The organism is Paraburkholderia aspalathi (assembly GCF_900116445.1).
Lineage (GTDB): Bacteria > Pseudomonadota > Gammaproteobacteria > Burkholderiales > Burkholderiaceae > Paraburkholderia > Paraburkholderia aspalathi.
On sequence record NZ_FPBH01000019.1, the window covers coordinates 57,672 to 115,342 of the forward strand.

Annotated in this window: 50 protein-coding genes (2 of these 50 cut by a window edge); 19 read left to right on the top strand and 31 right to left on the bottom strand. The window is 61.8% G+C overall.

The window, feature by feature from the left end:
* The 3 genes from BM438_RS25945 to BM438_RS25955 all read left to right on the top strand — a co-directional run.
* Positions 1-1,267 carry the end of a winged helix-turn-helix domain-containing protein gene (locus BM438_RS25945; RefSeq protein WP_093639879.1) on the top strand. Its footprint begins 1,472 nt before the window's first position, so 1,267 of the gene's 2,739 nt are visible here — the last part of the coding sequence; the start codon falls outside the window, past its left edge; it ends in the stop codon at positions 1,265-1,267.
* Positions 1,268-1,618: 351 nt separating this feature from the next.
* Positions 1,619-3,925 (top strand): PAS domain-containing sensor histidine kinase, encoded by a 2,307-nt coding sequence (locus BM438_RS25950; protein ID WP_093639882.1) that lies wholly within the window; start codon positions 1,619-1,621, stop codon positions 3,923-3,925.
* A 129-nt stretch (positions 3,926-4,054) separates the two neighbouring features.
* Complete coding sequence (locus tag BM438_RS25955; RefSeq protein WP_093639885.1) at positions 4,055-4,447, top strand: DUF3331 domain-containing protein; 393 nt, start codon at positions 4,055-4,057, stop codon at positions 4,445-4,447.
* Between the two features lie 48 nt (positions 4,448-4,495).
* On the opposite strand, the gene BM438_RS25960 is transcribed toward BM438_RS25955, so the two are convergent.
* The 7 genes from BM438_RS25960 to BM438_RS25990 form a co-directional block, all read right to left on the bottom strand.
* A complete protein-coding gene (locus BM438_RS25960) occupies positions 4,496-5,962 on the bottom strand; it encodes an alginate export family protein (protein WP_425270747.1) in 1,467 nt (488 codons plus the stop codon).
* The gene (locus BM438_RS25965) at positions 5,962-6,906 is read right to left on the bottom strand and encodes a glyoxalase (RefSeq protein WP_093639890.1); all 945 of its coding nucleotides are present in this window, start codon (positions 6,904-6,906) and stop codon (positions 5,962-5,964) included. The genes BM438_RS25960 and BM438_RS25965 overlap by 1 nt, the downstream gene beginning before the upstream one ends.
* A 49-nt stretch (positions 6,907-6,955) precedes the next feature.
* Positions 6,956-7,699 (bottom strand): YoaK family protein, encoded by a 744-nt coding sequence (locus BM438_RS25970; protein WP_093639893.1) that lies wholly within the window; start codon positions 7,697-7,699, stop codon positions 6,956-6,958.
* The gene (locus tag BM438_RS25975) at positions 7,681-7,917 is read right to left on the bottom strand and encodes a DUF1427 family protein (protein WP_093639896.1); all 237 of its coding nucleotides are present in this window, start codon (positions 7,915-7,917) and stop codon (positions 7,681-7,683) included. Before BM438_RS25975 ends, BM438_RS25970 begins: the two co-directional genes overlap by 19 nt.
* A 25-nt stretch (positions 7,918-7,942) precedes the next feature.
* A complete protein-coding gene (locus tag BM438_RS25980; RefSeq protein WP_093639899.1) occupies positions 7,943-8,344 on the bottom strand; it encodes a DoxX family protein in 402 nt (133 codons plus the stop codon).
* 13 nt (positions 8,345-8,357) lie between these two features.
* Complete coding sequence (locus tag BM438_RS25985; protein ID WP_093639902.1) at positions 8,358-10,235, bottom strand: amidohydrolase; 1,878 nt, start codon at positions 10,233-10,235, stop codon at positions 8,358-8,360.
* A 90-nt stretch (positions 10,236-10,325) separates the two neighbouring features.
* Positions 10,326-10,952, bottom strand: coding sequence for a hydrolase (locus tag BM438_RS25990; protein ID WP_093639905.1), 627 nt, complete (start codon positions 10,950-10,952; stop codon positions 10,326-10,328).
* A 474-nt stretch (positions 10,953-11,426) separates the two neighbouring features.
* Here BM438_RS25990 and poxB (BM438_RS25995) point away from each other — a divergent pair, with 474 nt between their 5' ends.
* Positions 11,427-13,148, top strand: coding sequence for a ubiquinone-dependent pyruvate dehydrogenase (gene poxB / locus BM438_RS25995; protein ID WP_093639908.1), 1,722 nt, complete (start codon positions 11,427-11,429; stop codon positions 13,146-13,148).
* Positions 13,149-13,199: 51 nt separating this feature from the next.
* Entirely contained in the window at positions 13,200-14,474 is a 1,275-nt protein-coding gene (locus BM438_RS26000) for an MFS transporter (protein WP_093639911.1), read from the top strand.
* Between the two features lie 54 nt (positions 14,475-14,528).
* Here BM438_RS26000 and BM438_RS26005 read toward each other — a convergent pair whose 3' ends face one another.
* From BM438_RS26005 to BM438_RS26030, 6 genes are all read right to left on the bottom strand, one after another.
* Positions 14,529-15,773: an acyl-CoA dehydrogenase family protein gene (locus tag BM438_RS26005; protein ID WP_093639914.1), complete on the bottom strand. Its 1,245-nt coding sequence runs from the start codon at positions 15,771-15,773 to the stop codon at positions 14,529-14,531.
* 78 nt (positions 15,774-15,851) lie between these two features.
* Positions 15,852-16,616 (bottom strand): SDR family oxidoreductase, encoded by a 765-nt coding sequence (locus BM438_RS26010; protein ID WP_093639918.1) that lies wholly within the window; start codon positions 16,614-16,616, stop codon positions 15,852-15,854.
* 42 nt (positions 16,617-16,658) lie between these two features.
* A complete protein-coding gene (locus tag BM438_RS26015) occupies positions 16,659-17,678 on the bottom strand; it encodes a phosphotransferase (protein WP_093639921.1) in 1,020 nt (339 codons plus the stop codon).
* A 22-nt stretch (positions 17,679-17,700) separates the two neighbouring features.
* Positions 17,701-18,375 carry a histidine phosphatase family protein gene (locus BM438_RS26020; RefSeq protein ID WP_093639924.1) on the bottom strand — a complete coding sequence of 225 codons (675 nt, stop codon included), beginning with the start codon at positions 18,373-18,375 and terminating at the stop codon, positions 17,701-17,703.
* A 138-nt stretch (positions 18,376-18,513) separates the two neighbouring features.
* Positions 18,514-19,413 carry a LysR family transcriptional regulator gene (locus BM438_RS26025; RefSeq protein WP_093639927.1) on the bottom strand — a complete coding sequence of 300 codons (900 nt, stop codon included), beginning with the start codon at positions 19,411-19,413 and terminating at the stop codon, positions 18,514-18,516.
* 272 nt (positions 19,414-19,685) lie between these two features.
* Positions 19,686-22,805 carry an AAA family ATPase gene (locus BM438_RS26030; RefSeq protein WP_093639930.1) on the bottom strand — a complete coding sequence of 1,040 codons (3,120 nt, stop codon included), beginning with the start codon at positions 22,803-22,805 and terminating at the stop codon, positions 19,686-19,688.
* A 206-nt stretch (positions 22,806-23,011) separates the two neighbouring features.
* Here BM438_RS26030 and BM438_RS26035 point away from each other — a divergent pair, with 206 nt between their 5' ends.
* Positions 23,012-26,065 (top strand): ATP-binding protein, encoded by a 3,054-nt coding sequence (locus BM438_RS26035; protein WP_143131752.1) that lies wholly within the window; start codon positions 23,012-23,014, stop codon positions 26,063-26,065.
* On the opposite strand, the gene BM438_RS26040 is transcribed toward BM438_RS26035, so the two are convergent.
* The 10 genes from BM438_RS26040 to BM438_RS26085 all read right to left on the bottom strand — a co-directional run bounded on the left by BM438_RS26040 (position 26,062) and on the right by BM438_RS26085 (position 37,921).
* A complete protein-coding gene (locus tag BM438_RS26040; RefSeq protein ID WP_093639937.1) occupies positions 26,062-27,828 on the bottom strand; it encodes a response regulator transcription factor in 1,767 nt (588 codons plus the stop codon). The two genes, BM438_RS26035 and BM438_RS26040, sit on opposite strands and share 4 nt — an antisense overlap.
* 192 nt (positions 27,829-28,020) lie before the next feature.
* Entirely contained in the window at positions 28,021-28,419 is a 399-nt protein-coding gene (locus tag BM438_RS26045) for a DUF3331 domain-containing protein (RefSeq protein ID WP_093639940.1), read from the bottom strand.
* Positions 28,420-28,421: 2 nt separating this feature from the next.
* Entirely contained in the window at positions 28,422-29,012 is a 591-nt protein-coding gene (locus BM438_RS26050; protein WP_244179449.1) for a helix-turn-helix domain-containing protein, read from the bottom strand.
* 114 nt (positions 29,013-29,126) lie between these two features.
* The gene (locus BM438_RS26055; RefSeq protein ID WP_054035276.1) at positions 29,127-29,531 is read right to left on the bottom strand and encodes a Ros/MucR family transcriptional regulator; all 405 of its coding nucleotides are present in this window, start codon (positions 29,529-29,531) and stop codon (positions 29,127-29,129) included.
* A 244-nt stretch (positions 29,532-29,775) separates the two neighbouring features.
* Positions 29,776-31,293 (bottom strand): MdtP family multidrug efflux transporter outer membrane subunit, encoded by a 1,518-nt coding sequence (locus BM438_RS26060; protein WP_093639946.1) that lies wholly within the window; start codon positions 31,291-31,293, stop codon positions 29,776-29,778.
* Between the two features lie 6 nt (positions 31,294-31,299).
* Complete coding sequence (locus BM438_RS26065; protein WP_093639949.1) at positions 31,300-33,498, bottom strand: FUSC family protein; 2,199 nt, start codon at positions 33,496-33,498, stop codon at positions 31,300-31,302.
* The gene (gene mdtN / locus BM438_RS26070; RefSeq protein WP_093639952.1) at positions 33,495-34,586 is read right to left on the bottom strand and encodes a multidrug transporter subunit MdtN; all 1,092 of its coding nucleotides are present in this window, start codon (positions 34,584-34,586) and stop codon (positions 33,495-33,497) included. Before mdtN ends, BM438_RS26065 begins: the two co-directional genes overlap by 4 nt.
* Positions 34,587-34,628: 42 nt before the next feature.
* On the bottom strand, positions 34,629-34,868 hold the full coding sequence (locus BM438_RS26075; RefSeq protein WP_200619118.1) for a YtcA family lipoprotein: 240 nt from the start codon (positions 34,866-34,868) through the stop codon (positions 34,629-34,631).
* Positions 34,869-35,002: 134 nt separating this feature from the next.
* The gene (poxB, locus tag BM438_RS26080; RefSeq protein WP_093639958.1) at positions 35,003-36,724 is read right to left on the bottom strand and encodes a ubiquinone-dependent pyruvate dehydrogenase; all 1,722 of its coding nucleotides are present in this window, start codon (positions 36,722-36,724) and stop codon (positions 35,003-35,005) included.
* Positions 36,725-37,054: 330 nt separating this feature from the next.
* Positions 37,055-37,921, bottom strand: coding sequence for a pirin family protein (locus BM438_RS26085; protein WP_093639961.1), 867 nt, complete (start codon positions 37,919-37,921; stop codon positions 37,055-37,057).
* 102 nt (positions 37,922-38,023) lie between these two features.
* Between BM438_RS26085 and BM438_RS26090 the strand changes: the two genes are divergently transcribed.
* Positions 38,024-38,908: a LysR family transcriptional regulator gene (locus tag BM438_RS26090; RefSeq protein ID WP_093639964.1), complete on the top strand. Its 885-nt coding sequence runs from the start codon at positions 38,024-38,026 to the stop codon at positions 38,906-38,908.
* Between the two features lie 101 nt (positions 38,909-39,009).
* On the opposite strand, the gene BM438_RS26095 is transcribed toward BM438_RS26090, so the two are convergent.
* Complete coding sequence (locus BM438_RS26095) at positions 39,010-39,432, bottom strand: DoxX family protein (RefSeq protein WP_093639967.1); 423 nt, start codon at positions 39,430-39,432, stop codon at positions 39,010-39,012.
* 48 nt (positions 39,433-39,480) lie between these two features.
* Positions 39,481-40,179, bottom strand: coding sequence for a pirin family protein (locus BM438_RS26100; RefSeq protein WP_093639970.1), 699 nt, complete (start codon positions 40,177-40,179; stop codon positions 39,481-39,483).
* Between the two features lie 199 nt (positions 40,180-40,378).
* On the opposite strand from BM438_RS26100, the gene BM438_RS26105 reads away from it, so the two are divergent.
* Positions 40,379-41,296, top strand: a complete 918-nt coding sequence (locus BM438_RS26105; protein ID WP_093639973.1) for a LysR substrate-binding domain-containing protein — start codon at positions 40,379-40,381, stop codon at positions 41,294-41,296.
* A 53-nt stretch (positions 41,297-41,349) separates the two neighbouring features.
* Here the strand turns inward: BM438_RS26105 and BM438_RS26110 are convergent, their stop codons facing one another.
* The 5 genes from BM438_RS26110 to BM438_RS26130 form a co-directional block, all read right to left on the bottom strand.
* Positions 41,350-42,327 (bottom strand): alpha/beta hydrolase, encoded by a 978-nt coding sequence (locus BM438_RS26110; protein ID WP_093639976.1) that lies wholly within the window; start codon positions 42,325-42,327, stop codon positions 41,350-41,352.
* 145 nt (positions 42,328-42,472) lie between these two features.
* Entirely contained in the window at positions 42,473-43,072 is a 600-nt protein-coding gene (gene wrbA, locus BM438_RS26115) for an NAD(P)H:quinone oxidoreductase (protein ID WP_093639979.1), read from the bottom strand.
* A gap of 264 nt (positions 43,073-43,336) precedes the next feature.
* Positions 43,337-43,621 carry a DUF4148 domain-containing protein gene (locus BM438_RS26120; protein ID WP_093639982.1) on the bottom strand — a complete coding sequence of 95 codons (285 nt, stop codon included), beginning with the start codon at positions 43,619-43,621 and terminating at the stop codon, positions 43,337-43,339.
* Positions 43,622-43,814: 193 nt separating this feature from the next.
* Complete coding sequence (locus BM438_RS26125) at positions 43,815-44,495, bottom strand: TetR/AcrR family transcriptional regulator (protein ID WP_093639985.1); 681 nt, start codon at positions 44,493-44,495, stop codon at positions 43,815-43,817.
* Positions 44,496-44,742: 247 nt separating this feature from the next.
* Positions 44,743-45,750: a zinc-binding alcohol dehydrogenase family protein gene (locus tag BM438_RS26130; protein WP_093639988.1), complete on the bottom strand. Its 1,008-nt coding sequence runs from the start codon at positions 45,748-45,750 to the stop codon at positions 44,743-44,745.
* A 329-nt stretch (positions 45,751-46,079) separates the two neighbouring features.
* Between BM438_RS26130 and BM438_RS26135 the strand changes: the two genes are divergently transcribed.
* From BM438_RS26135 to BM438_RS26160, 6 genes are read left to right on the top strand one after another with little or no spacing between them, the layout of a single operon-like run.
* Positions 46,080-46,868, top strand: a complete 789-nt coding sequence (locus BM438_RS26135; protein WP_093639991.1) for an enoyl-CoA hydratase/isomerase family protein — start codon at positions 46,080-46,082, stop codon at positions 46,866-46,868.
* A gap of 34 nt (positions 46,869-46,902) precedes the next feature.
* Positions 46,903-48,564, top strand: coding sequence for an AMP-binding protein (locus BM438_RS26140; protein ID WP_093639994.1), 1,662 nt, complete (start codon positions 46,903-46,905; stop codon positions 48,562-48,564).
* 58 nt (positions 48,565-48,622) lie between these two features.
* Entirely contained in the window at positions 48,623-48,988 is a 366-nt protein-coding gene (locus BM438_RS26145; protein WP_093639997.1) for a VOC family protein, read from the top strand.
* Between the two features lie 38 nt (positions 48,989-49,026).
* Entirely contained in the window at positions 49,027-50,049 is a 1,023-nt protein-coding gene (locus BM438_RS26150; RefSeq protein ID WP_093640000.1) for an LLM class flavin-dependent oxidoreductase, read from the top strand.
* Positions 50,046-51,155, top strand: coding sequence for a flavin reductase (locus tag BM438_RS26155; RefSeq protein ID WP_093640004.1), 1,110 nt, complete (start codon positions 50,046-50,048; stop codon positions 51,153-51,155). Before BM438_RS26150 ends, BM438_RS26155 begins: the two co-directional genes overlap by 4 nt.
* Before the next feature lie 51 nt (positions 51,156-51,206).
* Entirely contained in the window at positions 51,207-52,073 is an 867-nt protein-coding gene (locus BM438_RS26160) for an alpha/beta fold hydrolase (RefSeq protein ID WP_093640008.1), read from the top strand.
* A 7-nt stretch (positions 52,074-52,080) separates the two neighbouring features.
* Here BM438_RS26160 and BM438_RS26165 read toward each other — a convergent pair whose 3' ends face one another.
* Entirely contained in the window at positions 52,081-52,857 is a 777-nt protein-coding gene (locus BM438_RS26165; protein ID WP_093640011.1) for an IclR family transcriptional regulator, read from the bottom strand.
* A 307-nt stretch (positions 52,858-53,164) separates the two neighbouring features.
* On the opposite strand from BM438_RS26165, the gene BM438_RS26170 reads away from it, so the two are divergent.
* The 5 genes from BM438_RS26170 to BM438_RS26190 all read left to right on the top strand — a co-directional run.
* Entirely contained in the window at positions 53,165-54,235 is a 1,071-nt protein-coding gene (locus BM438_RS26170; protein ID WP_167378458.1) for a porin, read from the top strand.
* A gap of 165 nt (positions 54,236-54,400) precedes the next feature.
* The gene (locus tag BM438_RS26175; RefSeq protein ID WP_093640017.1) at positions 54,401-55,240 is read left to right on the top strand and encodes an aldo/keto reductase; all 840 of its coding nucleotides are present in this window, start codon (positions 54,401-54,403) and stop codon (positions 55,238-55,240) included.
* Between the two features lie 440 nt (positions 55,241-55,680).
* On the top strand, positions 55,681-56,604 hold the full coding sequence (locus tag BM438_RS26180; RefSeq protein ID WP_093640020.1) for an amidohydrolase family protein: 924 nt from the start codon (positions 55,681-55,683) through the stop codon (positions 56,602-56,604).
* A 33-nt stretch (positions 56,605-56,637) separates the two neighbouring features.
* On the top strand, positions 56,638-57,522 hold the full coding sequence (locus tag BM438_RS26185; RefSeq protein WP_093640023.1) for an intradiol ring-cleavage dioxygenase: 885 nt from the start codon (positions 56,638-56,640) through the stop codon (positions 57,520-57,522).
* 27 nt (positions 57,523-57,549) lie between these two features.
* Positions 57,550-57,671: the 5' end (the start) of a maleylacetate reductase gene (locus BM438_RS26190; RefSeq protein ID WP_093640025.1), read on the top strand. 952 nt of this gene lie beyond the right edge of the window; the window shows 122 of its 1,074 coding nt (coding positions 1-122); its start codon is at positions 57,550-57,552; its stop codon lies beyond the right edge, outside the window.

Sequence of the window (57,671 nt, forward strand, 5' to 3'; positions counted from 1 at the left end):
ACCATGCATCGAGCGGCCGACCGCCGATATCTGGACCACTAATGTGGCGTCCAACGTCGTGCGCTTCGCCCATTGGAAAGCCGGCAATCTCGAAGCGCTTTACGCAACGCCGTGGATGTCCTATTCAGCCGAAGAAAATCAGCGCAATCTGTACTCTTCGGTCTACCGGCAGTGCCTGCTGGGACATGCGGAAATGCAACAGTTGCACTTCGGGCTTGCCGAACGGTATTTCACGGAATCGATGCAACTGGCCGAAAGGCATGCCGGTCCCGATTCGATCTCGGTGGCGCTATGCGCACCGATGATCGGCCAGATCTGGTACGAACAGGGCCGCCTGGATAAAGCTGAAACGTTGGTTGCCGGGTTGATGCCGGTCATTGACGTTGCGGTCCTGCTCGATAGCGTGTTGATTGCCTACCGCCTCCTCATCCGGATCGCCGTCGCGCGTTCGGACGTGACGCAGGCGTACGCATTGCTCGACCGGGGCCAGGCGTTGAGTTGCGAACGGCAATGGGACCGCATGACCGCCTCCGCCCTGGTTGAACGCACACGGCTTTATCTTGCGGAAGGCAGGATGGTCGAAGCGGCTGCGTGCGTCGCGCAACTCGATCAGATGGCGGCCCCCAACGCCCACCCTTCGCGTTCCATCTCGCTCGAGATCGAGAACTATCGCGCATTCGCAGCGGCCGCTGTTGCTACAGCCCAACAGCGGACCGAAGAAGCCACCACGGTGCTGGGTGCCGCGCTGCGGAGCGCCGACGGACGCCATGCGGATTTCGAGGCGCTACGCCTGCGAACCATGCTTGCACTGGTCTGGCTGGCCGCGAACGAACATGCCCGTGCGATCGCGATCTTTCGCGAAGTCCTGAAAGTCGCCACGCCCGCAGGCGTGTACCAGTCCATTCTCGACGTAGGGCCGAACATCGGATTGCTGCTGGACGCCGTTCGTGAAGACGCGGAGCAGAAGGAGCACTCGAACGAGCTGATTGCCTACGTCGATCATCTGCTCGACGGCGCGCGGATTCTCTATCAGCCAGGCGGCCACCGTCGACGCGATACCGAGCGCGGGTCGCTGAGTTCAAGGGAACGTGAAATCGTCGACCTGATTGCGCGCGGACAGTCGAACAAGGAAATCGCGAATGTGCTCGGAATTGGCGCCGAAACCGTCAAATCTCATCTGAAAAGCGTCTTCGTGAAGCTCGGCGTCGACAAGCGCGCTCAAGCCGTTGCGCGTGCACGGGACCTCGGCCTTGTGGGTTCAGACTAGCTGCATGCTGAAGTTGGCAACATGAGTTAGCGACATGAATATGTAATGGTGCAATCCGACGCAAAGTTCTAAATTGATCTTTTTTCCCCTGATCTTTTTCCTGAGCTTGCCTGACCGGCAGTTCCCGAAAAGACACCCATCTGCAATGGTATGACCTATCTCCACCATTGCCTCGTAATCGATTCGCGCCACAACAGCACGCACGATCAGACCTCGCGGTACGAGATGAAGTAACCGTCAACCCTCTCCGCTCGCCTGGCGAGCTAATGAGCTTTTCGCTGGAAAATCCCGCCATTGATGTGAAAATGTGGAGTAGCACTATTCAATACGTCGACGAACTCCGAGGTTGACATGCTTACCGTGTTGATACCACGCTCGTCCCGGCTTGCCGCCCTCAGCGTCGCCATCGCGGGCACGTCAGCAATGGCAGGCTTACTCGAACCGGTCACCGGCTGCTTCGGCCTCGTCATGGTTGTTCTGGTCGCGCACTTTTTCGACCGCAGCTTTGGGCGTCTCGCCGCGGGTTTCGTCTCGCTCGGGATCGCCGGCACGATGTTGACCGCCGGTCACCCTCCTCTGTCCTCCGGCTCGATCGGCCGTTGCGCCCTCGCGATCGGCGCGGCATGGCTTTGTGCCGAGCTGGTCTCCCGACGCCCGCGGCACATCCGCTACACCCAACCGCCAGACTCGACGGCCCACTCGAAGGATGACGATGTCGATCTTGAGGTTCGACAGGCGCTAACGGCAAGCGAGTCGAGAGAATTGATCCGCAAGCGGGAAGCGCAACTGAACTGGCTGATCGAGAATGTTCCCAGCCTGCTCTGGCGGACGGACGCTCATGGCCGCCTGGAATATGTGAACAAACGCGCTGAGGACTACACCGGCCTACGGTTTGAGGATCTGAAAACGCGCGGCTGGCTTCACCTGGTGCACCCGGATGACGCAGCCTCGACCCTTGAGGCCTGGCAAGATTCCCGCGCTAGCGGGAGACCTTACGACTCGGTCCATCGGTTCCGCGCGGCTGACAACACGTATCGCTGGTTTCAATGCAAAGGCACGCCCATGCGGAATGCCAACGGCGATATCGTGAACTGGTATGGACTTTCGACGGATATCCACGAGCGGCAGCTAGCTCAGGAGGTTCTTCGCACGGAAGAGCTTAATTTGCGAAGACTCGTCGACGTATTGCCCGCGATGATCTGGCGAGCCACACCGGAAGGCAAAGTCGACAGATGGAGCCGCCAAATGCTCGCCTTCATGGGCGCGAGCGAGGAAGAATTCGACGGCGAAATGTTACTTCGCCGCATCCCGGAAGCGGACCGTCTTCGTGTCCGCTCGCGCTGGCGGCAAGCTGTCCACGAAGGTGTGTCGTATCAGGACACGTACCAGATTGCAGGCGCCGATGGCGCACTGCGCTGGTATCTCGCTCGCGGCGAACCGTTTCGCGACAAAAGCGGACAGATCCTGCACTGGTTCGGCGTATGTACAGACATCGACGATCTCAAGCAAACGGAAGCTGTGCTCGAACAGCGGGAGCACCAGCTACACGAACTGATCGAGACTATCCCCGCCATGCTCTGGAGCAACGACCCACAAGGGGGGCTCACCTACATCAATCGAAAAATCGTCGAATTCGTTGGCATGGATCTTTCGCAGCTCGCGGGCGGCGGCTATCAGAAGACCTGCCATCCTGACGACCTGGACACCATGGTTCAAGCGTGGACACACTCGGTCGAGACTGGCGAGGCGTACTGCCACGCTGCGCGGCTTCGCCGAAACGACGGGATTTACCGGTGGTACCAGCACATTGGCGAAGCCATGAGGGACGTCGACGGCAACATTGTTCAATGGTATGGCCTCAGTCTTGACATTGACGAACGCAAGCGTGCAGAGGACCGGCTCAGGCACACTCAGGCTGAACTTGCACGGGCAACCCAGATTGCCACCGTCGCAGAACTCTCCGCCTCTATTGCGCATGAGCTTAATCAGCCTCTCACGTCCGTTATCGCCAATGCGCAGGCTTGCAATCGGTGGCTCGCAGCATCCCCGCCCAATTTAAGTGAGGCCAGGACGTCCGCGGAAAGCGTCGTTCGAGATGCCCATTCCGCCGATGAGACGATGAAAAGCATCCGCGCACTGTTCAAGAGCCAATCATTCCAGAAGTGCAAGCGTAACGTGAAAGACATGGTCCTCGAATCCGTGCGGCTGCTACGGCAAGACGAAACCAGACATACCGCCGACATCGACCTCGATTTGCCCGATGGCCTGCCGCCGGTGTTCGTCGACCAGATACAGATTCAGCAGGTCCTGCTAAATCTGATCACGAACGGCATAGAGGCCACGGAAAACTCCGGGCGCACGCCCAGGATTCTCATTACCGCAAGGGCGCTTCACGACGGATCCGTGCTTCTCAAGGTGATCGATAACGGTTCGGGCATCGTGGGCGACGACAGCATATTCGACGCATTCGTCACGACCAAGAGCAAGGGCATGGGCATCGGGCTTGCGGTGTCGCGTTCCATTATCGAAGCGCATGAGGGTTCTCTTACTGCCGCCAATAATCAGGGCTACGGATCGACCTTTAGCGTCGTCCTGCCAGTCTCGAGCGATGACGCCGCGTGTCCGGACGTCGAGATCAGTGGAGCGACCAGTCGCTGAGCGGAGCACGGTGCTGGAGGGCGAACGAGGGACGCCCTCCACAATCATGTAATAGCGGCCCGCCAGTCTGCTACCTATCATCCAGTCAAGGTCGAGGGTTAGCTCTAACGTGAATCGAGGAACCGTATCATGCAAGCTCCCATTGAAACAGACAGAACGTGGCAGTCAACCATGGCGCTTCTCTCGAACGAAGGCGAAACACAGGCACCGGTTGTGTCCAGTTGCCTCCGCCCGCAGGGCGGCGAAAGCGACTTCCGCGAATGCGTCATCCGGGTGCTGGAGCGCCGTGGACGGAGCTCGGCAACGGTTGCGTGGAGCGACGCGACGTCCTGCTGCTACGGCGAGCAGCATTGGCGGCGTTGCGTCGCGAAGAAAGCCGGAGTTTGCGCCCTGAGTGGCCAGGCCATCAAGAGAGGCCATGCCGTGTATCGACCCAAGCGGGTTCAACCTACACCACTCAACATCGAAGCGATGATTCTGGCCACGGTCCTCGAAGCGGTCTCCCTGGAAGAAGGCTTCTGAAGATTCAGATCCGCTCGAAGCGTTGAGCGGGCCCCCTCCTGTCATCGGTCACCATCCGAACTTCGCTTCGACGCCCACGTAGTCCGCGTTGCGCGCCCCTAACGCGCGGATCGAATCTCCGACTTCGAAATGCACTGCTTCCAGCGCGAGCGCGACATTCGGGCTGACGAGCCAGTCCGCGCGAATCTGCGCATACATACCCGTCCAGCGGGTTCCCTTTCCCGCCGTGCCGGGCACCACGGCCATCCCCTGACCGTAGATCGCATCGCCCGTCGTCGCGCGCCACTGGAAACCGAGTGCCGTCAGTAACGTGAGCTTTGGCGATACCTTGAAGGTGATCGACGGCTTCACATGAATCAGATTGCTGTAGCCGGTGTATCCCGCCAGCGTGAAGTAGTAGCCGTTCGGAAACAACGGATTGAAGGTTTCGACGCGTCCATCGCCCGGATGCCGGTCGCCCGATGCGCCGTCGACCTGCAAACCGAAACGCGGCGCCCCCGCCACCGTTGCGAGCGTATAGCCGCCCAGCAAGCCGAACGCCCACGCGCCGATGGTGTCCTTGCCGACGTGCCCTGTCTGCACCATCGATTCGCCATCCCAATCGAACGACGCGAGCTTGCCCGCGTAACGCACGTCGAATACATCGCGATGCTCGGTGCCTGCTGCATCGAGAAAGCGTGCGTTGTCGCGGTTGTAGCGCGACCAGTACGCTGACAGATCGCCTGGCCCCGTGTTCGCACGTTCCACGCGCACGCCGCTGAACGTGAGATGCCGGTTCGACACGTCGTCGAAAGCCGTGACGTCGCGATTCTGCACAGGCTGCGTCATATAGCCGATGAAGCGCCACTTGTCGATTTCATAATCGGCCCACAGCGCGTCGAACGCCTGACGCACGTTCGGCCCGTCACGCACCGAGACGAACCGCTGCAAGTCGAACGCCATCTCCTGCCGCCCGACGCGCGCCTTGAACGTGCCTCCGCCTACGCCATAGACGAACGCGACGAACGCCTGCTCGATGTCGAGCTGATTCTTGTCGACGGGCGAAACGGCATCCTTGCCGAAGGGCCGCGCATCCTCGAGCTGGAAAAACGCCTGCACATGCTGGCCGATGCGTGCATCGGCATGCACTTCGGCGCGCTCGATCACGTAGCTGTCGGGTCGCGCGGCGCCGAGTCCGAAGAGTGGCGTGTTGTTCAGTTCGAAGCGTTCACGCAGGGTCGCGCCGAGCGACAGATAGGTCGACGGATCGCTGCCGGGCGAGATGTACTTGAGCGCATCGAACGGCTCGCGCGGCACGCACGGATTGGCCAGCACCGACCAGTCTTCCTGCCAGTGGTTGAATGACAGCGGCGACGGCCGCTTCACGGTGCATTGAGGCGCAGCGGCCACGCCGGCAACCGCATCCGCCGCGTTGTCGGCGGCGAACGCGTCCACGCCGTCTGCCCATCCGCACACCGCGAGCGCCGCGCAGGCAGCCGCCTTCGACGTCGCGCGCTTCAGCGAGCGAAGCTGCATCATTTCGCCAGCTCGTGAATCTCGGCGACGTAGCCGCCGGGAAATTCGACCATGGCCGTGCGCCCTTCAACTGTCCTGTTCGCCGGCGACAGCACCTTCACGCCGACGCCCTGCGCCTTCGCGAGCGTCGCGTCGAGATCGGCGACCAGATAGCCGGTGACTTCGCGGCCGAACGGATAAGGCAGCTTGCCGTCGGTCGCGAACACGAGCATGGTGCCGAAGCCGGATGTGATGCGTACGCGCCGGATCGTCTCGCCGGATCGGCCAATTTCGCCGCCGTCCGCGTGACGGTTGTCGGACACGACCTTGCCGTGCGAAAAGCGTACAAAACGCTTGATGAAGTTATCCGCGGATTGCGCGGACACATAGACGCGATTGTCGGGCACCGTCTCGAGCGGACCGTACGAAGGCGCCTTCGTATGCCAGTACAACTGCATGTTCAGGCCGCCGGGCCATTGAATCACCGCGTCCTTGCCGATCGGATCGTCGAACGTATCCACGATCACGTCAGCGCCCGCGGCACGCGCGGCGCGAACGGCCTTGTCCATATCGGTGACGAGGTAGCCCGTGCGTTCGCTGCCGAACGGATACGGTATCGGCGTCTCGAATGCGAACACCGACAGCATGCCCACCGGCGTCCGCACGTATTGCGAAGCCGTTTTGCTCGGCGTCGGCGTGACCGTGAACACGGCGCGCGGCGAAGCCGTGCCGCCGAAGGTCGCGACAAAACTGTCGACGAACGCGTCGATGTCCTGGGTCGCCACATAAACGTGCGTCGTGTCGTACTGCGGACCGACCGACACGACCGGCAGGCTCTTGCCTACGTTCTGATGATCGGCCTCGGCGAAAACCGGCGAGGCGCCCAGCGCCATGCCGAGCGCCGTTATCGACACAACCGAAACGACAGCGGCCCGCAACACTCGAACCATCTTGACGGTACTCATAGAAAACACTCCTGGCTGGTAAGGGATGCCGTAACGTTGCGCGGCACAATCAGGTTCCGACCTGTGGCGTGCCCGTCCTGCGCACCAGCACGGCGAGCACGCACAACGCGGCGAGCGGCAACAGCAGCGCCCAGAATGACGCGAGCAGAAAGCCCGCCGCGCCCGCGCACGCGCCCACTGCAAAACCGGCGACGGGCGGCAGTATGCGCAACAACCGGCTGCGCGCCGCCTGCCGCGCGGCCAGGTCGTTGGATGAAAACAGCAGATCAAATCCGTCGATCACGGCCTGCGTGACGTTGCCTGTCATCACCGTGTTCGCGACCACGGCGCGCGTCGTCAACCGCCCATGCGCATTCTGCACGCCCATCGCCGCCGCGCCGAGCAGGCCGCAGGCGATGGTGAGCGGCGCATCGGCATCGGTGACAGGCATAGCCAGCAGGCCCATCGTCATATAGCCCGCCAGCAGCACCGCCTGCAACACGTACAACGCGTGTGCGCGTACTGACGGTTCGCGATGCAGCAGCCTGTTGTCAAGCATGCGAGCGAACACGATTCCGGCGACGAAGGCTGGAAAAGCGAGCCACTTGATCAGCAGGCCATGCCCCCCGTGCGCAAGCGCCGCGCCGATCAGAAGGAAGTTGCCGGTCACGTGCGCGGTGAAAAGGCCGAACAGCGCGACGAAGCCGAGCGTGTCGACATAGCCCGCTATCAAGGCAAGACACGTGTCTTCGCCGGGCACCTGACCGGGTTGCGCAGCGAACCACGCCACCGCGTCTACTGATCCTCTTTGCATAACGGTGTCGGTTTGGTGCGGGCAACGGGCGGCGCGCTTTGGGTTTGTGCATCGGGCGTGCGTATGCGCGCCTGCACAAACGGAATCGCATGCTCGCCAATCACAATACCGAGCAGCCCGGCAAGCGCGATGAGCGGCGGCGCGGGCGATTGCACCCGCACAAGGTAGTACAGGAGACCGACCACGAGGCCAGCTCCCAGCGAGATCAGATATGGCATGATTCGATCCTCACGCGCCGTGCGCTCAGGCTTGCCGTTGCACGAACCGCGGCAGCGCAATCCGGTAGCGTCCCGCACCGCCGATCGCGATGGTTCCGAACATGATCAGCAGCATCCATGCGAATTGCGCCTGGCCCAACGTCCATTCGCGATGCACGAAACCCAGCGCGACCACGCAGACCACCATAATCGGCAGCGCGGCAAGCCGCGTCGCGATGCCCGCGATCATCAGCAGCGGGCACACGACCTCCGCGAAGATCGCACAGCCTAATGTCAGCGTCTTGCCGAGATGAAACGGGTCTTCGATCGCCTCGAGCTGACTCGTGTAGTGGATTGCCTTCGGCAGTCCATGCACGAGCAGCACGAGCACGCTCGCGGTGACGCGCAGAAACAGCAGCGCCACATCGAAAGTGAGAAAACGCTTCATCGCCTGCCTGCTCCTAAAACGCGAAACAACTGCAACCGAGCGCGCCCCAGAACGCGTTCGCGTCGCCTGCGGGTACGTTGCTGCGCCATGCCCACGCATGCGCGTGACGATGCACACCGCACAGGTTCACGCATGCGTCATTGCACGACTGCACGAGCGGCACCGCAGGACGATAGCGCGCATAGCCGCCGTACTCCGCGACGGGCGACCACGTGGGGCTAACGGGCAGCGCAGGCGGGTCGAACGTTTCGAACTCTTCGGCCGCGTAGACAATCCGCCCATTGACCGCCGTCAGCACCGAGCTCAGATGCTTGATGCCGTCTTCTTCCATCGTGAAGTAGTCGTCGCTCAACACCGCGAAATCGGCTAGCTGGCCAGGCACGAGCGCGCCCTTCTTCGTCTCTTCGTTCGAGAACCATGCGCTACCCACCGTGTAACGGCGCAGCGCCTCCATGCGATCCAGCCGGTCCTGCGCGGCGTACATCAGCGTGCCGCCCACCGTGCGCCCCGAAACAAGCCAGTACAGCGACACGAACGGATTGAAGCTCGCGACGCGCGTTGCGTCCGTCCCCGCGCCGACCGGCAACCCGGCCGCGAGCATCTTGCGCACAGGCGGCGTATGCGCCGCGGCTTCGGCGCCGTAGCGGGAAATGAAGTATTCGCCCTGATAGGCCATCCGGTGCTGGACGGCGATGCCGCCGCCCAGCGCGGCAATGCGGTCGATATTGCGCGCCGAAATGGTTTCGCAGTGGTCGAAAAACCAGCGCAGGCCGTTAAACGGCGTGTCCTGGTTGACACGCTCGAACACGTTGAGGAAGCGTTCGATCGATTCGTCGTAAGTGGCATGCAGCCGGAACGGCCAGCGGTTTTGCACGAGCAGCCGCACGACGGCTTCGAGTTCGCTTTCCATCACGTCCGGCAGGTCCGGACGCGGCTCCAGAAAATCTTCAAAGTCCGCGCCGGAGAACACGAGCATTTCGCCGGCGCCATTCATCTTCAGGAAATCGTCGCCGTCACCGGGTTTGGTGACTTTGACCCATCTCGCGAAATCTTCGATTTCCTTCTTCGCGTTCTGCGTGAACAGGTTGTACGCAATTCGCACGGTCAGCTCGTTACGCTTCGCGAGTTCCATGATGACGGCGTAGTCGTCGGGATAAGACTGGTAGCCACCGCCTGCATCGATCGCGCTCGTCACGCCCAGGCGGTTGAGCTCACGCATGAACTGGCGCGACGAATTCAACTGGTCGTCGAGCGGCAGCTTCGGTCCTTTTGCGAGCGTCGCGTACAGCAGACCCGCATTCGGACGCGCGATCAGCATGCCGGTCGGATTGCCGCGGCGGTCGTGCTGGATTTCGCCGCCCGGCGGATTCGGCGTATCGCGGTCATAGCCGACCGCACGCAGCGCGGCAGCGTTCAGCAGCGCGCTGTCGTAGAGATGCAGGATGAAGACGGGCGTGTCCGGCGCGATCGCGTTGATCTCCTCAAGCGTCGGGCCCCGCTTCTCCGCGAACTGGAATTCGTTCCATCCACCGATAACACGCACCCATTGCGGCGCAGGCGTGCGTGCAACCTGCGCGCGCAGCATCTCGAGCGCGTCGCGCAGCGAGGGCACGCCATCCCAGCGCAGTTCGAGATTGAAATTCAAACCGCCGCGAATGATGTGAAGATGCGAATCGTTGAGCCCGGGAACGACCGTGCGTCCCTTCAGATCGATGCGGCGCGTCGACTCGTTCGCCCATTGCATCATGTCGTGGTCGTTGCCGCTCGCAACGATCTCGCCCTTCGCGATGGCGAGCGCCGTCACGAACGAACGCTTGTCGTCCTGCGTCGCAATCTTGCCGTTATAGATCACCAGGTCCGCAATGCGGCTGGGCTGAATCGGTGCGGTCATCGTCGCTCTCCGTGATGGTTGGTCAGACGCGTTTCACGCGCGCCGACAAAGGCGTCGCGCGTGAAAAATGGCGTGAGGCAATCAGTTCGCCTAGCTCGCGTGCCCGCCAAGAATCTGCTTCGCGTAGCGCACGCCGATGCCATACGAGGTATGCGCCTTGAAAATCTCCATGCAGCCTTCGTACGTTTCGCCGCGCGCCCAGTCACGTTGCAGTTCGCACATGAACTGCACCGAGGTCAGCGGCACCGCGCCTGCCTGGATGACGCGCTGTACGGCACGCTCATGGGCTTCCCCAGTGATATCGCCGCAGGCGTCCGTCGGCACATAGATCTCGAAGCCTTCAGCCAGCATCTGCACGCTCGGGAAAGCGACGCACACTTCCGTCCACAGGCCCGCGATCACGATCTTCTTGCGGCCCGTCGCCTTGATCGCGTCGCGAAAGCCCTTGTCTTCCCACGAATTCATCGACGTGCGATCGATCGGTTTGATCTGCGGAAACACCGATTGCACTTCCGGCAGCAGTTGGCCACTGAAGGTATCGGCGGCGACCGTCGTCAGAACGGTCGGCACCTTGAAGAGCTTCGCGGTCTTCGCGAGGATCTGAATGTTGTGAAGGATGGTGGTGCGTTCGTGCGAGTGCGTGCCGAAGAACATCTGCGGCTGATGATCGATAAGCGCGAGCGCGCACGTGTCGGGCGTCAACAGTTCATGGGCCATGAGTAGCTCCAATTTTCGAGAATGCGAGGACCCGCACGGTTGCACGAAGGCCACCGTGTCAGCGTCCGGTTAGTGGATAGGTCGAGTCGATGTTGCATCGGCGAGGCGGATGCGAACGGCTTCCCGGCGAAGCTTGAGCGTGAGTTTCACGATGCCGCGATGGCACGACGAGAAGGTATAACTTCGCACCTTGCCGCGACATTACATATTTATGTAGCGCGGTAGTCCACAGTAAGTTCGGATACCTGACCTCATTGCTCAACCGGCGCGGAGCAAGAATTGCCTCGCCACGATGTTCCAGATTCATGTAATGGTCGTCTTAGGACCGGCCGGCTACTATCGAACATATCGCGTGGCGAACGGGTCTGCATTCGTCCTGCGCCAAAGGACGACGCACTCACGCGGAATGCGTTTCTTTTGCCTCCCCGATAAGCATCCGATGGGCCGCGAATTCTTAATCTATGGAGATATGAAATGGCAACGATAGCTGCCGACTACATGGTTGGTGCACTGGTCAATGCGGGCGTGAAGCGTGTGTTCGGCGTGGTGGGCGATTCGCTGAATGGCTTCACGGATTCCTTGCGTCGCGAAGGTTCCATTGAATGGGTTCACATGCGGCATGAAGAAAGCGCGGCTTTCGCCGCGGGCGCCGAAGCGCATCTCACAGGACAACTCGCAGTCTGTTGCGGGAGTTGCGGCCCGGGGAACCTGCACCTGATCAACGGCCTGTTCGACTGCCAACGCAGCGGCGTTCCTGTGCTCGCTATCGCTGCGCATATTCCCAGTTCGGAAATCGGCATCGACTATTTTCAGTCGACTCATCCGGAAGTGCTGTTCAAGGAATGCAGTCATTACGTCGAGCTCGTCACCCACCCCGACCAACTGCCGCAGATTCTGGGCCGTGCGATCCGGACGGCCGTTGCGCGCAAAGGCGTGGCTGTTGTCGTGATACCTGGCAATGTGGCGCTCGGCCCGCTCACAAAACCTGTGCCGAGCTGGAGCGCACCGTCTGCTCCGATGATTCGCCCCGCGGACGCCGACATCGCGAAACTCGCCCTTCTGTTGAACCAGTCGTCGCGCGTGACCTTGCTTTGTGGAGCGGGTTGCAAGGATTCGCACGCGGAAGTCGTGGAACTCGCCCGCAAGCTGCAAGCGCCGATCGTGCACTCGCTGCGAGGCAAGGAGTTTATCGAATACGACAACCCATTCGATGTGGGAATGACAGGCCTTGTCGGGTTCTCCTCCGGGTACTCCGCGATGAAGAGCTGCGACATGCTCCTGATGTTGGGTACCGATTTTCCTTATCGACAGTTCTATCCAGAGGGGGTGACGATCGCTCAAGTCGATACAAGGCCAGAAGCCCTCGGCAATCGATGCCCAATTGAGCTTGGCGTATTGGGAACGGTCAAGGACACGCTCACCGAACTGCTCCCCATGGTTCAGCAGAATGCGGACAGCAGCTTCCTGAATCGCGCGCTCGACGACTATCGCAAGGCTCGCGCTAATCTGGATTCGCTGGCCGAGCCCGAAGCGGGCAGCAGCACCATTCATCCGCAATACGTGACCCGGCTCGTCAGCGAACTCGCCGCCGAGGATGCCATCTTCTCCTGCGACGTCGGCACCCCCATCGCATGGACAGCCCGCTATCTGAAGATGAACGGCAAGCGGCGCCTGGTGGGTTCGTTCAATCATGGCTCGATGGCCAACTCGCTCCTGCACTCGATTGGCGCGCAGGCCGCTTTCAGGGACCGGCAGGTGATCTCGATGTCGGGCGACGGCGGCTTCACCATGATGATGGGTGAGTTTCTCACGCTGATTCAGGCAGGCTTGCCGGTCAAAGTCGTCGTGCTCAACAACGGAACGCTGGGCTTCGTGGAAATGGAGATGAAGGCCAGTGGCTTCGTCGATACGGGATGCGACCTCAAGAATCCGAATTTCGCCGCGATGGCCAATGCGATCGGAATCAAAGGCATACGCGTCGAGCACCCTGCGGAGCTGGAAGGTGCGCTAAGCGAAGCGTTCGCCCATCCGGGCCCGGCGCTCGTCGACGTAGTAAGCGCACGTCAGGAGCTCGTGATGCCTCCCTCGACCAGCGCCGACCAGGCTTACCACTTCGGCCTGTTCATGCTTCGTGCCGTCATGGACGGTCGCGGCCAGCAGCTCATCGACCTCGCAAAGGTCAATCTGTTCCGGTAATGCAGTCCGCACGCGTATAGGGACCGTTATCCACGCAATGGGATTCGAACCATGTCCAGCAAAATCGTCGGCACTGTAGATGCTCCATCCGAACGCGAGCCCATCCACATGGGCTTCGTCATCGCATGGCTTTTCTGTGCCGCGTTCTACTTCATGCAGTACATGCTGCGTTCAGCGCCGGGCGTGATGGTGCCCGAGCTGAGTGCGGCGTTCGCGCGCGATGCGCTGGGCGTGGGTGCGCTCGTCGGCCTGTACTACTACACCTATGCGCTGTTCTCGATTCTTTGCGGTGCGCTGCTCGACCGGCTCGGCGGCAAGGCGGTCATTCCGGCCGGCATCGTTCTCGTGGCTGTTGGGGCGGCGCTGTTCGGCCTTGGCAGCGTGGAGGCGGCGCAGGTCGGTCGCCTGCTGCAAGGCGCGGGGTCGGCGTGTGGCTTTATCGGCGCGGTGTATCTCGCCACGCACGGCTTTCCGCCACGCTCTCTTGCGACGGCGGTAGGCTTCACTCAATGCTTCGGTATGCTGGGCGGTTCCGCGGGTCAGTTCGCCGTCGCGCCGCTCATTCACGGCGTCATCACATGGCAGCAGTTCTGGTGGCTGTCCGGCCTCGTGATCTTTGTGATCGCCCTACTGGTGCTCTTCGTGACGCCGGCAGCCCATGACAACAGCCCTGCCAGCCAGGGCTCGTGGCTGAAGATGTTCGCGCCGTACAAGCAGGTACTCACGAATCCGCAGTCCTACCTTTGCGGCTTCTGCGCCGGCCTTTTGTTCCTGCCGACTACGATTGGCGACATGATCTGGGGCATTCCATTCCTGCACAGCGGTCTCAACGTCAGCTATGGAGAGGCCGTCAATCGCGCGAGCATGGTGCCGCTCGGCTGGGTGATCGGCTGCCCGCTGCTAGGCTACCTGGCCGACCGTCTGGGCCGCCGCAAGCCGGTATTGATCGGCGGTGCGCTGCTGATGCTGGTGTCGGGCGCCGGCATTTTTTATCTGCCGGCCGGCGTGGCGCCGCCATATGTGCTCGGCCTGCTGCTCGGCATCGGCTCCGGTGCGGCGATGCTGCCCTACACGGTGATCAAGGAAGTCAACCCCGACAACGTGAAAGGCAGCGCCAGCGGCGCGATCAATTTTCTGGTGTTCACATTCAGCGCGTTGCTCACGCCGGTGTACGGCAAGCTGCTCGCCCACCATGCGAACGGCGGCACAATGGATCTGTCTACATTCCGGGCAGCCGGTTCATGGCTGATCGGTGGCATCGTGCTTGCCATGGTGCTCGCTATATTCATGCGCGAGACCGGACCGCGCGGACGCGCGAACGCGTGAGGGCGACGCCAGGTTCTTCAGCAAGGAGGAGCCCCTTGAACCTGGCGCTATCCGTTACACCGAGGGCGTCAGGTAAGGATTGACCTTGCCCGGCGCATAAGGCTGCGTCTTGAGTTCCATCCGTGCAATGCTCTGCAAGTGAACCTCGTCCGGGCCATCGGCGAAGCGCAATGCACGGCCCCACGTCCAGCTGTCGGCCAATGGCGTGTCGGGGCTCAGCCCCATTGCGCCGAACACCTGCATCGCCCGCTCGCATACGGCGGTGTGAACTGTCGGCACGAGCGCCTTGATCATCGAGATCTCCTTGCGCGCGTCCTTCGCACCCACGTTGTCGATCATCCACGCGGCCTTGAGAACGAACAGCCTCGCCTGATCGATTTCGATTCTGGACTTCGCGATCCACTCGGCGACTGTTCCGTGTTCAAACAGCGTCTTGCCGAATGCCGTGCGCGCCTGGGCCCGCTCCACCATCAACTCGAGCGCCAGTTCCGCGGCGCCGATCGAGCGCATGCAATGATGAATCCGTCCCGGCCCGAGACGCGCCTGCGCCAGTGCAAAGCCGCTGCCTTCTTCACCGAGGAGATTCGATCGCGGCACGCGCACGCCTTTGAACTCGATCTCGCAGTGGCCTTCCGGCGCCACATGATTGACCACCGGGATATTGCGGATCACCTTGACGCCAGGTGTGTCGCGAGGCACGAGAATCATGCTCTGCTGACTGTGGCTCGGCGCGTCCGGATCCGTTTTGCCCATCACGATGAAGATCTGGCAATTCGGATGGGCTGCATTCGTGATGAACCACTTGCGGCCGTCGATCACATAGTCGTCCCCGTCGCGACGAATCGACGTGGTGATATTGGTCGCGTCTGAAGAGGCCACCGCCGGCTCCGTCATCGCGAACGCCGAACGAATCTTGCCGTCGAGAAGGGGCTTGAGCCACTTCTCGCGCTGAGCGGGCGTGGCAAACATATGCAGCAATTCCATATTGCCCGTGTCCGGCGCGTTGCAGTTGAACACCTCGGACGCCCACGACACCCGGCCCATGATCTCAGCGAGAGGCGCGTACTCGAGATTGGTCAGGCGGGTACCGGGCTCGTCATCGCGCAGATGCGGCAAGAACAGGTTCCAGAGACCCTCTTCACGCGCCTTGTCCTTCAAGGTCTCCATAAAGGAAACCGGATACTGACCGGCACTCACTTCATCGTGCCATTGCCGGATGCGCGGAACGATATGCGTGTCCATGAACGCACGCACCTGAGTACGCAGCGCTTCGACTTTCGGGCTGTATGCAAAGTCCATTTTTACTCTTCCATAATCTGATTGGTGTTGTCGATGCACGGCCAACGACGTGGCCAGTACCGTGCCTCGACCCCATGACTAGATCGTCAGTCCACCGTCGACGACGATACACTCTCCGTTGGTATAGCTCGCAGCGTCGGACACCAGGTACAGCACGGTACCCGCCATCTCACGAGGTTCCGCATGACGTCGCAGCGGAATCTGCGACACCCAGCTCTCGTACGTGGCCTGATCTGCGAACAGCGCCCCTGCAAAGCGGGTTTTGGTCAGTCCGGGAAGCAGCGCATTCACCCGGATCCCCAACGGTCCGCACTCCTTCGCGAAGGCCCGCGTCATGTTGACAACGGCGGCCTTGGTGATCGAGTAGATGCCCTGTCTGTCGCCAGGCTGCAATGCATTGACCGAAGCCGTGTTGACGATCGCGCCGCCGCCGTTTTCCCGCATCAACTTGCCCGCCTCGACGGACATGAAGAAGTAACCGCGCAGATTGACTTCCACCGTCTTTTCGAAGGACGACAGATCGGTATCGAGAATGTGGCCAAAATACGGATTGGTCGCCGCGTTGTTGACGAGAATGTCCAGACGGCCATGCCGTGCCCGAATATGCTGGAAGATCGCGTGGATGTCCTCGAGACGCCCCACGTGGCACGGGTACGCTTCGGCGCTCCCGCCCGCTTCCTTGATTTCGCTTGCAACGGATTCACAATCTTCCAGCTTGCGGCTCGACACAATCACGTGGGCACCCTGCTCGGCGAGCAATTTCGCGATCTCTTCGCCGATACCCCGGCTCGCGCCCGTCACCAGCGCAATCTTTCCTTTCAGGTCAAACAGATTTGTAGTCACGATCAGTATTCCTATTTCTACGTTCCGATTTCCTGCCTGTCTTCAGATCAGGTCAATGCCCATCTTCGCAAGCGCTCCGGCCATCTCCCCCACCTGCCGCGCTTTTTCATTCGATGCGTTGCCGCCCAAGGCACGCTTCTTCACGCCTTGTGCGATAGCCGCGAGCCGGAAGAAGCTGAACGCGAGGTAGAAGTTCCAGTTCTCAATCGACGAAATGCCCCGCAGCGCGCAATACCGCTCAACAATCGACGCCTCGTCCGGCACGCCCAACGCGCCTCGATTCAAGCCTGCGAGTCCGGCGATATGGCTGCCGGGCGGAAGCCGCAAACACATGCAGAAGTACGCGATGTCAGCCAACGGATTGCCGAGCGTGGAGAGCTCCCAATCGAGAACGGCGCGGACTTGAGGCGCATCGCGCATGAAGATGATGTTGTCGATACGGAAGTCGCCGTGCACGAGCGAAGGTTTTCCCGTTTCCGCCGGACAGTGGGCAGGCAGCCATTCGATCAGCGACTCCATGGCCGCCAACGTATCGGTTTGCGCGGCGCGATATTGCCTCGTCCAAACGTCGATCTGACGCTCGAAGTAATTGCCCGGTCGGCCGTAGTCGGACAATCCGGCTTCATCGATATCCACGTCGTGGAGAGCCGCCATTGTGCCGAGCAGGGCGTCGTATATCGCGCCGCGCTCCTCGACGGATACTTCGGGCAGCGCCGGGTTCCAGAAGATTCGCCCGTCTTCGTAGCTCATGACGTAAAACAGGCTGCCGATGACATCGCGGTCCTCGCAAAGGTGATACGCGCGAGCAACGGGAACCGGTGTCTGGCCGAGCGCCGATATCACACGAAACTCGCGATCAACCGCATGCGCCGCCTTGAGCAGGTCGCCGGGAGGTTGACGTCTCAACACGTAGCTTCCGCTTTGCGCCTTCAAAAGAAACGTCGGATTGGATTGGCCGCCGGGAAATTTCTCGACGGACATCGGTCCTTGAAACCCGGGCACGTGCACCGTCAGATAACGTGTGAGTTCGTCGATGTCGAACTGGAGACTGGGGTGGTTCATCTAGCAGGAATCCGGATTGAGGTCAGCCGTAGGTGACAAATTCACGCCTCTCGGCATGTTCGAGATGAGGCACTGAATTGAAGCTAACGAGCGACATCGCGTCGTCGTTAAAGACATATTGGCAAACACTGCTGTTTCGAATCTGCAGGTTCAGTGCAATCGCGCTCGCAGCGGGCGCCTGTAGAACCTGCTGGGCAGTGACCGCGATCGGGCCACCCGAACTCACCACCAGAACGCGCCTGCCGCCGGCCCGCTGGATGTCGTTGCGCGCACGCTGGACACGTGTCTGGAATTGCTGCCATGTCTCTGGAACAGCGCCCGGCAAGCGGTCATCGGCCCAGAGCTGAAGCACGTGCCGCAGCCCTTTGTAGAAGTCCTTTTTTGAACTGGTGGCCGATAAACCTGACGGCAGGCCCTCTTCGCCGAGAGCAGCGAACAACGCCTCGAAATCGTATTCGTTCAGACCCGCGTCTTGCGCGAGCTCGACTCGCGGGCCGCCCATGGCGGCGAGAATAGCGTCGGCGGTTTGCCGATGCCGCTGCATCGTGCCGATGACAACACGATCGAACCGCAAGTTCGCCTGCGCGAAGTATTCGCCGAGCCAGCTCGATTGGGTACGACCGGAAGGTGATAGCTCGTCATAGTTGTCAGCGCCGAAGGACGCCTGACCATGCCGTACAAGATAGAGTTCTGCCATGCCAGCCTCGCGTCAACATGGCTAGCAGAATACCCAGCGCCGCATCATTCAGGAAATTTATTGTTGTGATAGTTGGCTATAGATTTTCGTGACACCAGGCGTATATCCCACATCCCTCGCCTGCCCCGTAGATTCGCGCTACTGGTTCATTTCCAGCATGAGCCGGCCAACCTGCTCGCGCAACCAACGATGAGCCGGGTCCCCCGTCACGCTTCGATGCCAGTAGCCATGCGACTGAAGATCAGGAAGATCGAACGGCAGTTCCAGGATTCGCGCGTCATAGCGCTTGAGGAGCACGAGGGGGGCCGTGAGGACGAGATCGGTTCGCATCGCAATCAACGGGGCCACCAGATAGTGTTGGACCCGCGTCTGAATCGATCGCCTGACGCCGAGCTTGGTCAGCTCGCCATCGACGAGACCCGATCCCTGGGGGCGGCTGGATACGTGGATGTGACCGAAGCTGAGGTAGTCGTCGATCGTCAGCTTCTTCTTCGTAAACGGATGATCGCGACGCAGCATGCAGGCATAGCGGTCGCGGCCGAGCGGTTCCTGCTCGAGGTAAGGATCGTCAATCAGCGGCGCGTCGATCGCAAGATTGACTGCACCGCTCGCTAGCGCTTCCGGAACCTCTTTACGCGTCGTGAAGTAGCTCTCGATGCGGATGCCGGGCGCCAGTCGCTGCAGCACCTCCTCGAGCGCAGGCAGAAGAAGCGCCTCCGTGAGGTCGGTCATGCTGAGCCGGAACGTGCGCTCGGACGAGCCGGGATCGAAGCGTCCGCCGACGTGCGTACTCGAGTCGAGCAGCTGCAGCGCCTCACGAACCTGGCCGATGATGTTTTCCGAAACGGGCGTCGGCATCATGCCGGCCGACGTACTCACAAACAGCTGATCGTCGAATGTTTTGCGCATCCGCGACAATGCATTGCTGACAGCAGGCTGAGTGATGAATAGCATTTCCGCTGCGCGCGTCAGGTTTCGTGTTCTGTAGACGGCTTCGAAGACAACGAAGAGATTCAGGTCAACCTTTGACAGACGCATTTTCAAATTTCCCGATGCCACTCGAACTGTGTTTTCGATCCATCCTGTTCACCATGCACTTGTCGGCGCAAGGCGACGATCGGCGTGGTATCAAGGAGCAACCCCGGCGAGTCTACTCCTGCAAGTGAGAGACAACCAGACAGGGGCCAATCGGTGAAGGACCCACTTATCTTGCATCGACTCCTTGCTGGTCGATATCACCCAGCGGGGGGAGCGGCGTCATGATGGCTCCCCCGTGTCTCATGTCTTGCACCTCTTGCTTGAAGCATCTATCAGCTTGCTGAAAGAGCAAGCAGGCGCTGGCCGATCTGACCACCACGCGGCAAGGAATTCGACAGCCGCTCGAGCGCCGACATGAAATGGCGCTGCTGCACATCCGCCTGTTCGGCGTCGCCGTGGGCCTCGTGAATCGCCGCCGCCGTACGATGAAGCCGCCAGTCCGCCAGCGGGGTTTCGAAGCCTTCCGTGACCGCGAACGCGGCGTTGATGTGCTCGAGTGCAACGACCGCATCGCCACTCGCGAGCGCCTCTCGCGCTGCGACGTCCCAAGCGAGCGCCTGCCACGTCCGGTCTTCGGTGGCGAGGGCGAGCTTGAGGAACGCCTCGGCGCGCGATCTCGCGGTGCGATGGTCGCCCGCCATCATCGCGGCCTCGGCGGTACCCCATTCGATTGACAGCCGCCAGTACCAGTCGAACATGATGGGTGTAGCGTCCAGTTGCCGTTGCGCTTCAGCAAATAGCGCCGAGGCGCGCGCGCCGTCCTCCAGTCCGATATACGCGAGGCCCGCGAGTACGATGCACGCACGGTGTTGCACGGGCAGCAGCGCGCCGGCGTCGGCTTCGACCGCTCGATCGGAGGAGTTTGAAGCCGGCACGAAGCGTTCGTACATGTCAATGACTGACTCGTAGTCCATTGTGTGCACGAACAACCAACCCCGATAGACCTCGAGTGTGCGAGCCGCAAAATAGTCGCCATTCTCGTGGTACGACGCCATGCCCTGCTCGAACGATTCCATCGAGCGCCCCAACTCTCCCAGGAAGAGTTGAGCCCACGCCGTACCCAGCCGGACCATCCACGTCGCTCTCGCGAGGTCGAAGCCCGGATGTTCCACCGCATGCTCAAAGAGGATCTGGTAATTCGCCCGTACCGTGCCGAGTGCTTCACGATAGCGGGTGGAAATGATGCACAGCATGCTGTGCTCCATATTCGCCCGGGCGATCAGCAAGGGATCCCCCGTCTCGCGCAGCGCACGCATCGCCGTCTCGCACTCGGTCAGATCGGCATGCGACCAGCCGTCGGTCCAGATACGGCGTACGTAGGCACTTACGCGCACCAGCGCACTGACGCGCAGGTCAGGATGCGATGCGCTGAGCGTCAGCGCATCGTTGAGCACCTCGATGCAACGTTGCCGGTCGCTCCAGCTAAAAACGTAGGCCAGGCCGAGCATGGCGCGCAATTGCGCATCGAGCCGACCAATCGTGCGTGCCTGCTCCTCCAGTTCGATCCAGGCGGCCTCGGCGCGCGGATCGTGCGCCGCTGCGTAAAGCGACGCACGCGCCTCGGCAAACTCAAAGCTTTTCAACGGGCGCAAATCAGCCGGCAACCTGATGGTGAGCGAGGCGGCAAAATCGAGAATCGACTGCGCCTCGCGATACGCAAACCGAACCTTCGCGGTTTGCAGCGCAATGCGTAAGTAGTCGATCGCCTTGAGCCAGTCTCGCGCGTCGGCGAAATGATGTCCGAGCTCGTATGCCACCTCGGCTCGCTGATCGCGAGCGTAGATCGCCTCGAGCCGTTCCGCGATTTGCCGATGCAAACGGGAGCGGCGAGTCAGCCCTTGACGCCCATAGAATGCGTGACGAATGAGAGCATGGTCGAAACAGAACATCGCCGCAGCTCCTCCATCGGGGAAGCGCTTTACGCCGCTACGCTGAATAAAGCGTTGAGTGCGTGCCAGGGCCTCGCACAGATCGTCGAACTGCTCCGCCGACAGCCCCGCGGCCTCGGCCACGGTCGCCGATGAAAAGCAGAGTCCTGCCACGCTGGCGGCTTCAAGCAGATTCCGTTCGTCGGCGCCGAGGCGCCGGATTCTGCCCTCGAGCGTCCGGGTTATCGTGTGTGGCGCTGCCGCGCCGATCGCGGCGAGTGGCGCGAGCGGCCGCCAGCCCGTCACCGTTTTGCGGACCATGTCGCGCTCCACGAGATCGGCAAGCGTCGCCCGCATAAACAATGGATTGCCGCCGCAACGTTGCGCGATGAGAAAAGACAGTTCTTCTTCGGCAGGGTCGGTGTGATCGCGGTCTGTCAGCCACGCAAGCACGGCATCGCGAGGCAATGGACCCAGCGCCAGTTCGCGGCATAGCCCCCTCAGTGCAAGCTCGTGGTGCAGTTGCTCGATGGGGTGTTCGGTCAGCGCCGCTTCGTCCGGCCGGTAAGTGACGACAACCATCAGACGCAGCGCGCCTGGCTGGCGCGCCAGCGCCGCCAGAAAATCGACGGTCGAGTAGTCGGCCCAATGAAGATCTTCGAATATCAGAAGCAGCGGTTGCGTCTGCGTCAGGGAGCTCAGCAAGCCCCGGATCTCCCGCAGCATGCGTTCGCGCGACGCGCCAGGAAGCTGCCGATGCAGGGACTCGCGCACCTGACTCGCCACGTGGCCCGGGAGCTGCCATGCCCACGTGGGCGCGAGCGTCACCAGCGCTTTCACGACTTCGCTGCCGCCGGTTCCCTGGCACAGTTGGCCGAGCGCCTGCAGAACCGGATAAAACGGCTCCGTGCCGCCATAGCCCTCGACACAATGCCCTTCGGCAACCCACGCGTCGTCACGTTCGAACCGTTGCGCGGCAACGAACTGCCTGAGCAACGCTGTCTTGCCGATGCCCGGTTCACCGGTAACCACCACGACCTGAGTGTTTCCGCATCGGGCCTGGTCCATGGCGGCGCACAGTTGCTGCAATTCGCTCGTGCGCCCGGCAAAGCCGCCGAAGCTCTCCCCGTTCACAGCCGGCACAAGCTCCGTGACAGGAATCTCTACGGGCGCGACAAAACGATAGCCGCGTCCACGCAGTGTTTCGATGTAGCGAGGGCGCTGCGCGCTATCGCCGAGCCGCGCCCGGATCGTCTGTATGTGGCTCTTCACGACTTCCGGCTGCACGTGCACATCAGGCCACACGGCTTCGAGCAGCGCGTCATGAGTAATCAGCGCACCGCGATTCTCGATCAGAAACCGCAACACGCCGAAGGTCTTGCGTGTCAGGTCGATGCGCTCGGGCGCCGTGCCGGAGGAAGCCAGCCGCCAAAGACATTCGTTCGTCGTATCCAGACGAAAGCCTTCAAAACTGACCGACGATATCCTGCTCGAATGAGCCTTCATGCCAACCTTGCTCCTCATGCCTTTATCCAACCCTCTGAAGAACAAACGCGCCCGCCTGCCAGGACGAGACGCACACTTCTCCCGTCAGGGTAAGGTGTTCGAAATCCGGAGGGGTGATTTTCTGGTCCTGATTGTGTAATGAAATGCTCCACTCAGCATGACCGACAGGCGCAGTATAAAATCGCGGCAACCAAGTCGGGCTGCAGCTCCATCGGAGAACCTAGGTGATCGATTTCCCACCCTTTCGGCTGGATCGAGTGAATCGATGCGTCTGGCAATGCGCGCCCGACGGCGCGAGCCGCAGGCTCACGTTGGCGCCACGCGCCTACGACATGCTGCAATACCTGATCGACCATGCCGGGCGGCTCATCACGCACGAGGAATTCCTCGATGCCCTCTGGCAGAACGTGCATGTTCAGCCCGAAGTGCTGAAGGCTCACATGCTGACCATCCGCACCGCGCTCGGCGACGATCCCGCACGTCCAAGCTTTATCGAAACCCATCGCGGCCGCGGCTATTGCTTCATTGCGCCGCTCTCCGCCAGTTCCAGCAACGGCCCGCGCGAGGCGGACCAGCGCAGCCATGGCGGGTTTGTCGGCCGCAAGCAGCAACTTAACCGCTTGAAGACGCTGTTCGATGAGGCACGCAATGGCGCATCGCGCATCGTTTTCGTGGCGGGGGAACCTGGCATCGGCAAGACGACGCTCGTCAATCGCTTCCTGGACTCCCTCGATGGCAATGCCACGGTGTTGACGTCGCTCGGGCGCTGCGTCGAAGGTTATGGCGGCATCGAGCCTTACTACCCGGTGCTCGACGCGCTCACCCAACTGACTCGCAGCGAAGCGGGCCCGATGATCACCCGCACGCTCGTGTCGATCGCGCCGACCTGGGCGCTCCAGATGCTGGGATCGGTGCCGCAGCAATACCGCGCCGAGCTGCAGCATCAGGTGATCGGCGCGGCGAGCGGGCGCATGCTGAGGGAGATCTGCGAATTCCTCGAAGCGCTCTCGCTGGAGCGGCCGCTCGCACTGGTGTTCGAAGACCTGCACTGGTCCGATTATTCGACGGTCGACATGCTCTCCGCGCTTGCCCGCCATCGTAGCGGCGCACGTCTGATGGTCATCGCCACGTACCGCCCGGAAGACGCCGAACTTGCGCAACATCCCTTGTGCCGGCTGAACCGCGATCTGGGCTTGCAGAAGCTGTGTCACGACATCGTGCTGGAACCACTGAGCGAAGGCGCCATCGCCGAATATCTGACGGGCGGCCCGCGCGATGTCAGGCCCGATAGCGCGAACGGCTTCGCCCAGCTGGTGCGCGAGCGCTCCGGCGGCAACCCGCTCTTCATGGTCGCGACGCTCGATCACCTGGTCGAACAAGGCATCGCGCAATCGACGCCCGAGGGCTGGAAGCTGCACCTGTCGCCCTCGGAAGTGCGGCTGGAAGTGCCGCTCACGTTGAACCAGGTCATCGAGCATCGCATCCAGCGGCTGAACTATGACCAGCAACGCGCGCTCGAAGGCGCGAGCGTCGCCGGCCTCGCGTTTAGCGTCATCACCGCGGCGCCGGCCGCCGGCTTGAGCCAGGAGCTGTTCGAAGATATCTGCGAAGCGCTCTGCCGTCAGGAAAGCTTTATCCGGCGCGAACCGTCGTCTGCGCTCGAAGACGGCTTCGCCGCGAGCACCTATGCGTTCCGCCACACCATGTACCGGCAGACCTTCTACGAGCGGCAAGGACCGCTGCGCACCATCCGCTCTCATCTGCGCGTTGCCGAAGCGCTCGAGGCGCTGTTCGCACCCGAGGAGCGCGGCGGGGTCGCCGCCGAACTCGCCCAGCACTTCGCCGCCGCGAAACGCTGGGAACGTGCAGTCGGCTATCTGCGCATTGCGATCCAGACGGCGAAGAAGCGTCTCGCGTACAACGACGCGCTCGCGGTCCTCGACCGCGCGCTGATGTTCGCGGCGAACCTGCCCACTGAAGCTCGCGCGGCAGCGGAAACGGAATTCCTCGAAGGGCGGGCGTCGATCTTCGCGGCGGCCCACGATTCCCGCGCGCGGGAAACCTGCGAGCAGCTCGCGGAACGTGCCGCGCAGCACGGCCTGATCGATATCCAGAGCCGGGCGCTGATGAGCCTCGCGTACACGTATAGCTGGCGAGACCAGTTGCGCTGCAGCCAGATCATCGGCGAAACGCTCGCGCTTAGCGACCGGCAGACCGACCCGCAGCAGCAGGCCCGCACCCGCATCAGCTGCTACGTTTGGCGGATGTGGGTGCGCGGCTGGTGCGCCGAAGACATCGCGCGCTGCGAAGCCGCGCTCGTCCCCCTGCGCGCCGGTGACGATCCCTACACGACCGCCTGGTCGCTGTGCGAATATTCGATGGTCTTGCTCGTGTCGTCGCGCTACCAGGAAGCCCAGGACACCATCCTCAAAAGCTACCGTTTCCTCGTCGAGAACGACGAAAACCGCCCCGAGTTCAACATGGCGCGCGCCACCTGGATGGTGCATCTGGGTGTGCCGTGGACGCAGCTCTATCTCGGCGACTTCGACCGCGCGCAGCGCGAGTTCGACAAGGCGATCGCGATGTTCGCGCACAACGGCAACCCGTACGGCGCGGACACGCTCACGCTCTATCGCTGCTGGGTGCAATTCCACGCAATGGATTTTGACGCCATGCTGCAATCCTGCACGCAGGTGCTGGCGGGCAAGTCGCCTGAACCGGGCAGCGGCAAATCGATCCTGCCGGCCGAATACCGGCTCTGCCTGCTGCTGACCGGGCTCGCACAGCTCGGCCTCGGCGATACGCGCGCCGCACGCGACGCGCTCACGCAGGTGATGCAGCGAATGGACGCGCTGCCGGTGATCTTCGACTGGTACTGGCGTCTGCCGCTCGAATGGGGGCTCGCGGGCGCCGCACTGGCGGACGGCGATCTCGACGCTGCGATCACGCATGCCGACCGTCTCGTCAAACTGGCGACGTCGATTGAAGAACGCACGTGGCAGGGTTTCGCGTGGGAGACGCGCGCGCGGGTTGCGTGCGAACAGGATGATGCAACCCATGCGTTGCACTGCGTCCAGCATGCGCTCGACGCGACTCAGGGTTACCAGACGCCGCTCGCGGACTGGCGTATCCATCGCACCGCGGCCCGCGCCAGCGAGTTGGCTGGCGACATGCAAACGGCCGACTACCACGCAGCACTCAGCAAGACGATGAAAGACGCACTCGCTGCCAAGCTGCCGTCGGGTCATCGTCTGCGCGAGACGTTCGAAGCGGGTTAATCACCGGCGTGCCCACACGCGGATAGCCGGACGAGACCCAAGCGGCTTGCCAGCGTCACCGCTTCGATCCGGTTCCTCACCGACAGCTTCGAGTAGAGATGCTTGGCGTGCGACTTCACTGTCTCGGGCGCGATGCACAGCCGGATCGCAATCTGCTTGTTGGTCAGCCCGCGCCCCATCAGTCCGATGATCACGCGTTCACGTTCGCTCAGGCCCATGGCGGCCACGGACCGGGCGATGTCCCGTGCCGTATCACTCGCCGGTTGCGCATGGGCGGCGCCACGCCGGCGTCGCGACATCAAAGCGCCTGCATAGGGAAGCAGCTCGCGGACGTCGCCTGCGGGCACGATCGACCCGCGCGCCATCCCGTCGATCAGCTTCGCCACGCGCTCGCTGCAGTCAACGAGCGTTTGCTGCAGTCCCGCCGAAGCCCCCTGCTTGAGCAGCGTGACGAGCGCCTCGACCGCGTCGTCTCGCAGACCGGCGACCAGCAACGCTTCGATCAGCAATAGCGCGATCGTCACCGCGCCGTATCGGTCACGCCTTAGAACGGTATCGCTATGGAGCTGCCGCAGCGCTACGAGATCGATCGCGGCGGATACCTCGATGGGTGCCTGAGGAAACGCGGGAGCGCATGCTGATGAATGCGTCTTTGCGAGCGCAAGCCGCGCCTGCGCAAGTACGTGGTAGCGCGCGATCTCGAAGCGCGCGCTGCTGCTCGCGGCGCCGCATTGCCCGGCCAGCACGGCGAGCCGTTGTGCGCAGAGCGCCGCCTCGTCGAGGCGATCCGCACCCGCGTGGATCTCGACCTGCTGCGCGAGGCTCGCCGCGCGCAGCCGCGGCCAGTTGCGCTTGATCCCAAGCGCGTCCGCCTCGGCCAGCAGCAGGAGCGCTTGTCCCGGTTGCCGCCGGTTCGCGGCGATGCGCGCAAGCAGTCCGTAAGCGCGCACCGCGCCTTCGATCGCACCGCCCTGCCGGATTCCCGGCAACCGTGCCGCGACCAGCGCCTCGCTCTCGTCGACACGGCCTTCCTCGTACAGCACCTGCGCCATCACGCAGGCGGGCAGCGCGTCGATTGTCGCCGGACCGGCCCCGAAACGGCGCGCGACATCGAGTGCGTCATCGGCCAACAGGCGCGCGGCATTGAAATGCATCTGGGCGAATTCGACCGCGGCATCGAGCGCAATGTCGAGCATCGTGGTGACCGCGCGCAGCCGGCCGGGCTGAGCGTCCGGCGCGCGGCGTTCCACCGCGTAGAAACTCTCGGGGTCGCCGAGGCGCAAGTAAGCGCAGCGGCACACCGTCAGCGCGACGTGCGCGGTGGGTGTTGCGGTGCCGAGCCGCAGCGCGGAAAGCGCAGCGGCCAATGCGGCCCCCGCGTCGTCCTGCAGCAGGAGCGCCGCAGCGCGTACGGCCGCGATCTCGCAACGCACCGCAACGGCAACCGGGCCCGTTAGCGGGCCGACCTGCCCTTCAAGCCGCTGCGCGCTCAGCAGCGCTTCGGCGGCCTCGCCGCGGATCACCATCTGCCACGCGCGCGCCAGATCCAGATGGATGCGCGCTACACTGGCTGCAGGCCGTTCCCGGCCGACGCGCGCGAGCGACTGAAGTTCGGACCGAAGTTCGTCGGCAAACACCGGCGCGGGCGGCACGACATGAAGCGCCCGCGTCAAGAGGGCATCGGACTGCCCTCGCGGCGGCGCCGCGCGGGGTTGAAGATGCCCCGCTTCCTGATGAATTTCGCAGACCCATGCCTCGTTCATTCCTCGCTCCGTCGGACACCTGATCGTCACAATCGCTGGACGAACGCAGTACCGTCCAGACTAGAGATGACCGTCCGGAAAAGCGTGATGATTCGGTTCTTTTTTGGTAAAGGATGGGTTGTTGCCCGGTATTGCCCGAACTGAAACTGAAACGAAAGCAATCAATACCGGGATTTGTAATGCAGCCAACGATCAACCGGGTGAGACGCGCTCGACCTCGGAGGCCAGCATCATCGCGGTCGCGTTGACGGGTCTCGGCCGCCCCTGGCGCGGACGATAAACCACGTCGCCGGCCTTGATCGGCGCACCCGACAACGCGCAGCGGCCGCGCCGCCTCGAGACGCCCACCCGCCACAACTGGTCGCCGTAGCGGCAGGACGTTGCATCGCACCAGTAGACGACGACCACCTTCGTCGACAGGCGATCGAGCACCCGTACTACGCATTCGCGGCACGCATCGATTGGCGCAGCCCGCACCTTTGCTGCTTCGACGCGCGGCGCCAGCCGGCTCGCGGCCCACTCCCACGCGCCGCCGTCGAGCAGGCGCAACGCGGCGCACCAGCATGCATCATCCGCCAGGTCGGTCTGCATGATCAAGCTCCTCTGTCGCCACGGCGCGGGGAGATAGCCACCGCCGGCTCCACGATCGGCTCCTCGTCCCGCATGCGTGTTCGCCAACTGTTGGGCGGCTCGCCGACGATCCGCCCGAACACGGTCGTAAAGTGCGCATGCGATCCGAAGCCACAACTGAGCGCGACGTCAAGCACGCTGAGCGCCGACGAGCGCAGCAGCATCTGGGCATGCTCGATCCTGCGCCGTAGCAGATACGCATGCGGCGAATAACCGGTTGTCGAGCGGAACTGCGCGGCGAAATGCATGCGGGTGAGTCCGGTGCTGGCGGCCACATCGGCTAGTCCGATCGGCTGCGCGAGATTCGCTTCAATAAAGTCGAGCGCGCGCCGCAGACGCCACTGCGGCAGCGACGCCGCGCGCCGCGTGGACGGCCGCGTTTGCTCAGTGGCCTGCGCGACGAGGCGAGCGACAATCGCGTCGCAGGCGCTGTCCGAGTGGAGCCGATGAGACGCGTCGGTGACCCGTTCGGCTTCCTCGAGCGCGGTCTCATCGTCGGCGGCGAAGTCTGCCGGCTCGTTGCCGCACGCTGCATTGAGTCTCCGCGTGAACATGTGCGCCTCCGCAGGGTGTAAGTCGACGGACCCTATCTTGCGCAGTCTGGCGGCGGCGCAACATCCCCTCATTGGGTGAGTACGACGGGAGCGGCATCCCTCATTCGTACGATCTTAGGCACCGCGACGCGGTTTGATTGCGCCGGCGGGATGGCGCTTCGCAATCGACGAACGCAGCGCGGAATAGGCCGGCGCGACCATCGGGTAGTCCGCGGGCAGGCCCCACTTCGCGCGGTATTCGTCAGGGGTCATCGCGAAGTGGCGCTGCAGGTAGCGTTTGAGCGACTTCAGCTTGCGCCCGTCTTCGAGACAGACGAGATAATCGTCGCGCACCGATTCCTCGATCGGCACCGCCGCCCGCTGCCGCGCGGCCGGTACCGACGTCGTGTGCAATGCGGCCAGCGCGGCGTACGTGCTCCAGATGAACTCCGGCAGGTCGTCTGCCGGCAACGGATTACACGACACGAAGCTCGCCACGATTTCGGCGGTGAGCTCGATCAGATTGATGTCCTGCGTCACGACCGGCCTCGACGAGTCAACGGCTCCGGGTAGAGCAACGGCGTTGCCCGAAGTGGCGTACGGATTTCCGAAGCATCATGATTCTTCATGACCTGGCTCCATGGCAGACGGGTCATCGCTCGCGTTAGCGTCGGCGTTTGCATCAGCGTTTGCATCGACCGGCACGGCGGTCCATCCCCCGACAGAGGGGCGACACGCTCGTGCGGGCAACCGGCAGCATTAAAGAAACCGCCCTGCTCGCCGCCTAGGGCTTGTTCGTGCTGGCCGACTCCGCCGGCAGGTCGTCGCTGCGATAGCCGCCACCCAGCGCGCGAGTCAGCACGATGCCCGCTTCGATTTCGTCGCCGGTCAGTTGCACGAGTTCGAGGCGTCCAGCGATGACCGGCGCCTTCGCCTGCATCGCGCTCGTCCTGTCGCCGAGGCCGGTCTTGTAGCTCGCCTCGGCACTGTCGCTCGCAAAGCGCAATGCGTCGATCCGGTCACGCTGCAGATGCGCGCGGTGATCGAGGTCGTCGATCGCGCTGCCGCTCTGCGCGACGTCGCGCACCGCGTCGAGCACCGCCTGGTCGTACTGTTCGATCAGCGTGTTGCTCGCCGTGCGCGCGCCGTGCAGGTTCGCGTTCAGGCGGCCACCGTCGAAGATCGGCAGTGTGAGGCCGGGAATGAGGTTGATCTGCTGGCTCGAATGCAGGAACAGATCGCGCATTCGCAACGCGTTGAAACCGAAGAACGCCGTGATGTCGAAGCTCGGGTAGAACGCGGCCTTCGACGCATCGATCTTGTCGAACGACGCCTGTACCAGCCAGCGCATGGCCTGCAGATCCGGGCGCCGCGCGAGCAGCTCATACGATAGCGTCGACGGCAGCGAGGCCGACGGTGCCGGCAAGGGCACCGGTGCGATTGCCGGCAGATCGTCGGGACCGACGCCCGCCAGCGCGCGCAGGGCTTCGCGTGCGTGGACGATCTGCTCCTCGCTCGAGGCGATCTGCTGGTCAATCGCGAGCACCTGCGAGCGTGCCTGGGCGGTCTGGGTCAGCGCTTCGAGGCCGCGTTCGTGCCGCGCCGATCGCGTGTCGAGTTCGAAGGCGCGCACTTCGCGAAGCTGGCGCAACAGATCAATGCTCGCGTAAGTGATCTGGATGCTGTAGTAAAGCTGCGCGACGCCTGCCGAGAGTTCGAGCTCGGCCTGCGCCGCCTCCGCGCGCCGCGCGTTCTGCTCGCCGATCGCCGCACGCACAAGGTCGCGCTGCTTGCCCCAGATGTCGATGTCGTAGTGCGCGTCGACGCCCACCAGCCCGGTCCAGTACCACGGCCCAAACGCTCCGATCTGCGGGTCGTGCGACGCGTACGCGCTGAGGAACCCGTGACCCGAGACATGCTCGCGATCGGCTTCCGCGAGCGCGGACATCTGCAGACCGGATCCCGCGCGGATCAGCTCGACTTGCGCATGAGCTTGCGAGACGTGCTCGCGCGCAATGGCGAGCGAAGGCGCGTGCGCGAGCGCCTGATCGACGAGCGTATTGAGCTGCGGATCGTGATACTGCTCCCACCAGCGTGCCGACGGCCAGCCTTCGTTGGCCAGATGGATGTCGTCGGCGAGACGGATCTGCTGCGGCGTGATCATCGCGGCCGGCGGACTATCGTGGTGAATGATCGCGCACGAGGCGAGCCAGGGCAGCGCGAGCGACGCGAGCCAGTGGTTGAACAGTCGTGCGCTCAGTAAGCGCGGCAGACGGCGCAGGATGAGAACGAAGTGCGTCATCGCCGATCACCCCGCACTCGCAAATTCGCCGGACGCACGTTCGTCGGGCAACCAGCGTGGCAACCCGGCGAGCGCCGCGTCAATGCGTTGCGCGAGCCGCTCCAGCGTTTGGCCGCCTGCGGTCTCCACTGCCCCTGCCGGCGGCAGCGTGGCGCGCAATCCACTCGAATCGAGCCGCGTCGGCGTCATCGCGGCCGATGGCTCAGCCACGAGCTGTGACGCGTATCGCTCCAGCGCATCCGCGACATCCGACTGAAACTTCGCCGCGCGCTCCATCGGCGCGCTTGCCGACGCATTGATCATCGCTTCATGGTGAAACGCTTCGAGCGCGACAAGCATCGCCCGGCTCTGCGCGAGCACCGTCTGCGACAAAAGCGTGATACGTGACGTCTCCCCCTCGCGCCAGTCGGGTTCGAGCGCGACACGCGCGAGCGCCATCTCGCAATCGCCGACCATGGTCCACGCTTCAACCACCGCTGCAGAATCCGTCGCGCGTGGGCCGCTCTGCACCGCCTTCGCCTCGATGCGAGCCAACGCCGCGATCTTGCGCAATATCGACGTCAGTTGCGCACGCAGGCCATCCGATTCGCGCTCCGGCCACATCGACATCTGGATAAAGGTGGCCACGCCGACACCCAGAATGATGCCGACGATCCGGTCGCGGATCTCAGTGAGATCCGACGGTGGCGAGAACGATTCGAGCAACGCCAGCGCAAACGTAAACATGATCTGGATTCCTGCATAGGCGCTCCGCTCAGATCCCGCCGCCACCCAGGCGCCGAGCGCGATCACGGGCAAACTCATCAGCAGCAGCCCCGTCACGCTTTCCAGTTGCGGAATCACGAACGCGACCATGAACAGCGCCAGTGCACTGCCGATCAGTGCACCGGTGATCCGCAGCACGCCCTGGCGGCTCGACGCGCCAAGGCTCGGCAGCGCGACCACGAGACATGTCAGCATGATCGTGTGGATACCGGGCCAGTTCACCGCGTTGTAGAACACGTAGCAGATCAGTACCGAGAACAGCGTACGCAGCGCGAAGCGCGCGTAACGCGGATTAGCGAAGATGTCCGGTTCGGACTGTGCTGTAGGAGCCGCCGCTTTCGTCGCTTTCGTCGCCTGCTCCGCTTTCGCCTCTTTGGCCGCTGCACTGCCGGCGGCCGCGTCTTCCGGCGGCGGCGCGACAGCGCCCCGTGTGGCCTCGGAGAACACGTTGAGCGCACGTTGCATCGCGTCGAGCGCGGGTATCGAGGTCAACACCGGCGCCTCACGCGATGCGCCCCAATGCCGCCATTGCAGGTTGTCGCCAATCGCGTGTTCGAGCGACACGAGTTCGTCCTGCACCACGCGGATGGCATCGATCTGCCCGGCGTCCTGCGCGACTGCATGCTCAGGCAGCACCGCCGCAGCTTCGAAAATGCGCGACACCACGGTCACGCAGGCCAACCACGCCGAGGCATCTTCCTCGCTGTAGTGGTGACGCATGGTCGAAAAGCGCAGTAGCTTCTGCAACGTGAGGGCGGCGCGCTCGAGATCGAGCGCGCCGATGCGCACGGCCGGCGCATTCGCGTCGATCATGATCGCGAGCCGCGCACGGGCCGTCGCGAGCTGCCCTTGCATGGCGGCGCGCAACTGCTGCTCCGGTTCGGCCGGCAGAAACAGCGTGTTGATGATCAGCGACAGCACAACTGCATAGTTGACCGCCACCCACACCCACAGACACGCACGCACCAGCGCTTCCGCGTTATCGGTCCGATCGGCAAAAGTCTGTGCGTAAATCACGATCAGCGAGACGAGAAAGAACACCAGCCCCAGTTTCGCCACGGCCCGCATCAGATAGGCGCTGCAAAAAAAGATGGCGCTTGCGACCACGATGCGCAGCAGCGGATAGTCGAACGTCAGCTTGAAGACGCCGATGATGCAGGCGATCGCGCAGGTCGTGCCGATCACGGCCAACAATGCGACGAGACGGGTCAGCACGATGTTCGACTGCGTGACGAAAAAAACCGCGATCAGCGACAACGCCACCTCGGGCACCCGCAAAGTCATCGACACGATTAGCACGATCGCGCAGCCGAGCACGCTGCGCATGGTCAGGTTGGCGCGCCCAGGAAACGCGCCAAGCTCCGAGCGCAGAAAGCCTGCCAGTTGCCCGAGCGGCCGCGGCCAGGCGAGATGACGCCCGACACCGTCGAGCCCACTCATGACGGCGCTCCGTTGGACGTCGCGCGATTGTCACGATCTTCGCGGCGTTCGGGCTGCAGTACGGCGACCGCGGACGTGCCGATCCGGAACATCTGCGGATCGGGGTGATCGACCAGGATCTTCACCGGGAAACGCTGTGAGACGTGCACCCAGTTGATGCTGCGTTGAATACTCGGCAGACCGTTCGCGGTGCCGCTGCCGTCCTGCGGATCGACGCCGAAGCCGATCGAGTCGACCGAACCGCTGAAACGGATGCGCGTATTGCTCATCAGGTACACGGTCGCGCGGGTGCCGGGCCGGATGTTGCCAAGCTCGTTCTCGCGGAGATTGGCGATGACGTACCAATGCCGCGTATCGATCAGCGTGAAGACGGGCTTTTGCGCGGATACGAATTGCCCAACGGACGTGCGCAATTCAACAACGCGGCCATCGAACGGCGCGCGCACGGTCGCGTACTCCAGGTTGAGCTGCGCCGAGGAGATTTCAGCCGTCAGCACCGCACGCTGCGCGACGAGCGCGGCGACGCTGCTGACCGCCGCCTGCGCCTCGCGGGCCTGCGCTTGCGCGGCCGCAAGCTCGGCGAGTGCCGAGCGTTGCGTGGTGCGCGCGCGATCCAGATCGTCGGCGGAAACGTAGCCCTTGCCGATCAGCGGCTCCATTCTCGCCAGCGTATCCCCCGCCTGCTTCGCGGCGGCCTGGGCCCGTGCGACTGACGACTTCGCCGCCTCGGCACTGAATCCTTGTGCATTGACGGTGCGTTGCGTCAGCGGAATCTGCGCATCGAGTTGCGCGAGCGCCGCCTGGGCGCGCTGCAACGCGAACTGATACGGCCGCGGGTCGATCTCGAACAGCAGATCGCCCTGCTTCACCGCCTGGTTGTTGCGCACCGCGAGCGTCACGATCTTGCCGCTGACTTCGGGCGAGACGCCGATCGTGTCGGCATACGCATAGGCGTCGTCGGTGCGCGGCACGGTATCCACGCGCCAGATCACGGCGACGATCGCGATCACGGCCAGCACGATCAGCAGGATGGCGGGCCAGGTTCGCGGACGCTGCTTTCCTGCGTCCGTGCTTTGGGCAGCAGTCATGGTCACACGGTCAGCTAAAGGTTAAAGGGATCATCAAAAGCGTTAAAGGTTGAAGCCTGCTACCCAGAGCGCGATGGAAAACAGCACCGTCAGCGCCGGATAGACGATCGCGGGCGGCGTGAGCCAGGCGCCGCGGCCGCTTCGCGAAAGCAGCACGTGCACGCATACCACCAGCAGCACGCCGCCCACGATACAAAACAGCCAGTCCGGAAAATACGCGCCCAGCACGCCGACCGACGGCGCGTCGCTACACGCTGTCAGCGTCAACGTCGCGCACGACATCAGGACCGTCCATCCATGGCGCCTACGGCGCACACCACTCGACATCGCCGTCTCTCCCTGATGGCAGGCAATGAAGCATTACGATTCAACCGAACGCGCGATCCTGGCGCACCGGACATTCCGGATGCCAAGGTTCAGCGCGTCAGGTTCACTTTCGCGAGATCGATCAGCTCGCCGCCGCGTCCGTCCATCACCGCCTTCATCATGAAGAGGCCGAAATGCCAGGCTTCATCGACGGTGGTCTTCGGCGGCATGATCAGCTCCTGGCGCGCGCTGACGACGTCGACGAGCGCGGGTCCGTCGTGGGCAAGCGCGGCCGCAATCGCACCTTCGAGTTCCTGCGGTTTCTCGACGCGAATTCCCTTCACGCCCATCGCTTCGGCCATGCGTGCGAAGTTCGGATTGACGAGATCGGTGCCGGTATCGACGAAGCCCGACGCGCGCATTTCGATCTCGACGAAACCCAGCGTGCCGTTGTTCAGCACGATCACCTTCACTGGCAGCTTCGCCTGAACCAGCGTGATGAAGTCGCCCATCATCATCGTGAATCCGCCGTCGCCGGACATCGAGATCACCTGACGGCCAGGGTACGTGGCCTGAGCTCCAATGGAATGCAACATCGCGTTCGCCATCGAGCCGTGATTGAACGAACCGATCAGCCGCCGCCGGCCATTCAGCTTCAGATAGCGCGCCGTCCAGGCGATCGGCGTGCCAACGTCGCAGGTGAAGATCGCATCGTCGGCCGCGAGCTGGCTCACGAGCCGCGTCACATACTGCGGATGGATCGTCGTGCTCGACGGATTACTCTCTGCAAGCGAATCGAGATCCTTGCGCGCCTTCTGGTAATGCGCGAGCGCGCTGTCGAGATGCGACGAATCGGTCTTTTCCTTGAGGACCGGCAGCAACGCGGCGAGCGTGTCCTTGACCGTGCCGACAAGGCCAAGATCGAGCGAACAGCGGTTGCCGAGCGCTTCGGGACGCACATCGATCTGCGCGATCGTGGCGTCTTCCGGATAGAACTGCCGGTAAGGAAAATCGGTGCCGAGCAGGAGCAGCATGTCGCACGCCTTCATCGCGGCGTAGCCCGATGCGAACCCCACCATGCCAGTCATGCCGACGTCGTATGGGTTGTCATGTTCGATGTGCTCCTTGCCGCGCAGCGAGTGCACGATCGGCGCCTTCAGGCGCTTCGCGAGCTCGACCACTTCGTCGTGCGCGCCCGCGCAGCCGGCGCCGCACATCAGCGTCACGCGCGATGCCGCGTGCAGCACATTCGCGAGGCGCGAGATCTCTTCGTCAGCGGGACGCAGCACGGGCGGAGCCGACGGCACCAGCCAGGGCGCGACCTTGGCCGTAGTCGGCGAGAGCGCGACGTTGCCCGGAATCACGACGACCGCCACACCGCGCCGTCCGACCGCGGCGCGCATTGCGCGGGTCAGGATCTGCGGCAACTGGTCGACGTGCGACACGAGTTCCACGTAATGGCTGCACTCCTTGAACAGGATTTCCGGATGCGTCGCCTGAAAATAGTCGATGCCGATTTCCGAGCTGGGAATGTGCGCGGCGATCGCGAGCACGGGCACGCCGCTGCGATGGCAGTCGAATAGTCCGTTGATGAGGTGCAGGTTGCCCGGTCCGCAACTGCCGGCGCATACCGCCAGTTGACCGGTGAGATGCGCTTCCGCGCCAGCCGCGAAGGCCGCGCCCTCCTCGTGCCGCACGTGAATCCAGTCGATCTCGCCGGAGCGCCTGAGCGAATCGGAGATGCCGTTCAGCGAGTCGCCGACGACGCCGTAAATGCGCTTCACGCCGGCCTGTGTCAGGGCATCGACCAGATAGTCTGCTGCCGTGGTCATGACGCCTCCTGCCGACGTGCCGCAACGGACTTAGCCGCCCCCTTGGGCGGCAGCGAACCTGAATGAGCGTGGGGGTAATTCACGATGCGCCTCCTTTTCCCGGTAACGGGGCGTGCAGGCACATATGCCGGCGGCCACGGTTTGACTTCGACCATGGTGTCGCGGCTCGTCCGGGCGTGCTTTAGGATTCGCACGGTGACGTATCGAAATCGCGTGAACCGGCGGCTCAGCGATCTCGCAAGCAGATCATGCCCGCCGGGGTTACCGTGACTTACTTACCGTCGCGGGGAACCCTTCTACGGCGGGCACGCATTCCACCGATGTCCGCGCTTACCGCGCGCGGCGCTGCGTGGCCAGATCGCGACCGATGCGGCGAATTTCGGCCTCGCCCTGCGCAAGCGCGTCGGCGTTCGTATGCACCGAGTAGTAGCCGAGCACCAGCGGATAAGGATGCTTGATCGCGGAGCCGATGACGAACGACGTCGCTTGCTCGGCATGCAACTCGATGGGCGCCCCGTCGGATTCCTCGAATACGGCGAGCTCGCCTGCCTCGATCGGCTCGGATGCGTTCAGCCTCCCCTTGTCGATCGCCAGCCACGAGACGTTGTGTCCGGCAGGCGGCGCGTAGCGCCACGTCTCCCCAGCGTTCAGTTCAACGTGGAAGTAATTGATGCCTTCAGGCGCGCGGATATCGCTCGTCGCCGATCCGTGGCGGCCGATGATGACGCGAACCGGCCCATCCCGCTGAACCTCGGCCGGCGCAATGTACTGGCTTTCCGCCGGCGAATTTTCCTGCGAGGGCGGTAGCGCGACCCAGAGTTGAAAGAGGCGCACGGCTTCGCCCGGCAGTACGTTTCCGTCGTGCCAGACCCCATTGCCGGCCTTCATCCATTCGAGGCCGCCGGCATGAAGTTCGCCACTCTTGCCGGTCGTGTCCGCATAGGAAATTCCGCCACTCAGCACGGTGGTGAGTGTGGCGAGCCCCGAGTGCGGGTGCATCCCGAACATCGGCTTGCCGGTCGGCACGACCACGGCGTGATCGAGGAACACAAAAGGCTTGATCAACTCGCCGATATCGGAGGGACTGGCGAGACGCGTAATGCCGCCGTGCGCACTGCCACTGGTGCGAAATGCGACCCGGCGCGGGGCCAGCGTTGTCTCGGGAATCGGGGTGAGTACGGCTGTGTCGGTGTTCATGGCTCTGCCTTAAGAAAAACGCGATACATGTAAGGTAAGAGCTTGCACTCCATCTGAAAAGCCTATATTTTTAGATTTTAGGTATCGTTTGGAGCGATGGATATGCTTGACGGCGTAACGCTTGACCAGCTTCGGACCTTCATCGCCGCGGTCGATGAAGGCAGCTTCTCAGCAGCCGGACGCAAGCTCCGGCGCGCGCAATCGGTGGTTAGCCAGACCCTTGCGAATCTCGAGGCACAGCTCGAAGTGAAGCTGTTCGATCGCACGGCCCGCTACCCGCAACTCACCGACGCAGGCAAGAGCTTGCTGCTCGACGCCCGCTCAGTGGCTGACACGATCGATGGTTTCAAGGCGCGAGCACGCGCGATGCGAGAAGGTCTGGAGCCCGAACTCTCCGTCGCGATGGACGTGATGTACCCCATGGATAGTCTGACGCGCGCGGCGGCTCAGTCCCAGAAGGATTATCCGCACACGCCGCTGCGGCTCTATGTCGAGGCACTGGGCGGTGTGATGAAACTGGTGCTCGACCGGATCTGCAACATTGGCGTGATCGGCACGCTGCCGATCGTGACGGATGAACTACAGGTCGAATCCTTGCGCGAGCTGAAACTGGTGACGGTTGTCGGCCCCGCTCATCCGCTCGCAAATAGCCGGGGCATCGTTTCCGCCACCGCAATCAAGAAGCACGTGCAACTCGTACTCAGCGACCGAACCGCGTTGACCGAGGGACGCGAATTCGGCGTGCTGTCCACCTCGACGTGGAGGCTCGCGGATCTGGGGGCCAAGTATGCATTTCTGAAGGCCGGCCTGGGCTGGGGGCATATGCCCTTGCACATGGTCAAGGAGGATCTCGACAGTGGCACCCTGGTGGCGATTCGCATTGAAGGCCTGCCGCGCGACGTAGCGATGCCGATGAAGGTGGTTTACCGCAAGGACGCGCCGCCGGGGCCGGCCGCTCGCGCCTTCATTGCACAGTTGGGGAAGTAAGCGGTATGACAGCGCCCCGCTGGCGTTGCAGCGAGCGCCGATCCCGGTGAGACGAGCCAGCCGGTCAGCTGGTTGGCCGGTCGTCTCAGCGGATCAGACTTTTAGCTCGCGTTCGCAGGCGAGACACGCAAAGCTGTCCGGCCGGTGAGCGCGTCCAGGCTGAATGCGCCGGCGCCGAACCAGGTGATTTGCAGCAGACCACCGGCCATCATCACGTTCTTGAGGAAGTGAATCATCTGGTTTTGATCGGCGAAGTTATGGTGAAAGAACAGCGCCGTGACCACACAGAACACCGCCATCCCCAACGACACAGTGCGAGCGCGGTAACCCGACAGCAGCAGCAGGCCGCCGCCCAACTCGGTCAGCACGGCAAGAATGAACGCGAGTGGCGGCACGGGCAGCCCCATGGCCGCAATGTAGCCAACCGTCGCGCCATACGCCGCGAGTTTGCCCAGCCCGCTCATGACAAACGGTGCACCGATCAGAACACGACCCAACAACGGAAGAAATTTAAAACGTTCCATGACTAACTCCTAAGATAAATTTACGCAGGTGGATTAAGAGAAAGAGAATTAGCCGGCGTCCACCATCACCAGCTCGGAATCTTCAAGAGCAGAAATCTGTGCCGCGGCGACTTTCGTAATCGCCACGCCATCCAGCGGCCCAACGGGCTCGCCATTCACTTCGATGCGTCCCGAGGCCACGACGAGATAGGCACGACGCGCCAGACTCAACTCGTGCTGAACGCTTTCGCCTGCCTTTAGCATTGCGCCGAACACGCGCGCATTGGCGCGAATCGGCAGCGCTCCTTCGTCGCCGGCAAACCCGCTGGCAAGGGCTACAAAGCGCCCTGACCGGTCGCCTCTTGGAAACGGCTTGGTATCCCATGCGGGTTCACCACCGGCTTTGCGCGGCAGCAGCCAGATCTGATAGACCTTGAGCGGCACTTCGCCCTTGTTGAACTCGGCGTGGCGTATGCCCGTGCCGGCGCTCATGACCTGGACATCGCCTGCGTGGATCGTTCCTTCGGATCCCAAAGTGTCTCGATGCCCGAGCATGCCCTGGCGCACATAGGTGATGATTTCCATGTCGCGATGCCCGTGCATGGGGAAACCGCTGCCAACCGCGATCTCGTCGTCGTTCCACACAATCAGGGGACCGAGAGCGGCATGGTCGGGATTGCCGTCGGCGCTCACCGCAAAATGGTATTTCGCGCGCAGCCAATCCCGGTTCGCCGTGTCCAGTGAGTCCCAACGCCTGTGTGTGAGCATGTCCATCTCCGTTTCTCGCCACCATTTCCCGCCGCCGATGCGGCGCTTGTCACCTGTACGACCGGTCGGATTCGGCACTGATACAAGTGATGCGGTTGATGGGAAGAATGCTATATTCGCAATGAACTCACGCATATCTCCTACAATGAAACGTTTCGTTGCCACCAATAGAACGATTAGAAGGAGTTGAAGTCCGCCTATGAACGCAATCACTGACCTCAATGATCTTCGGCTCTTCGCAGAGGTGGTCGAGCGTGGGAGCTATACGGCGGCCGCGCGCGGCCTCGGCTTGCAGACCTCGAAACTCAGCCGGCGCGTTCGCGCACTGGAAGAAGAGCTTGGCGTTCGCCTGCTTAATCGCACCAGCCGGAGCCTTTCCCTGACGGAAACCGGGCGGCAGTTCCACCAGCATTGCCTGGCGCTAGTGGCGGAAGCCAAGGCCGCGAAAGAGATCGTGGAGCGCACGCGCTCCAAGCCGCAGGGCACCGTCCGCATCGCCTGCCCGGTGGCCCTACTGGAGTCCGGAATCTCCACGATCATCGCGCGATACGTGCAAGACAACCCTGATGTCCAGGTCCTGCTGGATGCAACCAACCGCCGCGTGGATGTCGTCGAGGAAGGCCTGGACTTTGCCATCCGGGTCAGGCTGCCGCCGCTGGAGAACACCGATCTCGCCGTCCGCCAGTTGGGTTTGTCGATCCACATTCTGGTTGCCAGTCCCGCACTGGCCGCGCGCCATCCGGCGCCCAGCTCAATCGAATCCGTCAAGGAATGGCCTACCCTTTCCATGGCGAGCAGCAATGAGCGATTTGTGTGGAATCTGGTCGACGCTGAGGGGCGCGTGACCTCATGGGCGCACCAGCCCCGCCTCGCCACCGACGACCTGGCGAGCCTTCGCGTGGCGGCGATATCCGGTGTCGGCGTGGCCATGCTGCCGAGAGAACTGGTTGAGGCTGATATTCAGGCCGGCCGCCTGCAGCACCTGCTGCCGGGTCTGGCTAGCACGCCGGGCCTCGTGCATGCGATCTTTCCCACGCGCAGGGGCATGGTGCCGGCCGTGCGTCATTTGCTCGATACGCTCGTGGCCGGATTCGAAGGTCAGAACCGGCAGCGCTAGAGCGTTCGTTCGTTGAGCGTTGGCACGCAACGAGCCCGCCCTTCTGCGCGGTTTCAGCGTGCTGTATGCGGGTCTGCGCCTGCCAGCAGCTTCTCCGTGAGAAACCCGCCGATGGCATCCAGCGCTTGTGCCGACGCCTTCAAACTTCCAATGCTGCCGGCGAAGCCATGCGGCATCCCCATCCAGACATCGAGCCGGGCATCGGTTCCGGCGGCAATCGCACGCTCGATATAACTGCGCGAATCGTCGAGCAGGACTTCGTCGTCGCCGACATGAATGCGAACGGGAGGCAAGCCGGAAAGCCGCCCGTGGAGCGGCGAAGCGAGCGGAAGTTTCGGGTCGGCGCTACCCAGATAGGCGTGCACCAGTTCCGCGACTTGCGGAAGGGTGAAATACGGATCGGCATCCGCGCGCGTCACATACGTCTCGCTCGTGAGCGTCAGATCGGTAACCGGCGACAGTGCGGCCACGCCGACAAGCGCCGCCTTTGCGGAGGCCGCGTCGGCGGAGACGCGTGCGGCGAGTACCAGGGCGAGATTGCCGCCGGCAGAGTCGCCCGTGATGGCAATCCGGCGAATTCCCCTTTCCTCGAGCCCGCGGTAAGACGCCAGCACATCGTCGACGGCCGCGGGAAAACGATGCTCGGGTGCAAGCCGATAGTCCGGGATAAATGCACTCGCGCCCGCCCTCGCGGCGATGTGCCCAACAAGGTGACGGAATGCTTTGGCGCTTCCCAGGTTGAACCATCCGGAGTGCAGATGGAGGATCGCTTCGTCAGACCGGGCATGCGCAGGATGGACCCAGAACCCTGCAATGCCGCCAACCGTGTCGGCTTCGAAGCTCACGTCGTCGCGTGGCGAAACGCGCTCCATCATGGCGTCGAAAGGCTCGCGTGCTTCGATGCCCCTCAGTTTGCCTTTCATGGGGCTTGCCATGGCTCGCGCCGCAGCGGTGATCTTCGCGTCTTCCGGGTCGAGCGGATGGGTTACGACGAAATCCTTCAACGCACCTTCAGTTGTCGAACGTTGCATGCTCAGCTCTTTCGAATGAATGGTTGTCAATGGCACCGGTCCTCGGCGAATGTCGAAGGACGGTCCGTATCCAGGTCATGCCGGCCAGGCGGATTTCCACCTGGCCGTCTCATGCGCGCGTCAACGGTGCGACTAGGTCTAACGTTCAGCCAAACAGCTTGTTGGCCGTTCGGGCGATCAGTTCGCCCTGGTGGCGAGCGCCGGCGAGCTCGATTGCGCTCGGTTGGCGTTGACCTTGCCCACCGGCGATGGTCGTGGCGCCGTACGGCGAACCGCCGACGATTTCGTCCAGCGTCATCTGCCCCTGGTGGCTATACGGCAGGCCGACGACGGTCATGCCGAAGTGCAGCAGATTGGTAATGATCGAGAACAGCGTCGTTTCCTGCCCGCCGTGCTGGCTCGCCGTCGACGTGAACGCACCGCCAACCTTGCCATTCAATGCACCGCTCATCCATAGCCCACCGGCTTGATCCAGGAATGACGCCATCTGCGACGAGATTCGCCCGAATCGGGTCGGCGTGCCGACGACAATAGCGTCGTAGTTGGCGAGTTCGGCGACGGTCGCTACCGGCGCTTGCTGGTCGAGCTTGAAGTACGCGGCCTTGGCCACGTCCGCCGGCGCAGTCTCCGGCACGCGCTTGACGTCGACCGTGGCCCCCGTGGAGCGCGCACCTTCGGCGACGGCATCCGCTAGCGCTTCGACATGGCCATACGAGGAATAATATAGAACCAGAACTTTCGACATTTCGATCTCCTTCCTATATCTGCGTGGTACCACGGTGGGAAATGATGACTCGACCTGAAGGCTACGGCTGAAATGCTTAGGCGCATAGCTCCACGGTTGCAACGGATCGTTGCTTTTGGCAGAACGACAAGAATTAATCAACACATCCGAATGATGGCTGGCAGACGCCCATAAAGCAAAGCGGCTGAGGCTTCCCACCAATACCGGTGGAAAGCCTCAGCCGCAAATTACGCGATCTTCGAGAATCGCGCCTTTACATCGATATTACAGACCGCTTGCTGCGCCCGAACGGGACGTTCCGTCAACAGCACCACCGTAGCCCGAAACAGGGGCTTGGGCTGCGGCATTTTGCGCCGCGACTTTTGCTTCAGCTGCCTGGATGTTCTCCGGATAGTGAAGCCAGTCATGCGGGTCGTAGCCGGCTTTCTCAAGTTGGGCCAGCTCGGCGCGCACCTGCTCACGGCTTACCGGCTGACTGGACTGGGCGAACGATGCGACGGGTGCTGCAAAAACAGCAGCAATGAGAACCATCCTGGTGAACGACTTCATGGTGACCTACCTCAACGATTGTTTTAGTTGCGCTTCAGAGCAGCTTCGCTGCCAAGGCTGCATGCAGTCTAAAGGGCAAAAATCGTTAGGGTAAGTACTAGTTTTTGAACTCTCTGTTGCTGATGCGGCAACAATCGGCGAACGTCGCCGTTGAGTATGCAAGAGCGGATGATGCGACCTCCACCCTGCGTACCTACAGCGTCACGTAGCTCCTGATGACGTGGTCGACCAGGGTCGGCAGACGCTGAGCGACCCGCCGGGAATCGCTGCCTGATCTGGCGTTGCTTGTTGCATTTTCCCAAAGCATCATCAAGGTATCCACCAACGCCTCGGCATCTACTGCATGTACGGCAATAGCCAGTCGCATCAATAGTGCGCGAAACTCCCGGCCAAGTTCGATACGCGATAGCCTGACAGGATGATCCTCGTCGGAGAACTGTATCGGCGACAATTGCGGCTGCCTGGGCTGATGGCTATCGGAAGCCAGTTCGACGGCGACATCGATAAAGAGCTCGAGCAAGTGCTGGACAGGCTCCTCGCCGGATCGATGTCCAGCTTCCCGCCATTGCGCACGCTGACGATCACAGAGCAGCTCAGCATAGGCTTGTAGAAACGCCTTGCGCGAGCCGAAAATTCGATAGATGTGGCGCTTACTGAGCCGCGTTTGATCGGCGAGCCGATCGAGGTTCAACGACTCGATCGGCTCGCGATAGAAAAGCGCTACTGCAGCTTCAAGAATGGTGTTCCGGAGATCGTCCGTTGGAGCCTCCGGAAGTCTGCCGTTCTTTCGCCGGATCGCGGACCGCGCCACTCGCAATGAGTCGGGTTCACGTTCATCCTGCTGAGCAAATTCATCCACCAATGCTTTCCACATCGTTTAGCCATCCTCTGTGTCAGCAGCCGAACCGGCATCAAAGATTGTTGCAGCGGTTCTTCCGACAAAGCATTTTTGCGAATCTCGCGTGATCGACGCTGGAAGCATCGGCTCGTAAGCCATGTCGCTCCATGCACGCCTCGTCGCATTACTATACGATTGGAAAATATAATGTCAAGTGTGGTTAACACCCCGCAATCATGACGCGGCGCTGACCAAGCCACGCGGAAACGACACTCGACAATCATTACTGGAAGCCTTCCAGCACGGTCTTCCCGATAGCCTTTCCTGTTTCGATCCGTTCGTGTGCGCGGCGAAGATTCGCTGCCGTCAAGGGCCCTTCCACGTGCGTGAGCGTCGTCCGCAGCAGGCCGGCGTCAACCATCTCCGACACTTCTTTCAGCAAGCGGTGTTGCGCATCCATGTCCGCTGTCTGGAACAGCGACCGGGTAAACATCATCTCCCACGAAATCGTGATGCTCTTCGGCTTGAATGGCGCAATGCTGTCGTCGAAGTTGTCGATCAGCGTGATATGGCCTTGGGGGTTCAACGCACGGGCGAGACTGGGGGCGCTACCGGGCATCGAAGTGATCGCCCCGATATAGTCCACGCCATCGAAGCCGATTGCGCGCAGCGCTTCGTCGATGGGCTTGCTGTGGTCGGCAACGTGCTTCGCGCCGAGCTTCTTCACCCACTCGACAGTTTCGGGCCGGGACGCAGAAGCGATGACAGTGAGGCCCGTGAGGCGGGTCGCCAACTGGATCAGCATGGAGCCAACGCCCCCTGCGCCGTTCAGAACGAGCAGCGTGCCGCCAGGTGCGTGCAAGCCACGCGGCACCTTCATGCGATCGAAGAGCATTTCCCATGCAGTTATCGAAGTAAGCGGCAAGGCCGCCGCCTCGGCGAACGACAACGAGGTGGGCTTGGGCCCGACGATCCGCTCGTCGACGAGATGAAACTCCGAGTTGGTCCCGGGGCGATCCATCGCCCCCGCATAGAAGACCTCGTCGCCCGGCCTGAAGAGCGTGACCTCGCTTCCAACCGCGTCGACCACGCCTGCCGCGTCGTAGCCCAACACTCTCGGCAGCGGACTCTCCGAAGGATCCTCCCAGCGACGGCGCTTCACATCGACAGGATTCACCGACACCGCCTTCACGGCGACCCGCAAATCGCGTGGGCCAGGTTCCGGCATCGGAAGTTCGAGCTCGGTCAAAACCTCGACGCCACCCTTTGCTTTATAGCCAATCGCCTTCATTACATTCTCCAATGTCGCCTATGCCGAACTTTTTCGGCTGGGCCGTGCGAAGCACAGGTCAAATCGCTAACGACTGAAATTGCCGATGGTTTGTGGTTTGACCCGTCTGGAATCCTATATCCACAACGGTCGCTCGCCAGTGTCCCGAATGGCAAAGCACCATTGCGCACGGCAGAACGTCATCAGCGAATGGTTGACACGTCTCCACCGGCATCCTAATATACAACAATGCTGCACGCATTCACTATTGTTGAATATATGCAGTGCAGTGCCTGGCAGGAGACATCGAGGTTTTTACGATCGCCATCATTTATTAAGGATTCCTTTCAATGGAAAGCATCTACTTTGAACGTCGTCAGAACGTAGGCCATATCGTGTTGGCCAATCCGCCCTCCAATCTCATCGCGGCTGATTTCGCTGACTGCCTTGAAAAGGCCGTCCGGGAAGCCAGCAAGACCGATATCCGGTCGCTCCTGATCCGTGCGGAAGGCCCCGATTTCAGCAAGGGCGGCGACGTCCTCGATTTCATCGACAAAGATTTCGATGACTGGCGGACGTTCATCTCGCAGATTCACCATACCTATCGGTCAATCGAATCCCTTCAGATCCCGACAGTTGCCGCCGTGCGCGGCGCGGCGTTCGGCGGCGCATTCGAACTCGCTCTTGCTTGCGACTTCATCGTCGCGGCGGAGAACGCTACCTTCCGTTGCATTGAAGCGTCCGTTGGCTCGGCGCCTGTCGCTGGCGGCGTGCAGCGCCTCGCGGAAAGAGCGGGTCGTGCGTATGCCGCGCGCTACGCGATGCTGAGCGAACCCATGTCCGGCGCGACCGCCGGTCGGCTCGGCGTTGCCGCCTTCGTCGTCGGCGAAGATGAGGTCGAAAACGTTGCCGACAATCTCGCCATCAAGCTTGCGAACGGCCCTACGCGCTCGTATGGCGCCATTCGGGCCCTTCTCAAGGCATGGTCAGGCGGCGGCGTGCCCGGTGCGGACTCGCTGATCCTCGACCTCACCATGGGGCTGCACATGACGGAAGACGCCAGGAAAGGGCGAACTGCGCGTGCAGAAGCCTTCGCTCGAGGCGAAGAACCGACTCCGGTCGTATTTGTCGGCAAATAAGCCGTTTGTCAGGCGCATTGCACGGAAGAGTCCGATGAACACACTTTCATATCAGCGCGGAACACGTTCCCCAAAGCTGATCGACAAAACCATTGGCGATTCATTTGACGAGATCGCCAGCAAGATGGGTGAGCACGTCGCGGTAGTCAGCCGGCATGAAGGAGTGCAGCTAAGCTACGGCGAACTTCGCGAAAAGTCGGATCGGCTTGCGGCCGCGCTTCTCGAGTCAGGACTCAAGCCGGGCGAGCGGATCGGAATCTGGTCCCACACGAACCTCGCCTGGCTGCTACTGCAGTTGGCCACGGCGAAGGCCGGGTTGATACTCGTCAACATCAACCCGGCCTATCGGACCTCTGAGCTGGAGCATGCGCTTAACCTCGTGGGGTGCAAAGCCATCGTGACGATGGTCCGATACCGGTCGAGCGAGTATCTGAACATGTTGCGGGAGCTGGGAAAGGCCCGGCTTCCGAGCCTTGAGACGATCTGGTGGATCGACGATGCGGACTGTCCGGATGAAGCCGGCGCGCAACGCTTCTCCGACCTGCTCCGCTCCGGCGATGCAAACAGCGCAAAGCTTCAGGACGTACGCCGCGCCGTGCGCCCGGACGATGCCGTCAACATCCAGTTCACCAGCGGGACAACAGGGCTTCCCAAGGCCGCTACGCTGAGTCATCGCAACATCCTGAACAACGGCTTCTTCGTGGGCGAGTGCATGAAGCTCACTCACGTGGATCGAGTCTGCGTTCCGGTTCCGATGTACCACTGCTTCGGCATGGTGATGGGGAATCTGGCTTGCCTGACCCATGGCTCGACGATCGTCTACCCCGCCGAGCGCTTCGACGCTGAAGCCGTTCTGGACACCGTCCAGGCAGAAAAATGCACGGCGCTGTACGGCGTACCGACCATGTTCATTGCGGCCCTCAATCACCCGCGCTTTGCAGAGTTCGATATGAGCAGTCTACGCACCGGCATCATGGCTGGTTCGCCTTGCCCTATCGAGATCATGAAGCGGGTTGTCGGCGAAATGCATTTGCCCGAGATCACGATCGCATACGGCATGACGGAAACGAGCCCTGTGAGCTGCCAAAGCATGACGGATACGCCAGTCGAGCGGCGGGTATCCACGGTAGGCCAGGTGTTGCCTCACCTCGACGTAAAGATTATCGACCCGCTCACCGGCCAGACTGTGGAGCGCGGCCAGACCGGCGAACTCTGCACCCGCGGCTACTCGGTCATGCTCGGCTACTGGAACCAACCCGACCGGACGCGCGACGCAATCGACGCCGAAGGCTGGATGCATTCGGGCGATCTCGCCACGATGGATCCGGATGGCTACGTCAACATCGTCGGGCGCATCAAGGATATGGTCATCCGCGGCGGTGAAAACCTTTATCCCCGCGAGATTGAAGAGTTTCTGTATTCCTGCCCGGGCGTGCTTGATGTGCAGGTGGTCGGCGTACCGGACCAGCACTTCGGCGAAGAACTCTGCGCGTGGATCGTCGTCAGGCCGGAGTCGGTTCTCGACGACGAAGCAGTCCGCGAATTTTGCAAGGGCCGGATAGCGCATTACAAGGTGCCCAAATACATCCGCTTTGTCGACTCGTTTCCGACCACCGTGACGGGAAAAATCCAGAAGTACGTGATTCGGCAAATCATGAGTGAAGAACTCGGACTGGAAGAACAGCACACAGCGTGATACGCCTTGACAACGAGGTCACATCAATCCCGCTACAACCATTTACCGGAGTGCCGCCATGGCAGAAGTTGACGTACAAACCATCTACTTCGTCGCGAAGGATATGGTCAGGCTGGAAGATTTCTATGCGTCGGCGCTGGGGATGCCTGTCCAGTTTCGCGACGAGAACAAGTGGACTCAATTTCGTCTGCAGCGCAGCGCGTTTGCACTGAGTTCGGCGGAGGAAGCGGCAGAGGGAGCCGTTGGGGCCGTCCCCGTCTTCCAGGTCGCCGGTGAGGCACAGGACGAGGTCCGGCAGAAGATCCTGTCCGCAGGCGGCCGGCAACTCGCGCAGCGCGACATGGGCACACACGGCATCGTAACCACCTACCAGGATCCGGAAGAGAACATCTTTCAGGTATTCAGCAAATCTTCGACCCGTTAAGTCAGAAGATCACACACTTCGCACTTACTGGAAAAATCATGAAATTCGGTATATTCGACCAGAACGATCGCAATGGACTGCCTATTCATAAGCAGTACGAAGACAGGATGCAGATTATCGAGCTTTACGACAGGCTCGGCTTCCATGCCTATCACATGTCGGAACACCACGCGACCACGCTAAGCGCTTGCCCGTCGCAAAGCGTGTTTCTTGCCGCTGCCGCACAGCGCACCAAGAGACTGCGCCTGTCACCGCTCGTCTACATTCTCCCGATCCACCACCCGGTCCGTCTCGCTGAAGAAATCTGCATGCTCGACAATCTGAGCGGCGGCCGCCTGGAGTATGGCGTGGGCCGCGGCGCCTCGCCTCACGAAATCGAGGCGCTCGGTATCGATCCGGCCACGGCCCAGGCGAGGTACGTCGAGTCGTATGAAATCATCAAGCGGTATTTGAGTTCGGATACGCTCGACTATCAGGGAACGTTCTGGCAATTCAACGACATGCCGATCGAACTCAAACCGCTGCAGACGCCTCCTCCCACCTGGTACGCGCTGGCATCGCCGGAGTCGACGGTATGGCCGGCCCAGGAGAAGATGAACATCGTGTGTGGCGGCCCGGTTCAGCGAGTCAGAGCCATCACCGATCGATATCGCGAAGAATTCGCCAGGCGGCACCCGTCCGCCGCGGAGCCGCTCATCGGTGTGAATCGCTACATCGTGGTCGCTGAAACGGACCAGGAGGCGATAAAAATTGCTTCGCGAGCATGGTCGGTTTTCCATCCGAACTTCTTCAAGCTCTGGAAAAAGCACGGCACGGAACCGGTCAACCAGAAGCTTCCGCCGACGATCGAGCCGCTCGTGGAATCGGGTCTGGCCGTTGTGGGCCGACCGGAGACCGTGCGCGAAAAGCTGCTGGAGCAGGCACACGAAGGGGCATTCAACTACCTCATCGGAACATTCACGTTCGGAGACATGTCCGTCTCCGAAGCGAAGACATCTATCGGCCTGTTTCACGAGTCCGTCATGCCGGCGTTCAGCGAGTCGCAAAAGGTTCTGTCATGAGCGGAAGCATTTCGTTAGACGAGGAGCGTCCTGCCGTCAGGACGTTCGAAAAGCGTCAGTTGAGAGACGTGCTCGGGTCCTTCGTCACCGGCGTCACCGTGGTCACCACGCTCGATGACGAGGGGAAAATGCATGGCCTTACCGCCAATTCGTTTTCCTCGGTCTCGCTGGATCCGCCTCTGGTCCTGTGGAGCCAGGCAACCTCTGCGGGAAGCCACGCCGCGTTCAGGGATGCCGATCGATTCACCATCAACATCCTCGCTGAACATCAATACGAGCTCGCCAATCACTTTGCGACCCGGTCGCCGGACAAATTCGCCGGCATCGACTATGACCTTGGGGTCGACGGACTGCCGCTACTGCGCGATTGCAGCGCATGGCTGGAGTGCAAGGTGGTCTCGCGCTTTCCGGGCGGCGACCACGTGATTTTTGTCGGGTCGGTGGAATGCATACGCCAGAGCACGCGTCGGCCGCTGGTATTCGGCGGTGGACAGTATCTGGTTGCTGACCCGCACGACCTCGGCCGCGCGCCGCTCGGAACGGCGGGCACGATGAAATCGCAGCCACATGCTGTCCGGCTGGCCAGCCGCGCGATGTTGCGGCTCGCACATACGCTCGACAAGACACTTGCACTCGTAGCGTGGGGCAATCACGGTCCCACGGTGATCGCATGGCAAGCCGCAACCACGCCTGTGGCCGCCGATCTGCCGCTTGGGCTTGTATTGCCGGTGACTTCTTCCGCTTCGGGCCTGGCGCTGGCGGCGTTCCTTCCGCCCGAAGCCGTCGATCGATTTGTGACAGCGGAACTGCGTGACAACGCACGGCAAGCGTCTGGCGAAGTGCTCCCCACTGCGGAATCGCTCGTAAGCGTACTTGAATCCGTCAGGGTCTCGCAGGTTGCGACGAGGCGCCCCGCTCCGTTCTACGACGACCGTATGCTCGCCAACGCCATCAGCGTGCCCATTCTTTCCCCGAGTGGAATGGCCGTGCTGGCACTGACGGCGATAGGCCCAGCCGAGCATTTCGATGCCGCGGCCGACGGCCATTGCGCAGAAGCCCTCAAAGCCGCCGCGTATGAGATCTCCGCTGCATTGCGAGAAGCGTGAGTTGGCATTCGCCCAAGTTAAAGCGACTGACATATAGGCCAGACTTCAACCATGACTGAAACAGATAGCCACCTACTCGAATCCTCGCTGCCCGCTGTCGAACAGGCACGAGTGAATCTCCCCACACTCGGCGACAAGCGGGTCATCACGTATCGCACTGCTGGCGACGAGCGCGCGCCGGCCATCGTGCTGCTGCATGGTATTGGTTCGAGCTCGGCGGGATATCGCGCTCAGCTTGCCGCACTGAGCAGCAGCCATCGGGTGATTGCCTGGGACGCCCCTGGCTATGGACAAAGCAGCCCCTTTGCGATCAGCACGCCGGCCGCCACGGATTACGCGGATGCGCTCATGGCCTTGCTGTCTGCGCTCGGTATAGCGCGTGCAACCGTCGTAGGCAGTTCGTGGGGTAGCGTCATCGCCGCAACGTTTGCGGCACGGTACCCGTCGGCTACGCACGCCCTTGTATTGAGCGCACCCAATGTTGCGCGAGGACATCTATCCGGTGCGGAGCGCGAGGCGGCACGAGAAGTTCTGATGCGAAGCGCGGCGGCACAATCGCCCGAGGCACGCGCCGCCGTGGTCAATGCGCTGATCGCGCCGAACGCAAGCCCCCTGGTTCGCGCGGTCGTATCCCGGCTAAGAGACGGGGTGACCCCGACCGGCTGGGAACACGCCGTAGACATGCTCTTCTCTGCGCATACACCATCCATTGTCCGTTCGATCGAGGCGCCGATCTCCATCATTGTCGGCAGCCTGGACCGCGTCGCCCCGGCTGACGAGCATGCGCGGCCGATTCACGAGGCGGCCAATGGTTCGACACTCCTCGTGCTCGATGGAATTGGCCATATGCCGAAGATTGAAGCGCCGGAGGCGTTCAATTCCATTGTGTTGGCAGCGGCGGAAGCCGGGACAGACTGAGGGGCTTCTACCCGATTTTCTTGGGGACCTTGCCGCCCAGTGCAGCCGTAGCGCGAACCGCGCTATCGAGTAGCGCCTTGATCTCTTTACCGTCAACGTCCGTGTTCAGCGTTGCAGGCGATCCGATGAGACTGATGGCAAATCGGAGATCGCCGTCCCTGTCCCAGATAGGGGCCGCGACAGACACGTAACCCATTTCCCCGCGATGAACCGTCGTGAAGCCACAGTTGCGCAATTCAGCGATCGCTTCTTCCCGCAAGGAAGCCGCAGTCCATTCCTGTCCCGCAGACAGTTCGTGGCTGATGAGATCGTCGGTACGTGCAGCCTGAAGGCAGGCAATGAACAGCTTTCCCGCAGCAGTCGTGACGAGCGGAATCAGCCCTGTTCTCAGCTCGAGAATGCTGCGCGTCTGTCCCTCCTGCTTGAAGAGACTCACCGGTCCATCTTCGGTCCATGCGGTGACAGCCGCGCCGCTCAGCGTTGCTTCCCGCAGAGCGACCACCTCCCGACGCACGATATCGAATCCGTCAAGTTGATTGATCGCGCTCATGCCCAAAGCAAGCGAGGCCGGCCCGAGCTTGTAGCACCCCGGTTTTTCGTCCGGCGACGCAAGCCCGGTTCGCACCAGACTGATCATGTAGTTGCTCGTCGCGCTTGGCGACAGTTCGGACAACGCAGCAATCTCCTTGAGCGGGAGTGCTCGCTCACTCGTCTGCAACGCCGAAAGGATTCGGAACGCAATCTCGACAGACTGAATGCCGCGCCTCGCAGTCACATTGGTCATTTTTCAACCGTATGGAAGTGATAAAAAATCGCCGCCCCGGGTTTCCACGGACGGCCGTCATGTTGACACGCCTGGGGCATGGCTCCTATAGTGTTCAACATAGATTATCTCATTCATTATTGTTGAACGCAACACCAGCGAGTTAGGACGATCAGAGACAAGCGAGCAGTCGGAACAAAACGCTTGACTCTTTAGCATCGCATTTCATCAGTAGTACAGATTTCATACGCTCCCCTTTATTCAAATAACTTCTTCGGAAGAGCAACAACCGGTTCGGAGACAAGGCATGGCAATTTATGGACGTACGATGGCAGGTGCGATTGCCGCACTTTCTGTGATCAGTGCCGCCAACGCGCAATCCAGCGTTACCTTATATGGAATTGCGGACACGGCAGTGCAGTACATCAGCAACGTCGGAGGACACGCGCTAGTCCAGGAGGGAAACACGCACGCACCCGACATTTTCGGCTTGAAGGGCGTTGAAGATCTCGGCGGCGGGCTGCGCACCATCTTCGATCTTCAGAACGAGTACCTGCTAAACAATGGCCGGGAACTGGTTCCTGGGACCTTATTCAACAGAAAGTCGTATGTTGGACTGCAATCGGACAGCTATGGGACGTTGACGCTCGGTCACCAACCCAGCTTCATGTACGACATTCTGTCCAGCTATCAAACGCCCTTCCTCCTCGGCAACATTCTCACGCTTCATCAAGGCAATCTGGATGAAATTGCCAACTTCTTCCAGTTCAACAATGCAGTGAAATATGTGAGTCCGACCATTGGCGGGTTCTCCTCGGGGGCGGAATTTGCCTTTGGCAATGTGGCCGGCAATTTCAGCGAGAGCAGAGACTACTCTTTCTTTGTCCAGTACAAGGCAGGGCCGCTGAGTCTGGCCGCCACGTATGCGAACGAGAACAACCGCTTTCTGGAGCTTTCCAGTTTTATCGGTCTGCCGTCGCTCTTTGGAACGTCACTGCCTCAGGCCGAAGGCGTTGTCGCGAACAAGCTCGTCAATTGGGGGCTCGGCGCATCGTATCAATTGAAGAATGTGCTGCTACACGCCACGTTTACGCAGTCGCGCATCACATTGGCGACTGGCCGCGGTAACGCCAACACCGTCGACGCCGGTGCGAACTGGACCATCGTGCCCGACGATGTCCTCTCGGTCGGCGGATGGGTGGAAAATCTCGACGGCGGAAACTGGAAGACCATTACCGTCTCGAATGCTTACCTCCTGTCGAAACGAACTACCGTCTACCAGCAGGTGACTTACCAACACGCGTCAGGCGCCAATGGCTTCGCTTCGCTTGCGGCCGCAGGCATGGCATCCGGCCGGTCCACCACCGGCGTCTCGATTGGTATTCAGCACAACTTCTAGCGGTGCAACTGCCGGATGTGTATCGCCTCTAACGATAGGTTGCATCGAAATGTATAGGCTTCTTTCAGGGCATGGAATCGCGTACCTTTCCTTTCACGAGATCACACGCCGAGGGGCGATTTTGTCCAAGACCGCCGCCTTTGCACCTAGTCTATGAGGAATAGCATGCAGAACGTCCACGCCGGTAACGCGGCCATTCCGGCCATAGGCTTCGGCACCTACGGGATGACTGGCGACGACATCTATCGAATGATTCCTGAAGCCCTTCGTGCCGGCTTCCGTCATATCGACACCGGGCAAATCTACCGTAACGAGGCAGAAATCGGCGACTGCGTCGCCGCATCCGGCATCCCAAGAAGCGACATATTTCTGACGACCAAGGTCTGGGTGAGCAACTACTCAGCAAGGCACTTCGATGCGTCCGTCAACGAAAGCCTACGCAAGCTCAAGACCGACTACATCGACCTGCTCCTGCTGCACTGGCCGGGAGGATCGGATGTGCCTCTCGCCGAACAGATCGGGGAGCTCAATGCGGTCGTGCGTGCCGGCAAGGTCCGGCACATTGGCGTCAGCAACTTCAACCGCGCACAGATGGCGGAAGCGATCCGGCTCTCAGCAGCGCCATTGGTCACGAATCAGTTCGAATACCATCCGTATCTGAACCAGTCCTTGCTTATCGAAAGCACGCGCGAGACCGGGCTTGCCGTGACAGGATATTGCGGCATGGCGGTTGGCCGAGTGTTCTCGGACCCAACGCTCAAGGAGATCGCCGCTCGTCATGACAAAACCATCGCCCAGATCGTCTTGCGGTGGCTTGTTCAACAGCGCGGCGTTGTGGCGCTTTCGAGAACCACGCGGATCGATCGATTGGCACAAAACCTGGCGGTGTTCGACTTCGAGTTAGATGACGCGGACATGGCCGCAATTCACGCATTGGCGACGGCAAACAGCCGGATTGTCGATCCGCCCGGTCTTGCCCCGCGGTGGGATAGCACAGCTGTCTGATCAGCCGGTCTTTGGCGTGATACCGGAAACGAAACAACGGCATCAATCAAGGTCGGCACGCAGCGGTGACTGTGCAGTGCACAGGTGGCGCCAGCGGAGCCGATCTTCTTCACGTCGCCCTCTTCATCATTTTGACCTCCTGATCGACATCGGCCTAACGAAACCCGCAATGGGCTGATTCGTGAGTCGATAGTATGGTCGGCACCTTCACGCGTGCATCTCCTGAATTGCAACGCATCATTGCGCTTGATGAAACGTTGAAACCCCGTTCAGGCCGCACCGGCGCATGTGACATCACATCAATCCAACCGGGAACATGCTCGCGATTGCATTGCTCACTAAACTTTGCAAACGTAAAAAATAACGTATAAGATGAATCCAAGCCGAGGAGGGAATGCCCCCGCCCGATGCTAAAGAATTCTTCATAGGAGACAACGGCCATGCCGAAGAGAAAAATTGACACGCACCAACATTTCCTGCCGAAGCTCTACGTGGACGCGGTTGGGCTGGACTTGCTGAATGCGGCGATGCCAGGCGGCGTGGCCCCAACCTGGTCCGTCGAGGCAGCCCTCGCGATGATGGATGAAAACGGAATCGACGAGGGCATCCTGTCCATCTCCTCCGGCCCCACGCTTCCGGATGCGGCCACACTGCTGAGAAAATGCAACGACCTCGCAGCGGAACTCAGAGCCCGGCATCCCGGACGGTTCGGCTCATTTGCAAGCTTGCCGCTGCCCGACGTTGACGCCGCTCTGAAGGAAGTCAGCTATTGCCTTGACGTGCTGAAGGTGGACGGTTTCATTGCCTTTACGAACTACAACGGGCTGTATCTGGGGGACGAGCATTTCACGCCGCTGTGGGAAGAACTGAACCGGCGCGGGACCGTGGTTTTCATTCACCCCAATCAGCCGCCTCACGAAATACCACCGGTCGCTCCGGCGTCCGTGCTCGAGTATCCTTTCGAAACGACACGTACGGCCACCAGCCTGATCATGTCAGGGGCGATGAGCCGCTTCAGGAACATCCGGTTTATTCTCTCGCATGCTGGCGGGACCCTGCCGTTTCTCGTCCCTCGCATCGCCCTCTCCATTTCCATGATGCCCGCCGTGGCCGAGCGCGTGGGCGACACGTTAGCGGCGGTCAGATCTTTCTACTTCGACACAGCGCTTTCCGCCGGCAACGCGCCTCTCAGTGCGCTGACGCAAGTGGCCGACCCCGATCACATTCTCTTCGGGACCGACTTCCCGTTCGCACCGACAAGCGCAATCCGGCAGTTCGGGAATGTGCTCGATAATATCCAGATCCCCGGCATCGAGTTGGACAAGGTCTACGGAGACAATGCTGCCCAGTTGCTTGGGCGCTAACGGGTTTGCCAACGCGGAGTTCAAGGAAAGACGATGCGTAATATCAACGAAGAGACCATCACCCAGGCGGTGCTTGCGGCAATGGCCGGCTGTAACAACGACAGGCTGCGCACGGTAATGACCAGCCTTGTCCAGCATTTGCATTCGTTCGCAAGAGACGTGAAGTTGACCGAGAGTGAATGGGCATATGCCATCAACTTCCTCACCGAGGTCGGCCATATCACGGACGAAAAACGCCAGGAGTTCGTCCTTCTGTCCGACACGCTCGGTTTGTCGATGCTGGTTACGACGCAGAACAACCGCAAGCCGGCCGAATGCACGGAAGCAACCGTTCTTGGCCCCTTCTTTGTTGCCGGCGCCCCCGAGTACAGGAACGGTGACGATATCTCGAACGGTGCGGCGGGTCTCCCCTGCTTTGTTGCCGGCCGCGTTCGGGGTCTTTCCGGAGAACCTGTAGCCGGCGCAGCGATCGAAGTCTGGCAATCCGATGAAGACGGGTACTACGACGTGCAGTACGGAGACTCGCAGGATCCAAACGTGGAGTTTCAAGCGCGTGGTCGTTTGCAGACGCTGCCAGACGGGCTCTTTCATTTCCGCTCGATTCTCGCCGAGGCCTATCCCATTCCGCACGACGGCCCGGTTGGCCGAATGCTCGATGCGCTCGGACGCCATCCGTGGCGCCCAGCCCATCTGCACTTCTGGATCACAGCGCCAGGGTACGAGCCGTTGATTACGCACGTGTTCAGGAACGGGGACAAGTATCTCGACTCGGACGCCGTATTCGGCGTGCGCTCAACGTTGATCGTCGACTGGGTCGAGCACTCGCCGGGCATCGCGCCGGACGGCACGGCGATGGACACCCCGTTTTATACGCTCGATTACGACTTCGTTCTCAACCCTGCGGCACGCGGGTCATGAACGGGCATATTCTCGCCGGAACCCGCCATGTCACCATCTGAATTCGTCTATAACGGGCGCGGCACGCGTGTCGTCTTCGGGTGCGGCTCACGCAGCCACATCGAACGCGAATTGCACACGCTGCAAGTAGGCCGCGCTCTGGTTCTGTG

Coding starts and splice junctions, on each gene's coding strand:
- BM438_RS25950 (WP_093639882.1), top strand. CDS start 1,619: ATGCTTACCGTGTTGATACCACGCTCGTCCCGGCTTGCCGCCCTCAGC.
- BM438_RS25955 (WP_093639885.1), top strand. CDS start 4,055: ATGCAAGCTCCCATTGAAACAGACAGAACGTGGCAGTCAACCATGGCG.
- BM438_RS25960 (WP_425270747.1), bottom strand. CDS start 5,962: ATGCAGCTTCGCTCGCTGAAGCGCGCGACGTCGAAGGCGGCTGCCTGC.
- BM438_RS25965 (WP_093639890.1), bottom strand. CDS start 6,906: ATGAGTACCGTCAAGATGGTTCGAGTGTTGCGGGCCGCTGTCGTTTCG.
- BM438_RS25970 (WP_093639893.1), bottom strand. CDS start 7,699: ATGCAAAGAGGATCAGTAGACGCGGTGGCGTGGTTCGCTGCGCAACCC.
- BM438_RS25975 (WP_093639896.1), bottom strand. CDS start 7,917: ATGCCATATCTGATCTCGCTGGGAGCTGGCCTCGTGGTCGGTCTCCTG.
- BM438_RS25980 (WP_093639899.1), bottom strand. CDS start 8,344: ATGAAGCGTTTTCTCACTTTCGATGTGGCGCTGCTGTTTCTGCGCGTC.
- BM438_RS25985 (WP_093639902.1), bottom strand. CDS start 10,235: ATGACCGCACCGATTCAGCCCAGCCGCATTGCGGACCTGGTGATCTAT.
- BM438_RS25990 (WP_093639905.1), bottom strand. CDS start 10,952: ATGGCCCATGAACTGTTGACGCCCGACACGTGCGCGCTCGCGCTTATC.
- poxB (WP_093639908.1), top strand. CDS start 11,427: ATGGCAACGATAGCTGCCGACTACATGGTTGGTGCACTGGTCAATGCG.
- BM438_RS26000 (WP_093639911.1), top strand. CDS start 13,200: ATGTCCAGCAAAATCGTCGGCACTGTAGATGCTCCATCCGAACGCGAG.
- BM438_RS26005 (WP_093639914.1), bottom strand. CDS start 15,773: ATGGACTTTGCATACAGCCCGAAAGTCGAAGCGCTGCGTACTCAGGTG.
- BM438_RS26015 (WP_093639921.1), bottom strand. CDS start 17,678: ATGAACCACCCCAGTCTCCAGTTCGACATCGACGAACTCACACGTTAT.
- BM438_RS26020 (WP_093639924.1), bottom strand. CDS start 18,375: ATGGCAGAACTCTATCTTGTACGGCATGGTCAGGCGTCCTTCGGCGCT.
- BM438_RS26025 (WP_093639927.1), bottom strand. CDS start 19,413: ATGCGTCTGTCAAAGGTTGACCTGAATCTCTTCGTTGTCTTCGAAGCC.
- BM438_RS26030 (WP_093639930.1), bottom strand. CDS start 22,805: ATGAGGAGCAAGGTTGGCATGAAGGCTCATTCGAGCAGGATATCGTCG.
- BM438_RS26040 (WP_093639937.1), bottom strand. CDS start 27,828: ATGAACGAGGCATGGGTCTGCGAAATTCATCAGGAAGCGGGGCATCTT.
- BM438_RS26045 (WP_093639940.1), bottom strand. CDS start 28,419: ATGCAGACCGACCTGGCGGATGATGCATGCTGGTGCGCCGCGTTGCGC.
- BM438_RS26050 (WP_244179449.1), bottom strand. CDS start 29,012: ATGTTCACGCGGAGACTCAATGCAGCGTGCGGCAACGAGCCGGCAGAC.
- BM438_RS26060 (WP_093639946.1), bottom strand. CDS start 31,293: ATGACGCACTTCGTTCTCATCCTGCGCCGTCTGCCGCGCTTACTGAGC.
- BM438_RS26065 (WP_093639949.1), bottom strand. CDS start 33,498: ATGAGTGGGCTCGACGGTGTCGGGCGTCATCTCGCCTGGCCGCGGCCG.
- mdtN (WP_093639952.1), bottom strand. CDS start 34,586: ATGACTGCTGCCCAAAGCACGGACGCAGGAAAGCAGCGTCCGCGAACC.
- BM438_RS26075 (WP_200619118.1), bottom strand. CDS start 34,868: ATGTCGTGCGCGACGTTGACGCTGACAGCGTGTAGCGACGCGCCGTCG.
- poxB (WP_093639958.1), bottom strand. CDS start 36,724: ATGACCACGGCAGCAGACTATCTGGTCGATGCCCTGACACAGGCCGGC.
- BM438_RS26085 (WP_093639961.1), bottom strand. CDS start 37,921: ATGAACACCGACACAGCCGTACTCACCCCGATTCCCGAGACAACGCTG.
- BM438_RS26090 (WP_093639964.1), top strand. CDS start 38,024: ATGCTTGACGGCGTAACGCTTGACCAGCTTCGGACCTTCATCGCCGCG.
- BM438_RS26095 (WP_093639967.1), bottom strand. CDS start 39,432: ATGGAACGTTTTAAATTTCTTCCGTTGTTGGGTCGTGTTCTGATCGGT.
- BM438_RS26100 (WP_093639970.1), bottom strand. CDS start 40,179: ATGCTCACACACAGGCGTTGGGACTCACTGGACACGGCGAACCGGGAT.
- BM438_RS26105 (WP_093639973.1), top strand. CDS start 40,379: ATGAACGCAATCACTGACCTCAATGATCTTCGGCTCTTCGCAGAGGTG.
- BM438_RS26110 (WP_093639976.1), bottom strand. CDS start 42,327: ATGCAACGTTCGACAACTGAAGGTGCGTTGAAGGATTTCGTCGTAACC.
- wrbA (WP_093639979.1), bottom strand. CDS start 43,072: ATGTCGAAAGTTCTGGTTCTATATTATTCCTCGTATGGCCATGTCGAA.
- BM438_RS26120 (WP_093639982.1), bottom strand. CDS start 43,621: ATGAAGTCGTTCACCAGGATGGTTCTCATTGCTGCTGTTTTTGCAGCA.
- BM438_RS26125 (WP_093639985.1), bottom strand. CDS start 44,495: ATGTGGAAAGCATTGGTGGATGAATTTGCTCAGCAGGATGAACGTGAA.
- BM438_RS26130 (WP_093639988.1), bottom strand. CDS start 45,750: ATGAAGGCGATTGGCTATAAAGCAAAGGGTGGCGTCGAGGTTTTGACC.
- BM438_RS26135 (WP_093639991.1), top strand. CDS start 46,080: ATGGAAAGCATCTACTTTGAACGTCGTCAGAACGTAGGCCATATCGTG.
- BM438_RS26140 (WP_093639994.1), top strand. CDS start 46,903: ATGAACACACTTTCATATCAGCGCGGAACACGTTCCCCAAAGCTGATC.
- BM438_RS26145 (WP_093639997.1), top strand. CDS start 48,623: ATGGCAGAAGTTGACGTACAAACCATCTACTTCGTCGCGAAGGATATG.
- BM438_RS26150 (WP_093640000.1), top strand. CDS start 49,027: ATGAAATTCGGTATATTCGACCAGAACGATCGCAATGGACTGCCTATT.
- BM438_RS26155 (WP_093640004.1), top strand. CDS start 50,046: ATGAGCGGAAGCATTTCGTTAGACGAGGAGCGTCCTGCCGTCAGGACG.
- BM438_RS26160 (WP_093640008.1), top strand. CDS start 51,207: ATGACTGAAACAGATAGCCACCTACTCGAATCCTCGCTGCCCGCTGTC.
- BM438_RS26165 (WP_093640011.1), bottom strand. CDS start 52,857: ATGACCAATGTGACTGCGAGGCGCGGCATTCAGTCTGTCGAGATTGCG.
- BM438_RS26170 (WP_167378458.1), top strand. CDS start 53,165: ATGGCAGGTGCGATTGCCGCACTTTCTGTGATCAGTGCCGCCAACGCG.
- BM438_RS26175 (WP_093640017.1), top strand. CDS start 54,401: ATGCAGAACGTCCACGCCGGTAACGCGGCCATTCCGGCCATAGGCTTC.
- BM438_RS26180 (WP_093640020.1), top strand. CDS start 55,681: ATGCCGAAGAGAAAAATTGACACGCACCAACATTTCCTGCCGAAGCTC.
- BM438_RS26185 (WP_093640023.1), top strand. CDS start 56,638: ATGCGTAATATCAACGAAGAGACCATCACCCAGGCGGTGCTTGCGGCA.